This is a genomic window from Membranihabitans marinus (assembly GCF_021729155.1).
Lineage (GTDB): Bacteria > Bacteroidota > Bacteroidia > Chitinophagales > Saprospiraceae > Membranihabitans > Membranihabitans marinus.
In genome coordinates this window covers 1-57,671 of sequence record NZ_JAJQYA010000004.1, presented here as the reverse complement: position 1 = coordinate 57,671, position 57,671 = coordinate 1, and the positions used below count along the sequence as shown (strand labels likewise).

General features: G+C 35.7%; 47 protein-coding genes (1 of these 47 running past the window's edge). 19 read left to right on the top strand and 28 right to left on the bottom strand.

All coding sequences use genetic code 11. The features are described from left to right. Positions 1–1,630 carry the 3' portion of a UvrD-helicase domain-containing protein gene (locus LVD51_RS03855; RefSeq protein ID WP_236969873.1) on the top strand. The gene continues 1,556 nt to the left of window position 1, outside the view, so 1,630 of the gene's 3,186 nt are visible here — the last part of the coding sequence; the start codon falls outside the window, past its left edge; it ends in the stop codon at positions 1,628–1,630. A 15-nt stretch (positions 1,631–1,645) separates the two neighbouring features. Beyond that, the gene (locus LVD51_RS03850) at positions 1,646–4,369 is read left to right on the top strand and encodes a PD-(D/E)XK nuclease family protein (RefSeq protein WP_236969872.1); all 2,724 of its coding nucleotides are present in this window, start codon (positions 1,646–1,648) and stop codon (positions 4,367–4,369) included. A 110-nt stretch (positions 4,370–4,479) separates the two neighbouring features. On the opposite strand, the gene LVD51_RS03845 is transcribed toward LVD51_RS03850, so the two are convergent. The 4 genes from LVD51_RS03845 to LVD51_RS03830 all read right to left on the bottom strand — a co-directional run bounded on the left by LVD51_RS03845 (position 4,480) and on the right by LVD51_RS03830 (position 9,505). After that, positions 4,480–4,857, bottom strand: coding sequence for a DUF3276 family protein (locus tag LVD51_RS03845; RefSeq protein ID WP_236969871.1), 378 nt, complete (start codon positions 4,855–4,857; stop codon positions 4,480–4,482). A 278-nt stretch (positions 4,858–5,135) separates the two neighbouring features. Beyond that, positions 5,136–6,908 carry an ABC transporter ATP-binding protein gene (locus tag LVD51_RS03840; protein ID WP_236969870.1) on the bottom strand — a complete coding sequence of 591 codons (1,773 nt, stop codon included), beginning with the start codon at positions 6,906–6,908 and terminating at the stop codon, positions 5,136–5,138. 26 nt (positions 6,909–6,934) lie between these two features. Then, positions 6,935–7,558: a ComEA family DNA-binding protein gene (locus LVD51_RS03835; protein ID WP_236969869.1), complete on the bottom strand. Its 624-nt coding sequence runs from the start codon at positions 7,556–7,558 to the stop codon at positions 6,935–6,937. A gap of 3 nt (positions 7,559–7,561) precedes the next feature. After that, positions 7,562–9,505, bottom strand: a complete 1,944-nt coding sequence (locus LVD51_RS03830; protein ID WP_236969868.1) for a ComEC/Rec2 family competence protein — start codon at positions 9,503–9,505, stop codon at positions 7,562–7,564. Between the two features lie 274 nt (positions 9,506–9,779). Between LVD51_RS03830 and LVD51_RS03825 the strand changes: the two genes are divergently transcribed. Together LVD51_RS03825 and LVD51_RS03820 are read left to right on the top strand one after the other, a co-directional pair. Then, entirely contained in the window at positions 9,780–10,574 is a 795-nt protein-coding gene (locus tag LVD51_RS03825; RefSeq protein ID WP_236969867.1) for a tetratricopeptide repeat protein, read from the top strand. Positions 10,575–10,771: 197 nt separating this feature from the next. Further along, positions 10,772–13,477 (top strand): MGH1-like glycoside hydrolase domain-containing protein, encoded by a 2,706-nt coding sequence (locus LVD51_RS03820; RefSeq protein ID WP_236969866.1) that lies wholly within the window; start codon positions 10,772–10,774, stop codon positions 13,475–13,477. A gap of 11 nt (positions 13,478–13,488) precedes the next feature. Here the strand turns inward: LVD51_RS03820 and LVD51_RS03815 are convergent, their stop codons facing one another. The 3 genes from LVD51_RS03815 to LVD51_RS03805 are packed head-to-tail and all read right to left on the bottom strand — an operon-like array spanning position 13,489 to position 14,983. After that, on the bottom strand, positions 13,489–13,896 hold the full coding sequence (locus tag LVD51_RS03815; RefSeq protein WP_236969865.1) for a c-type cytochrome: 408 nt from the start codon (positions 13,894–13,896) through the stop codon (positions 13,489–13,491). A 30-nt stretch (positions 13,897–13,926) separates the two neighbouring features. Then, positions 13,927–14,544 carry an SCO family protein gene (locus tag LVD51_RS03810; protein WP_236969864.1) on the bottom strand — a complete coding sequence of 206 codons (618 nt, stop codon included), beginning with the start codon at positions 14,542–14,544 and terminating at the stop codon, positions 13,927–13,929. Between the two features lie 7 nt (positions 14,545–14,551). Beyond that, on the bottom strand, positions 14,552–14,983 hold the full coding sequence (locus LVD51_RS03805; RefSeq protein WP_236969863.1) for a hypothetical protein: 432 nt from the start codon (positions 14,981–14,983) through the stop codon (positions 14,552–14,554). Positions 14,984–15,247: 264 nt separating this feature from the next. Between LVD51_RS03805 and LVD51_RS03800 the strand changes: the two genes are divergently transcribed. Next, positions 15,248–16,522, top strand: coding sequence for a deoxyribodipyrimidine photo-lyase (locus LVD51_RS03800; protein ID WP_236969862.1), 1,275 nt, complete (start codon positions 15,248–15,250; stop codon positions 16,520–16,522). Positions 16,523–16,606: 84 nt separating this feature from the next. Here LVD51_RS03800 and LVD51_RS03795 read toward each other — a convergent pair whose 3' ends face one another. Both LVD51_RS03795 and LVD51_RS03790 read right to left on the bottom strand, forming a co-directional pair. After that, a complete protein-coding gene (locus tag LVD51_RS03795) occupies positions 16,607–17,053 on the bottom strand; it encodes a CBS domain-containing protein (RefSeq protein ID WP_236969861.1) in 447 nt (148 codons plus the stop codon). Positions 17,054–17,259: 206 nt separating this feature from the next. Then, entirely contained in the window at positions 17,260–19,581 is a 2,322-nt protein-coding gene (locus tag LVD51_RS03790; RefSeq protein ID WP_236969860.1) for a S8 family serine peptidase, read from the bottom strand. Between the two features lie 164 nt (positions 19,582–19,745). On the opposite strand from LVD51_RS03790, the gene LVD51_RS03785 reads away from it, so the two are divergent. The 3 genes from LVD51_RS03785 (at position 19,746) to LVD51_RS03775 (ending at position 22,504) form a co-directional block, all read left to right on the top strand. Continuing rightward, positions 19,746–20,570: a hypothetical protein gene (locus tag LVD51_RS03785; protein ID WP_236969859.1), complete on the top strand. Its 825-nt coding sequence runs from the start codon at positions 19,746–19,748 to the stop codon at positions 20,568–20,570. Between the two features lie 59 nt (positions 20,571–20,629). Further along, positions 20,630–21,709 carry a DUF3810 family protein gene (locus tag LVD51_RS03780; protein ID WP_236969858.1) on the top strand — a complete coding sequence of 360 codons (1,080 nt, stop codon included), beginning with the start codon at positions 20,630–20,632 and terminating at the stop codon, positions 21,707–21,709. 105 nt (positions 21,710–21,814) lie between these two features. Next, a complete protein-coding gene (locus tag LVD51_RS03775) occupies positions 21,815–22,504 on the top strand; it encodes a cell division ATP-binding protein FtsE (protein ID WP_236969857.1) in 690 nt (229 codons plus the stop codon). Positions 22,505–22,601: 97 nt separating this feature from the next. Here the strand turns inward: LVD51_RS03775 and LVD51_RS03770 are convergent, their stop codons facing one another. Continuing rightward, the gene (locus LVD51_RS03770; RefSeq protein ID WP_236969856.1) at positions 22,602–23,318 is read right to left on the bottom strand and encodes a hypothetical protein; all 717 of its coding nucleotides are present in this window, start codon (positions 23,316–23,318) and stop codon (positions 22,602–22,604) included. Positions 23,319–23,379: 61 nt separating this feature from the next. Here LVD51_RS03770 and LVD51_RS03765 point away from each other — a divergent pair, with 61 nt between their 5' ends. The 4 genes from LVD51_RS03765 (at position 23,380) to LVD51_RS03750 (ending at position 27,219) form a co-directional block, all read left to right on the top strand. Next, positions 23,380–24,753: a dipeptidase gene (locus LVD51_RS03765; protein ID WP_394803148.1), complete on the top strand. Its 1,374-nt coding sequence runs from the start codon at positions 23,380–23,382 to the stop codon at positions 24,751–24,753. A gap of 6 nt (positions 24,754–24,759) precedes the next feature. Beyond that, on the top strand, positions 24,760–25,446 hold the full coding sequence (trmD, locus tag LVD51_RS03760) for a tRNA (guanosine(37)-N1)-methyltransferase TrmD (protein ID WP_236969854.1): 687 nt from the start codon (positions 24,760–24,762) through the stop codon (positions 25,444–25,446). 14 nt (positions 25,447–25,460) lie between these two features. Then, positions 25,461–26,324: a hypothetical protein gene (locus LVD51_RS03755; RefSeq protein ID WP_236969853.1), complete on the top strand. Its 864-nt coding sequence runs from the start codon at positions 25,461–25,463 to the stop codon at positions 26,322–26,324. A 64-nt stretch (positions 26,325–26,388) separates the two neighbouring features. Further along, positions 26,389–27,219 carry an amidohydrolase family protein gene (locus tag LVD51_RS03750; RefSeq protein WP_236969852.1) on the top strand — a complete coding sequence of 277 codons (831 nt, stop codon included), beginning with the start codon at positions 26,389–26,391 and terminating at the stop codon, positions 27,217–27,219. Positions 27,220–27,225: 6 nt separating this feature from the next. Here LVD51_RS03750 and LVD51_RS03745 read toward each other — a convergent pair whose 3' ends face one another. After that, entirely contained in the window at positions 27,226–29,319 is a 2,094-nt protein-coding gene (locus tag LVD51_RS03745; protein WP_236969851.1) for a hypothetical protein, read from the bottom strand. A 229-nt stretch (positions 29,320–29,548) separates the two neighbouring features. On the opposite strand from LVD51_RS03745, the gene LVD51_RS03740 reads away from it, so the two are divergent. After that, positions 29,549–30,820 (top strand): asparagine synthetase B, encoded by a 1,272-nt coding sequence (locus tag LVD51_RS03740; RefSeq protein WP_236969850.1) that lies wholly within the window; start codon positions 29,549–29,551, stop codon positions 30,818–30,820. 606 nt (positions 30,821–31,426) lie between these two features. Here LVD51_RS03740 and LVD51_RS03735 read toward each other — a convergent pair. Continuing rightward, positions 31,427–31,696, bottom strand: a complete 270-nt coding sequence (locus tag LVD51_RS03735; RefSeq protein ID WP_236969849.1) for a type B 50S ribosomal protein L31 — start codon at positions 31,694–31,696, stop codon at positions 31,427–31,429. A 247-nt stretch (positions 31,697–31,943) separates the two neighbouring features. On the opposite strand from LVD51_RS03735, the gene fabG reads away from it, so the two are divergent. Together fabG and LVD51_RS03725 are read left to right on the top strand one after the other, a co-directional pair. Further along, complete coding sequence (gene fabG, locus LVD51_RS03730; protein WP_236969848.1) at positions 31,944–32,684, top strand: 3-oxoacyl-[acyl-carrier-protein] reductase; 741 nt, start codon at positions 31,944–31,946, stop codon at positions 32,682–32,684. 80 nt (positions 32,685–32,764) lie between these two features. Next, positions 32,765–33,943, top strand: a complete 1,179-nt coding sequence (locus LVD51_RS03725; RefSeq protein WP_236969847.1) for a reprolysin-like metallopeptidase — start codon at positions 32,765–32,767, stop codon at positions 33,941–33,943. Here the strand turns inward: LVD51_RS03725 and LVD51_RS03720 are convergent. The 3 genes from LVD51_RS03720 to yidC all read right to left on the bottom strand — a co-directional run bounded on the left by LVD51_RS03720 (position 33,924) and on the right by yidC (position 38,384). Next, positions 33,924–35,408, bottom strand: a complete 1,485-nt coding sequence (locus LVD51_RS03720) for an ArnT family glycosyltransferase (protein WP_236969846.1) — start codon at positions 35,406–35,408, stop codon at positions 33,924–33,926. The genes LVD51_RS03725 and LVD51_RS03720 overlap by 20 nt on opposite strands. A 63-nt stretch (positions 35,409–35,471) precedes the next feature. Then, positions 35,472–36,509 carry an NAD(P)H-dependent glycerol-3-phosphate dehydrogenase gene (locus tag LVD51_RS03715; RefSeq protein WP_236969845.1) on the bottom strand — a complete coding sequence of 346 codons (1,038 nt, stop codon included), beginning with the start codon at positions 36,507–36,509 and terminating at the stop codon, positions 35,472–35,474. A gap of 6 nt (positions 36,510–36,515) precedes the next feature. Then, positions 36,516–38,384 (bottom strand): membrane protein insertase YidC, encoded by a 1,869-nt coding sequence (gene yidC, locus LVD51_RS03710; RefSeq protein ID WP_236969844.1) that lies wholly within the window; start codon positions 38,382–38,384, stop codon positions 36,516–36,518. Positions 38,385–38,696: 312 nt separating this feature from the next. Between yidC and ffh the strand changes: the two genes are divergently transcribed. Next, a complete protein-coding gene (gene ffh, locus LVD51_RS03705) occupies positions 38,697–40,031 on the top strand; it encodes a signal recognition particle protein (protein ID WP_236969843.1) in 1,335 nt (444 codons plus the stop codon). A gap of 428 nt (positions 40,032–40,459) precedes the next feature. Here ffh and LVD51_RS03700 read toward each other — a convergent pair whose 3' ends face one another. The 5 genes from LVD51_RS03700 to LVD51_RS03680 all read right to left on the bottom strand — a co-directional run bounded on the left by LVD51_RS03700 (position 40,460) and on the right by LVD51_RS03680 (position 45,420). Beyond that, a complete protein-coding gene (locus LVD51_RS03700) occupies positions 40,460–41,578 on the bottom strand; it encodes a GNAT family N-acetyltransferase (RefSeq protein ID WP_236969842.1) in 1,119 nt (372 codons plus the stop codon). Positions 41,579–41,661: 83 nt separating this feature from the next. Beyond that, positions 41,662–42,144 (bottom strand): thioredoxin family protein, encoded by a 483-nt coding sequence (locus LVD51_RS03695; RefSeq protein ID WP_236969841.1) that lies wholly within the window; start codon positions 42,142–42,144, stop codon positions 41,662–41,664. After that, entirely contained in the window at positions 42,134–43,126 is a 993-nt protein-coding gene (locus tag LVD51_RS03690) for a YihY/virulence factor BrkB family protein (RefSeq protein ID WP_236969840.1), read from the bottom strand. The genes LVD51_RS03695 and LVD51_RS03690 overlap by 11 nt, the downstream gene beginning before the upstream one ends. Positions 43,127–43,138: 12 nt before the next feature. Beyond that, entirely contained in the window at positions 43,139–43,540 is a 402-nt protein-coding gene (locus tag LVD51_RS03685) for an acyl-CoA thioesterase (protein WP_236969839.1), read from the bottom strand. Between the two features lie 95 nt (positions 43,541–43,635). Next, positions 43,636–45,420: a sodium:solute symporter family protein gene (locus LVD51_RS03680; protein WP_236969838.1), complete on the bottom strand. Its 1,785-nt coding sequence runs from the start codon at positions 45,418–45,420 to the stop codon at positions 43,636–43,638. 179 nt (positions 45,421–45,599) lie between these two features. Here LVD51_RS03680 and LVD51_RS03675 point away from each other — a divergent pair, with 179 nt between their 5' ends. The 3 genes from LVD51_RS03675 to LVD51_RS03665 all read left to right on the top strand — a co-directional run bounded on the left by LVD51_RS03675 (position 45,600) and on the right by LVD51_RS03665 (position 48,479). Next, entirely contained in the window at positions 45,600–46,499 is a 900-nt protein-coding gene (locus LVD51_RS03675; RefSeq protein ID WP_236969837.1) for a nucleotidyltransferase family protein, read from the top strand. Between the two features lie 111 nt (positions 46,500–46,610). Beyond that, the gene (locus LVD51_RS03670) at positions 46,611–47,888 is read left to right on the top strand and encodes an NAD(P)/FAD-dependent oxidoreductase (RefSeq protein WP_236969836.1); all 1,278 of its coding nucleotides are present in this window, start codon (positions 46,611–46,613) and stop codon (positions 47,886–47,888) included. Positions 47,889–48,137: 249 nt separating this feature from the next. Next, positions 48,138–48,479, top strand: coding sequence for a gliding motility protein GldC (locus tag LVD51_RS03665; protein ID WP_236969835.1), 342 nt, complete (start codon positions 48,138–48,140; stop codon positions 48,477–48,479). Here the strand turns inward: LVD51_RS03665 and argH are convergent. The 8 genes from argH to LVD51_RS03625 are packed head-to-tail and all read right to left on the bottom strand — an operon-like array spanning position 48,460 to position 56,467. Then, the gene (gene argH / locus LVD51_RS03660) at positions 48,460–49,803 is read right to left on the bottom strand and encodes an argininosuccinate lyase (protein ID WP_236969834.1); all 1,344 of its coding nucleotides are present in this window, start codon (positions 49,801–49,803) and stop codon (positions 48,460–48,462) included. The genes LVD51_RS03665 and argH overlap by 20 nt on opposite strands. Further along, positions 49,796–50,869, bottom strand: coding sequence for a M20/M25/M40 family metallo-hydrolase (locus LVD51_RS03655; RefSeq protein ID WP_236969833.1), 1,074 nt, complete (start codon positions 50,867–50,869; stop codon positions 49,796–49,798). Before LVD51_RS03655 ends, argH begins: the two co-directional genes overlap by 8 nt. Next, complete coding sequence (gene argB, locus LVD51_RS03650; protein ID WP_236969832.1) at positions 50,860–51,642, bottom strand: acetylglutamate kinase; 783 nt, start codon at positions 51,640–51,642, stop codon at positions 50,860–50,862. Before argB ends, LVD51_RS03655 begins: the two co-directional genes overlap by 10 nt. A 12-nt stretch (positions 51,643–51,654) precedes the next feature. Then, on the bottom strand, positions 51,655–52,596 hold the full coding sequence (locus LVD51_RS03645) for a Rossmann-fold NAD(P)-binding domain-containing protein (protein ID WP_236969831.1): 942 nt from the start codon (positions 52,594–52,596) through the stop codon (positions 51,655–51,657). A gap of 1 nt (position 52,597) precedes the next feature. Next, a complete protein-coding gene (locus LVD51_RS03640; protein WP_236969830.1) occupies positions 52,598–53,725 on the bottom strand; it encodes an aspartate aminotransferase family protein in 1,128 nt (375 codons plus the stop codon). A 15-nt stretch (positions 53,726–53,740) separates the two neighbouring features. Then, positions 53,741–54,703, bottom strand: a complete 963-nt coding sequence (gene argC, locus LVD51_RS03635; protein WP_236969829.1) for an N-acetyl-gamma-glutamyl-phosphate reductase — start codon at positions 54,701–54,703, stop codon at positions 53,741–53,743. Next, a complete protein-coding gene (gene argG / locus LVD51_RS03630; protein WP_236969828.1) occupies positions 54,700–55,899 on the bottom strand; it encodes an argininosuccinate synthase in 1,200 nt (399 codons plus the stop codon). The genes argC and argG overlap by 4 nt, the downstream gene beginning before the upstream one ends. Then, entirely contained in the window at positions 55,886–56,467 is a 582-nt protein-coding gene (locus LVD51_RS03625; RefSeq protein ID WP_236969827.1) for a GNAT family N-acetyltransferase, read from the bottom strand. Before LVD51_RS03625 ends, argG begins: the two co-directional genes overlap by 14 nt. Between the last annotated feature and the right edge of the window lie 1,204 nt (positions 56,468–57,671).

The following is a 57,671-nucleotide window of genomic DNA, read 5'->3' as shown; positions in this document are numbered from 1 at the left end:
ATTATTGCCCGAAAATAAAAGTATAGATCCCGGATATGTTAGCATCGAATATGCTACTTTCTCGGGTAATAAATCCGATAATACCGATGAAGTTTTACTGTGGTTGGCCGAACAAATTGAAACCTTAGCTAGTATGGGAATCACAGGCTCAAAAATTGGTATACTCTGTAATACGAAAAAAGATTGTCAAGTCATAGGAACTTACTTTACCCAAAAGTCGAAGGACAATGAGATTTTTCAGTTTGCGTCCTCTGATTCACTAAAACTCGGATTTAATGAAGGTATTATTATTCTCATTACAGCGCTAAAGATAAAGTGTCAAATTGATGAGGATGTAGAATTACAAGCATTGTATTCTTTTATTTTAAAAAATAAAAAAGAGGATTGGGCAATTGAATCGATGCCTATTCCCACCTTGGGTAGGCGTCCAGAAGATATAGCTGAGATTAAACAATTATTAGAACTTTCGATAGAACAATTATACAGTTTTTTTGAATCTGTCATTCAAGTTCTCGATTTACATAATGAGGAAGATCACTACCCATATTTTTTAACTTTTCTTGAATTGGTTAAGAAATTTGAAAAAACCTATGGTTCTGATATTAAATTATTTCTTAATGAATGGGAAGAAAATATTTCTCAACAAAGTATTCAATCAACGGCTGGTTCAGATAAGATTCAATTAATGACGATGCATAAATCTAAAGGATTAGAATTTCACACTGTCTTAATCCCATTCGGTAATTGGCAAATAGAGAGGTCGAATGGCAATACCAATTTATGGGTACATAGTGAAAGGGATTCCTTTGTTGAATTAATAGGCCTTGTCCCGTTGAAATACTCTAACAAAATGATTCCATCTTATTACACGAAGACCTATTTTGTGGAATACGTATTTAATGTAGTCGATAGTTTAAATTTACTCTATGTTGCCATGACGAGAGCACGAACTAACCTAATGGTGAGATTAAACGTCAAGGAGAGAAAAGGTGATTCCAAATCGGCCACAAAATCACTAGGTAACACAGTTGAGTTTTTCAACTTTGTATATCCCATGTTGGCAACGGAATCTTATATAAAAGGACAATTGACACCTTTGAAGAAAGACAAAGAGGAAAAGTCTAACAATTCAGTGAAACTTAAGAGTTTTGTGTATAGAAGGAAGCCTCTATCTATAGTTTACCACGGATTACACAAGTCCAATCAAGGTGCGATAGAGCGAGGGATTAACCTTCACCATATATTGCAATACCTTCACTCCGATGCTGATGTAGAACGATCGATTCAACTCAGCGAAATAGATGGAGTAATTAGAGAAGAAGATAGAGATTACTGGCAAGATCAAATCACGACCTTGGTCAGTGCAGAATCAATCTCTCCATTCTTCAGTAATCAATGGAAGGTATACACCGAAAAAACTATGATATTGCCAACAGGAGAGGAGTTTCGACCGGATCGTGTACAAGAAAACGAAAATGAAATGGTAGTCATTGATTACAAATCAGGCAAACGCAGTAAATCGTATAAATATCAAGTAGGCCAATATGTCAAAGTACTGCAACAAATGGTTAACAAGCCGGTAAAAGGGTATTTATTGTATATAGACGAATCTGCCATTGAGGCGGTATAATTAAAATAAATTAGCATGTCATTTCTATCAGAAACTGCCCAACAGATTTGGGATCAATACAAAACAGAAATTGAAACCCACTATTTTTTATTTCCTACTAGAAGATCTATGCTCTATTTCAATAGAAATATGGCTGCCCATGTTGGACGTCCTATTTGGATGCCCAATGGTTTGACTTCTGATGGCTGGGTAAAACAACACTGCCCTTATATCATTGCCGATGAATTGACACTGGTCTATTATCTTTACAAAATAGCCTATGAAATTGGTTTTGTTCACAATGATTTTCAGGAATTTTACCCTTTTGGTAAAGTTATACTTTCCGATTTCAATGATATTGATTTAAGTTTGGCAGATGTCAATGCTTTATTTATGGATATTGAAGCAGATCACAATTCTTATCCTGAATATGGTCAAAATAAGGATTTATGGGACTCTATTCTTACTGATAAATCTTCAGCATTACAAAAGCAATTGGTATTGAATTGGAAATATCTACTTCCTCTATATCAACAATTTAAACAGTCTTTGCACGAAAATGGATTGGCTTACAAGGGTATGATCTATCGTTATACAGTGGAGAATCTTCATCAGATAGATTTTAAAGGCCAGGAAGTATTTCACTTTATTGGATTTAATCATCTCACGAAGGCTGAAGAAAAATTACTCAAATATTTAAAAGACAATCATCGTTGCTTTTTTTATTGGAATACTCACCCAGTATTGTTCCAGAGTAGTATAGAGGCCGCAGAATGTATAAATAATGGCATTCAACAATTTGGACAATCCTATCATCGACTTAAGCCAGTTGCCCAATCCCAAATAGAGATCATCCAAACCAATACAGCTATTGGTCAAGTAAAATTAGCTGGGCAATTGGTCAGTGAATGGCAAAATACTTCTTTGCCTGAGAATTCTGCTATTATTTTGTCCGACCCTATTTTAATGGAACCTCTTTTGTCTTCTTTACCAGAGCAGGTAGACACTGTCAATATATCGATGGGATATCCGCTTTATTATAGCCCGGTTAAGGCATTATTAGATTGGATATTTGATATTTGGGCTTCTATGGAAGACGATAATTATCTCCATAGAGATTTAGTAGATCGGTTAATGAATCATTACTATATGACAGTGTACTCCAAATCAAAGGGTATAGCTAGTCTCATAGATAAGCAAAAGTACTATCTATACAATGAATTGAGTAAGGACGATCCATTGCTCACGATCATCTTTTCAAAAACCAAAGATATTGAAGAAGTTTTTGATAAGATGTTAAAAATATTGGAATTATTGGTTGAAGTGAGTGAAGTTGATTTTCATATTCACGTCATGTCCTTTGCTCAACACTGTATTACCAGACTCAGAGATATAGTTTTAAAACTCGACAATAAGTGGTCAATTTCATTTTTGCAAAAATTATTGGCTCAGTTTTTCATCCAAGCTGATGTGCCTTTTAAAGGAGAACCTCTGAAAGGACTTCAGATATTAGGGAAACTGGAGATGCAAAATCTCTCCTTTGACAATGTAGTCATAATTGGCCTCAATGAAGGGGTATGGCCAAATGCCAGTAATCATTCTACTATCCCAGTTTCAGTCCGTCAACATTATGGATTGACCAGTACCAGGGATAAGTTGCAAACTTCATCTTATTATTTCTGGACCTCTGTTTTAAATGCTCAAAGGGTAGTTCTTCTACATAGTTCTGGTGATGATGTATTGGGTGCCAAAGGAGAGAGTAGGTATATTCAACAACTGCGTTTTGGAGAATTAGGACTAGATGTATATGAAAAAACGGTTGGCTTTGAAACTGGGGATAGACCGACTTCTATTAAATCTATAGCCAAATCGAAAGATATCTATAAGCTTTTGTATATTTTTTTGATTGAAAAAGGTTTATCCGCTTCCTCATTAAACGACTATGTTGAATGTGGCTTTAGGTTTGCCTATAAGCATTTATTGGATGTAAGAGAAAAGGATATCCAAGAAGAAAGTATTAGTCCAAAAGATTTCGGAATTATTTTTCACAATATTTTACAGCAATTATACAGTCCATATCATAGTCAAAATCTCACTGCTGAGGATTTTAAATCCATGAAATCTCAAATACCTTCCCTGGTTGAGAGTCATTATATGGAGTATTTCAATATTCGCGATTCAGCTATTCTAGGTCATGGTTTACATTGGTTGGAAATTCAGACATTGATAAATAGTTTAATCAGGGTTATTGAGATCGATAGTGATTTGGATCCTTTCTCTATAATTTCTGTGGAAGAAAAGATTGAGGCAAGATTAGAAGTAGATGATATACAAGTTAAACTGAAAGGTTTTATAGATCGAGTAGATACCATGGGAAAGAATACCTATCGAATCATTGATTACAAAACAGGAAATAGTAATACTTCAGGTCAGAGAGACACTGACTTTTTTGGTGACAACTACAAACCCCATGTCGTTCAGCTTATGATGTACGTGCTTTTATGGAATAAGAATTATCCAATGAAACAACCTATTCTATCAGCCCATTATACCTTAAAGGATAAAAACGTTATTAATTACCTTAAAATAATGGGAGAGACCAGAATTAATCTCGACATTATTAACGAATTTGAAGATCAACTTCGGGATGTAGTTGCACAAATGCTGAATGATCAATTGAGTTTTGATCAAACAGATGACATTAAGAAGTGTACGTATTGCTCTTTCAAAACATTGTGTGAAAGACAGAATATTGCCTAGTAGATATGAAATTTTTTAATGGATTGGGAACATCACCACTAGTCAAAAATAAATCAAACAGTTACTATTCTTTAGTAGCTGTTTGATTTATTAATGTTGAGTAATGAAAGTTACCATTCCATTTCATCTTCAGAATCTGGAATCGATGAATTGGAAGATGAGGAGTTGTCATTTTTAAGATTTTCCTCTTCCCACTCCGCATTTCTGCGATCAAATTCCTCATAATCATAGTTGGGCATCAATTCAGTTTTTACATACTGAATAGTGTCTTCAAGACCTTCTATAAATCGATTAAAATCTTCTTTGTACAGGAATATTTTATGTCGATTGTATCCATCACCTGATGAGCGTTTTGTGCTCTCCGTCATGGTAATATAGAAATCATCTCCCTTGGTTTGCTTAACATCAAAAAAGTACGTCCTTCTTCTGCCAGCCCTTATTTTCTGCGAATAAACACTGTCTACATGATTTGATTTACCGTTTTCCACTACACTTGTCGTTTAAATTCAATAATCTATGTTGCAAATCTATAATAAATACTAAAATAAAAAATAAAATTTACTTTAAATCCTAAACTTCCCCCTTATTATAAAATGAATATTGGGAATTGATGGAAATAAAGCTATTTAACTGGGTTGATTTTGAATTGATTAAGTGGTTTGAGGTCAAGATGCAATTTAAAGAAAATTATCACATTTTCGTCCTTGTTTTACAATCTTACCCAAAAATTTCTGTAAAATTCTTTGTGTTTTAAGATTTGTCGAAATTATTCCATCATGGCGTGATCCATAAGATGCTTATAAAAACGATTAGATAAGTAGAGCTCTTCATGTTGTCCTTGAGCTACAATTTTACCTTGGTGCATTACGATAATGTTGTCGTAATAGCTATTAGGGTTTATTCGATGGGTGATGTTGATCACCGTTTTGTCCTTTAAGTCTTCTTCTAAATAGGTTGATATTTTTTGTTCAGTATTGGCATCTACTGCACTTAATGCATCGTCTAAAATAATAATTTCAGGTTGATGGATAATGGCTCTTGCTATGGATATTCTCTGTTTTTGACCTCCGGATAAAGTAACACCTCGTTCACCTACTTTCACTTGATATCCATTGGGCAATCGTTCAATTTCTTCGTGAATAGCCGCTTTACGAGCAGATTCCATGATATCGTTGATATTGGCACTATCTTCACCGAAACGGATATTATTCTCTATAGTATCGGAAAATAAAAATTTATCCTGAGGCACATATCCCAACATATTGCGCCATTTTTTGATTTCTATATTCTTTAGCGGTTGACCATCGATTAATATGCTGCCCTTACTAGGATCAAAGGTCCGTAGGATCATTTCCGCTAATGTAGTTTTACCACAGCCTGTTTTACCCACAATGGCTATTTTTTGACCTTTGGATATGGTAAAAGAGACATTGGATAATGCCTGGATGCCTGTATCTGGATATACGAAGGAAACATCTTTAAATTGAATTTCAGAGTTGAAATCTGTTTTGATAACTGTGCCTGATACAATTTTTGGTTTTACTTCAAAAAATTCATCAATCCTTTTTTGCGAGGCACTGGCCTGTTGTATAATGGAAGCTATCCATCCAATAGAAGTAAAAGGCCAGGTTAGCATATTAACGTATATAATAAATTCGACCAAGGTTCCTACAGATATATTTCCTTTTGATATTTGAATACCTCCAAAATAGATCACAAAAATGGTACTCAAACCCACTATCAATACCATGAGTGGAAAGAAGAATGCATTAACTTTGACTAAGTCCATAGACTTATCTTTGTAATCATTGCAATGATCTTCAAAGTATTGTCCCATTTGCTTGTCTTTTACAAATGATTTAACCACTCTTATTCCCGAGTATACCTCTTGAGCTAGGGATGTTAATGTAGACAGCTGTTGTTGGATTATGGTACTTTTCTTGTGCATTAAACTGCTTACATAATAGATGGAAAGCGATAAAAAGGGTAGAGGGAGTAAAGTATATAGACTGAGTTCAGGGCTTACGTTTATCATAAATGACACCACTAAAACGGTCAATGTCGACAAGTTCATTCCATACAATATGGCTGGTCCGATATACATTCTTACTTTGGATACATCTTCCATAATGCGATTCATTAAATCACCTACTTTGGATTTTCTATAGAAATCTTGCGATAGGGTAGAATAGTGATCATAGATGTCTTTGCGCAAATCATATTCGATCAATCTGGATACAACTATAATGGTTTGACGAGTAAAATACATAAAGATACCCATCAGTAGAGCCAATCCAATCACCAGAAGACCATATGCAAATAGGTTTGTGGTCAGGTTGGCTATTATTTCAGATTGAACTTCAAAGCCTTCTGCTACTTTAATGGACTTGATATCTTGAAGTACCAAATCCAACGCTTGGCTAATCATGCGAGGTTGCATAACAGCAAATACATTGGAGAGAATAACGAAAATAAGGCCTAAAGTAAGACGACCTCTATATCGCCACAAGTATTTATTTAAAGTTTGTAAATCCTTCAACTATTTTTTTTTTCAAAGATAATTATTCAATTTGTATAAATACTGAAATCCAAATATGGTTTTAATTTTAGTAACATTTCTCGATGATGCGAATCTAATATTTGTTCAAGGTTGGTATAATCTCTAATTTCGCCTTTTTCACGCCGGTATTTCATGATGAAATATGCCATTTGTTTAGTGATATAGGGGTGTGGATATAGGGAATCATAAGGCAGTGAGTTTATTTTTACTTTTTCATAAGGATGAGAGCATACGAGTTGGATTTTAATCTTTTGAAAGACACTATCTGGTAGCCCGTAAGTTTCTCCCAATTGATCTACTGATACAAAACCGCCAAGAGCATTTCTAAAACTGACGATGCGTTTGGCTCTATAGGATCCTATGCCGGTCAATAATTTGAATTCATTGGTGTCGGCCAAATTAATATCCATCCTATTTACTTGTTGAACGGTAAGTTTCTTTTTCTGGGAATGGATGTTTTTTGGGGCATAAGGCTTTTCAATACTGTCTTTTACCATTAGGGGGTAACTTAAGCGATCATCAATGATTAAATTTTCAACCTCTTTGGGTTCTAGCCAAAAATTAGTTTGAATCAAAAAATATCCTATCCATATGCTGATAACAAATAAAATAAATCCATAGCGCTTCATCACCTATAATTTTGTGTTAGAATATTTCAAATACTGCGAACTGTTATTTACGAGTCTAAATTTTCTTGTGTTGCCATTGTTTGTAGATGCATTTACAATGGTAATATGTTGATTGGGGCCAATAGGTGTGTGTTGATATTTTTGTGGACTGATAATAATCATATTGGCCCGAGGATCTATAACATCATATTGAGTGTGGACAATTTGAATAATATTTTTGTCTACTACAAATAAGTCAGACAATAAAGCTTGAGAATTAATGTAGTGTCGTTTTCTATTTTTTAGTATATAGATTTTATCATTTCTGGCGTCATTGGTATACAGTTTGCCACCTGTAAACAGATCAACTATGATGGTATCTTTCTCTTCATAGGTAGCTATAAAAGTACTCTTTCTAATGGCATAACAATCCATACTATAATAAAATAATGCCAATATTAGAAATACATAGAATGTCCATGATGGAAATATTTGCTTATGGATATACAGTCCTATAAATATTATACTTATCCCTAAATAAAGACAGGTTAATTGGGGACTAAAAATGTATGGCCATCCAGTATCCACATGAAGCAAGGATTGTGTAAAGTATTGAATTACATCAATGGCATAATGAGTGATTTGTGTCATCATTATGGCTACTGGGGGAAATATGAAGTATAATATTATTGAAAGAATAATAGACAGCAATAGGGGAAATAGAATAGGTATAATAACGATACTCGATAAAGTACCCCAAAATGAAAATTGATTAAAATGGTATATTAATATTGGGAAGGTTGCCAATTGTGCTGCTATTGACACCGCCAGTAATTTAGTTAAACTAGGAAAAATATTTATTTTAGAAAAAGATTTCAATAGGAAAGGATAAAAGGTAAAAATACCTAAAACAGCGATAAATGAAAGTTGAAATCCCACAGAATACAAATACTTGGGTTGCCACAATAAAAGAAATAAACTGGCCCAAGCGATAATATGCCATTTCGAGCTATTGCAATGCCATATCTTTGAGAACAATAAGAATGAAACCAATATACTCGCTCTTACAACAGAAATCTTGTAGTCGATTAATGCAACATATATCCAAGTCAAACCGAATACTAGTAAATATATAATAGATTGATTTTTAACCAACAACCTTAACGGAAGTAAAAGTAGGTATATTATGGTCATTAAAACTCCGACGTGAAGACCAGATACAGCAAGAATATGTAGACAGCCTAACTTTTGAAAATTTGACTTTAAATTGGAATTTAGAGATTCTTTTCGTCCTAAAAGCAATGCCATTGACCAAGCCAAATAGTTGGGATCTGGATAGAGTTCTTTTAATGTGGCTACTATTTTGGAATTATAACGGTAAATAATGGGATTAAAATCTTGAATTATCTTTATTTCACTTTGTTGTCTAATAAAAGTTTGATGACTTACTCTATAGGGGCGCCAATATTTAATAGCATCTATATCAAAAGGATATTTCTGTTTGGGAATTGGAAGCAAGTCAGAAGACAGACTAATCCATTGGCCTCTGTGAAGATTTGTTTCAAGATCCAATACATTAACTATGATTTGGTTATTTCTAAACCATGGATTGTGGTTATCGACGTTTACTCGATATTGAATCATTTTTTGATATTGAGTTGTTGACATTACTCGTCCAATTATTTGAGAGGATTGAGTAATAGTCTTTGCATTGGTATTAAAGGTCATTGATTCATAACTCGCAATTGACAATCCAAACACTATCCATGCCGTCCACCGAATCCATGGCTGATGTTGGAGGGATAGAAATACAATAACAATGATTGTGGATATAATAATAAGAACCTGCTGGAAGAAAGAGAAATTGATAGGTATTGAAAATGACAAAAATCCCTCTATTATAATGCCTATGATTATAAAAATAACGATCTCAAATATATTGAAGTATTTTTTAGAATAATACTTCATATTTTTCATTTTTACACCATTAAAATACTAATAATATTTGATTTAAAAGAATAAAATTATATTTTGAATAGTGAAAAATGGAGGTGAAATACTGCTATATAATTCTTATTGGAGAAAAAAAAACTTCATAAAATGATTGATAAATTTACCGTTAAAACAAGGAAGTCATTCAAATATTATCAGAAATTATGGTCAATAATTATGAAATTCAAATGATAGGTAATATTTTCAAGGTCTAATTTTTATTTTTTTTCATTTAAACAACTGTATTAGGATGAATCTAACATTGAGGATATTTTCGATTTTTATGTTTTTTATTTCTTTTTCTGTGGTCCAAGCTCAAGATGCCACCCCTGCTTCCATGTACAACGATGGAGTAGCTGCATTGAAAGCCAAAGACTATGACAAAGCGTTGGATTTATTAACCAGTGCCCTTGAGGCAGCTGATCCAGAAGAAGACAAACAAATTGTTAGTTTGGCTAAGAAAAATTCAGCTGTAGCAGCATATTATGCTGGAAATGCAGCAAGAAAAGCGAAAGATTATGATAGTGCCTTAGAAAAATATGAGACAGGCATTAGCGTTAGTCCTAGTTTTTATGCCAACTATATAGGAAAAGCTCTTTCCCTGAATAGTAAAGGAGATGTAATGGGTGCATTGCAAGCTTATATCGTGGGAAGTGGAGAAGCAGAAAAAGTAGGAAAAGCGGATAAAGCTGAAGAAATGATGGACAAAGCCACCATATTTGTTTCCAAAGCGTATACCGCAAAAAAATGGGATGAGACTTTAGAATTGGGTAAAACTTATTTGGAATCAACACCATCAGCTGATGTTCACTTTTACATGGCCAGAGCTTATAAAGAAAAAGGAAACCTTAAAGAAGCTTTAGCCAATGCGAATAAAGCTATCGAATTGGGTGAAGGTGGAAAAGATGGACGCAACTATTTTGCTCAAGCGGAAGTATATGAAGGATTAGGAGATACTTCAGCTGCATTGGAAGCCTACAAAAAAGTACCTTCAGGTACTTATGGTGAGATGGCAAAATATAAAGTGGATAATCTCGGTAAGTAATAAAGTAATATTACAAGAATAAAAAAAGAGATGGTTGAATGTGTCAACTATCTCTTTTTTTGGTTTATGGTTATTGGTGTTAAAACTTTTTCATTGTTGCACAGCAATAAGAAAAAGGTATCTTTATGGTAACTGATATATAGAATACATAATTTATAGGATAGGAGGTTTTTATTATTTTGTAATTTATAACATCTATGAGCGAGGAAAACAAACGATTAGACCAACAGTACACTGATCAGAAGGAATGGTTAAAATGGGGACCATATCTCAGTGAACGTCAATGGGGGACGGTTAGAGAGGATTATAGCAAGGATGGCAATGCTTGGGATTATTTCCCTCATGATCATGCTAGGAGCCGTGTATATCGTTGGGGTGAAGATGGAATAGCTGGAATATCTGATGACAATTGTCGGATATGTTTTTCCATGGCTATGTGGAATGGGAAAGATTCCATTATCAAGGAGAGACTATTTGGGCTGACAGGACCTCAAGGCAATCATGCAGAAGATGTGAAGGAATTGTATTATTATCTCGATAATACTCCGACACATTCCTATATGAAATACTTGTATAAGTATACTCAAAATCCATTTCCATACGAAGAGTTAGAGAAGGTAAATGCCCATAGGACGGTGGAAGAGTATGAATACGAAATACTGGATACTGGTGTTTTTGACAACAACCAATACTTTGATGTATATATCGAATATGGAAAAGAAGGGCCAGAAGATATTGCTATAAAGATAACTGTTAACAATAGAAATACAGAAGCTGCAGAACTGTATTTGTTACCTACTTTGTGGTTTAGAAATCTTTGGATGTTCAATCAAATGCAACCTAATAATGTAATATCTAGATTGGGAGGTAGAAGAGATATTGTAAATATTCATCACAGTGAGTTGGGTAAATATGAGTTGGAATTCGAAGAACCTCAATATTTGATGTTCACCAATAATGAAAACAATGCAGAAAGACTTTTTGGGATAGAAAATCAGACCAATAAGGTGAAGGATAGATTTCACAAAATTCTTACCCAAGAATTGTGGCATGAGGCTGAGAAATTTACCGATGGTTCAAAATTTTCCCCTCTCTATCATATGAAATTAGAAGGGGGAGGTGAAAAGTCAATTTGTCTTAGATTTAAGAAAAAAATAGAAGACCAAGGTTCTTCTGAAAAATTTGATCGTCAATTTGTCGATGATCTAATGGCCAAGAGAAAAAAGGAGGCTGACGATTTTTATGAAGGAATATATGGGGCTAAGGATGAAGATTTAAGAAATATCCAACGTCAAGCTTGGGCTGGAATGTTGTGGACTAAGCAATACTATAATTACAGTATTTCTCAATGGTTAAAAGGCGATCCTGGAAGTCTCTCCCCTCCAAAAGAAAGATTAAGTGGAAGAAATATACATTGGCAAACTCTGTACAATGAAGACATAATTTCTATGCCGGATAAATGGGAATATCCATGGTATGCCGCTTGGGATTTGGCATTTCATTGTATTACCCTAGCACAGCTGGACATAGAATTTGCCAAAGATCAGTTATTGCTTATGGTTGGAGAATCTTATATGCATCCCAATGGTCAGATTCCCGCATATGAATGGCAATTTTCCGATGTAAATCCCCCAGTTCATGGATGGGCGACAATGGAAGTGTTTCGAATGGAAGCTTCTAAGACGGGAAAAAAGGATATTAATTTCTTAAAGAGGATCTTTGCTAAACTTTCCTTAAATTTCAATTGGTGGGTAAATCGAAAAGATCGCAAGCAAAACAATATATTTGAAGGTGGATTCCTAGGGTTAGATAATATAGGGATTTTTGATAGAAATGTAGAAATCCCAGGAGGAGGATATCTACAGCAGGCCGACAGTACTGCATGGATGGCCATGTTTGCTCTCAATATGTTGGATATGGCTATGGAAATAGCCATAGAAGACGAGGCCTTTGAAGATATGACGATTAAATATTTTGAACATTTTATATATATATCGGAAGCCCTTAATCGAATTGATGATGAATGGGCGGGAATATGGAATAATGAAGATGGTTTTTTCTACGATGTAATGGTTAAACCTGAAAATAGATTTATTCCTGTTAAAATCCGATCCATAGTAGGACTTACTACTTTGTTCGCCGTGTTAAAAATTGATCACAATAAGCTAGCACAATTAAAATCCCTGTCAAAATGGATAAAAAACTTCTTTAAATATCGAAGAAAAACGGGCAAGTACATGGTGTTGGAACATTACGGTGGAAATAAAGATTTATTTTTGACCCTAATACCTAGATCAAGATTACACCGTGTGATAAAGACAATGATTGATTCCAACGAATTTTTCAGTGAATTCGGTATCCGCTCTCTATCTAAGGTACATTCGCATCCGTTTTATATGAAGATTGCCGGAATGGATTATTCTATAGCCTATGATCCTGGAGAATCAACTTCTAAAATATACGGAGGTAATTCAAACTGGAGAGGTCCCATATGGATGCCCATCAATTATTTAATCATTCAAAAATTACAACAGTATTATTATTTTTTCTGTGATGATTTCCTAATTGAAGATCCCAATAATCCAGGAGAAGAATTTAATTTAAAAGAAATTGCTCAACGCATTTCTGCCAATCTTATAAGTATTTTTCAGCATGATAAAAACAAATTTAGACCGGTAAATCGAAAATATGAGAAATTTTATAGCAGACCAGAAAATAGTGATTTAATACTATTTTTCGAATACTTTCAGGGGGATAATGGTCGAGGTGTAGGTGCTTCACATCAAACGGGCTGGACGGGATTAGTTGCCAATTTAATACAACAAATGCCGGAAGATCTTTTGTTAGAAGCCAAAAATAAGAATGCAGATATAGAAACCCTTGAAGCAGAAAAGATTAATTAATATGAATTAGATCAATGATTTTTGCATTCTTCAAGTGCAGATTCAATTGTAGTAATTTTTTCCGTATAGTCTATATCTAGGGAATAGTAAATGTAATTGACGATATTCAAGATTTCTACGGCATTTAAACCGTGATTTTCTGGCATGGGGATGACATTGTCTTCAGAATTTGAATGCGATTGTAAAAAATTGGATCCATGCTGGATAATACAGGCCAGAGAGGGTTGATGTTGTAAGATATACGGAGATTCGTTGATGGGGGGATATAATTCCTCAAATCCCTCCAACGATGGTCCATGGCAACGTTGACAATGTATTTCGAATAATCTTTTACCTTGTTGGTATGGATGGGCTGAACAATAATACAAAATGGGTAAAACGATTAATATTAAATATCGTAAGACAATTTTTTTATCCATTTTTTTGTAATTGTTAGTGTCTTGTGAACTTTATTCACTGGCTTGCTCCGCGATCAAAAATTTAATATCTTCTATAAATTTTGTTACTGCCTCATGGTCTGTACCTTCACAATAAGATCGAACATGACCATTTTTGTCCACCAAGATCAATTTTCCTGAATGGTCATAGCCTCCTGGAGCGTCTTCATCTTCATAGGCTACATTGAAATAGTCATTGGCTATTTCATAAATTAAAGATTTCTCTCCAGTAACGAATTTCCATTTGTTACTGTCCACATTGAGTTTATCTGCATAGGCTTTCAATACGGGAACACTATCTCTTCGAGTATCAATGGAATGACTAATTAACATAAAGTCATCGTTGCTCTCAAATATTTCGTAAATGCGTTTCATTTCACGAGTAATAATGGGACAAATGGAAGGACAGGAAGTAAAAAAGAAGTCAGATACGTATATTTTGTCCTTAAAAGTAGCTTTTGTCACTACAGTACTGTCTTGATCTATGAAGGTAAAGTCCCTGATAGTATGATGAATCGTATCGCCATTGACTACTGTAGGTATTCCCAATATAGGTAAGTGTTTGGTTTCATTTGATGAACAACCCCAAACGAAAGTGATAATGATGGACCAAAGATATACTGATTTCATGATATTACTATTTTTGAATATACGATTCAGCTTTTGCGATACCACTGATCACTATGTTTTCCATTTTGCGTACAGATCTTAATTCTTCGCGTAAATAGTTTACTTTTTCATCGTTTTGCAAGGTGTCTGGCTTAAAATTATACATCCAATCCCACATAGCATTTTCAGATTTATTGAGTTCGCCTAGAAGGTTATTAACTTTTTTTACTTCGTTGAAATTGTCTACTCCAATTAAAGCTTTTCTCTGCTCGGTTAATTGTTTTCTTAAATCTTCAATTTTTGACATTTGAGGCATAGTTCTATCGTGAACTACCATTACGCTGTCGTTGTATAATTCGATCTTTTCTTTTAGTTCTTGCTCAATACTGGAACTGCCGTCGTTTTTACATGCTATGACTAAAAATGCCAAAGCTAAGGTTGTCAATATTATAGATTTCATTGCTAGTTTTAAATTTTATGCAAATATAAACTAAAGTAGAACAATAAAAATTTTCTCTTCTTTCTTGCATTTTATGTTAATGCTAATAAAATAAAATTTTTATATAATAATTGCAGTGTTTATTAGATTAAATGAAATAATATTAGCGACAACCCCATAATATTCCCTTTATTATTTCAAAGCCGGCTTTTTGAAATATCTTTTTAGTTTTAGAATAATTATAAATAAGTCACTATTTTTGTACTGCATGTAAATATACATTAGATGGGAAGTAGAAGAGGTATACTATGGTTTAGGAATGATTTGCGGATTCATGACAATGAAGCCCTGGTGGAAATCATGAGAACGGTTGATGAAATCATTCCAATCTATGTATTTGATGAAAGACAATTCACTGGTCATAGATTCGAGTCTATTCCTAAAATATTCCAAACTAGAGCTTTATTCCTTATTGAATCGGTGCAGAATCTGCGAGATAACCTTGAAAAATTAGGATCTAAACTCATTGTCCGAGTTGGAATACCAGAAGAAGTTATTTTTGATCTTGCTAATGAATATAAGACCACATGGACTTTTTGTAACAGAGAGCGTACATTAGAAGAAGTTTCGGTTCAGGACAGTCTTGAAGAAAAACTTTGGTCTATTGGTCAGGAAATTCATTACTCTAGGGGTAAAATGCTTCATTACACTCAAGATCTTCCGTTCCCTATATCTCATACTCCAGATAAATTTGCCAATTTTAGAAAGGAAACAGAGAGGATAGTTCCAATCCGTCCGCCTTTGGATTCTCCGATTAGTATTAAGCCGTTAGAATTAGAAATCGAGGAGGGGAATATTCCTCTGATGTCGGACTTGGGCTGGTCAGATGACTTCAAAAATAATCAATTTCATGGTGGGGAAAATGAAGGATTAAAAATATTAAAACAAAAACTCAAAGAAATAGAAGATAAATCTAGCAAACAATTGCAAATATCGCCTTGGTTGGCCAATGGTAGTTTATCTCCAAAATTTGTCTACCAAGAAGTTCAAACCTTAGGGAAATCATCGAAGAAAGTGGTCAAAGAATTGAATAAAAATCTCTATCTAAGAGATTATCACAGGCTAATTAGTAAGAAAAATCATAAACAACTATTCGATGAACACGGATTTGGCAATCAAGAAATAAATGATCAAAAATGGGACATTGAAATATTAAAACAGTGGATAAATGGCCAAACTGAGAATGATTATGTCAATGCTTGTATGAAAGAATTGTATACCTATGGTTATATCAGTCACCAACAGCGTCGAATAGTAGCTTATTATTTAATACAAGAACTTAAAATACATTGGTTGTTGGGAGCGGCTTATTTTGAATCTGTATTACTGGACTACGATCCGTGTTCAAATTACAGTAATTGGCAGCGAATAACTGGTATAAGTGTTGATCAGAAAGGCGAACAACCTGTTAATTTTGAATCCCTTGATCAATTATTAGATCCAGAATCTGAATTTAGATCAAAATGGGCCACATGTGCTATTGATTTTGCCTATATATAAAAAGACCCCCATTAATCTAATGATAAATGGGAAGTCTATATTCAAAGCCTGTCGTTATATTCCATTTAAAATATATACTTAATATTAAGTGGTAAACAAAGCTTTTAGGATGTCTCTTCTACTGATTTGACCTACTAATTTGCCGTCATTATCAGTCACCAATAGACGTTTATAAGGTGTAGTTAAAAAGATGTTGGCAGCCTCATTGATATCGGTTTCTTGGTTGACAGTTTTCATTACATTGGACATATAATGAGCAGCTGTCTTATCTAAGACAGGATGATTGTGATACATGGTCTCGATGACCACCCTCAAGCAATCCTTGTCATCAATAAGACCGACAACATCTTTATTCTTATCGAGAACGGGAGCACCAGTTATCCTATTTTTCAATAGGGTTTGGGCTACGGTAAGTATCGGTGTGTCTGGTTCAAAAGTGATTAAATCAGTTGTCATAAACTGTTTCACGATTGGAGTGGCTACTTCTGGTTCTTCTATCTCCGTAACAAGTTTTTGCTTAAAATTTTTCATTCAAATCTTATTTTTAAGTTGAAAAAAAGTGTCAACTTACTAAATATAAGAAAATGAATTATAATATCATAATTTTATACCCATAAATGATATTATATTGCCTAGATAGATTCATGCAATGATAATATTCGAATAAAGCAAAAAATGCAAAAGATCAGTCAAAATGGGGTTGGTCCAAAATTTAACTGATCTTTCGAGAACTTTTCTTATTGTATTATTAGCTTTTTATTGGCATATGCTTCGCCATTGAAAATATTTACCATGTACAAGCCAGAAGGGAGGCTCATGTCATCAACTGATAAGACCTTGCCACTGGACCAAGTATTCTGACGAATCATTTGTTGTCCGTTCATAGAATATACAGAGATTTGCCACTCTGAAGATTTTACCGCCCAAATAGAAGGTAATTCTATGGTCATCGTTGATCCATTATTGGGATTGGGATAGATATGTACTTCATTACTCAATTCGACGCCATCGATGCTCGTGGGACAGTCTGTTTGGAATTCATACGACAGAGAATATGAACTTGTATCATAATAGCACACGCTTCTTACTTGAAATTCATAAGGCTTGCATTCATCTAGCCCATTTATAGTAAACATTTTAGCCGTATCTACCATTTCATCTTCCCATTCTCCACTTCCTATGGCTCTGTATCTAAATATATAAGCAACTGAACTATCCACCATGTCCCACAATATACTTGCTGTCGTATCGCCTATCATAATGCTATCCACAGTGGGAGGAGGAGGACAAAGCAAAGGATTGATTTTTATAAATAATGAATAATCTTCAAATTCATAAGTTGTCATCTTTTCTGCGCATGGATTAATACTGTCAGTGAGTGCAGATATACCTACCCTAAGGTGATAGTATCCTGTATCGATATCTTCTGGTATAAATACTGTACCGGCCCACTTGCCTTGAATAGAATCAAATAACAATTGTTCGTGTTCAGAAAACACACTGTCTCTATTTTCGTCTAACCAAATGGAAACATATATCGAGTCTAGATAATCGGGATTAGGGGAAATCCCTACTGGGATATATCGACCTTGTTCTATGGTATCCTTTAACAATTGACTGGGACGATACCCATTATTAAATCCTGAAATAATGGAATCGTTTTGGAAGAAAAAAGTATCGAGAGACAAAGTCGGTAAATCAATGGAATCGATATTGCAATAGGTAATGGAGTCTATCCCAAAGGTATCCATAGTCATGGCAATGGCATAACTGGCATCTATTTTTCCACCCGTTTTAATTTTCCCGTTGAGATCCTCAATAGATTCAGCACTTTCCAAAAGAATTGTTTTTATCTTTTGAGCTGTAGATTTAGGTTGATTTAATACCGCTTCAAGTAATATATTGGAAGGAATACTATACATCAAGGCAACCATTCCTGTAGCCATTGGTGCAGCAAATGAAGTTCCAGAATCATAACCATAACCCTCATTTAATACGGTATATATAGCGGTGCCAGGAGCAGCTATATCAACATTCTCAATACCATAGCTCCCAGACAATAGATTGTTTTCATCGGTACTAGTGACCACAATAAGTGACTCGCTACTGCAAAGTGAAGGTAAATCTCCCAATTGATCAACATTTTCTACTCTGTTGCCAGTAGCGACACAGTTGAGAATACCCTCATTATATAGCGTTTCGTATACTCCACACCAAATTGGAAATTCATTTGGGAAATATCCAGATATACCCCAAGACGAATTGGTAGCCACTACTAATCCGCCCTTTTCTCCATTACTTTCATTAAATGCCTTTCTCATCTCATAAGCATATAGATAGCTGGAGATAAGACCGTCTTCTGTAAATTTTTTATTGAGCAATAAAGGCAGGATTTTAACCGACCAATTGATGCCAGAAATTCCTATGTTATTGTTGCCAACTGCCCCCAGCACTCCAGCAACTAAATTGCCGTGATTTCCGCTGTAGATACTATCGGATTCGGTATCTGGATTCCATCCACGATAATCATCTACAAATCCGTTGCCATCATCGTCAATATTGTTATTGGGTATTTCTCGAACATTCTTAAACATATTGTCATGTAAATCAGGGTGTTCTATATTAAATCCATCATCGATAACGGCAATTATTATATCGTACTTATTGGCCAATTGACCACCAGTAGTAATATCCCAAGCAGATTCCATTCCAATGCCTAAATTGTTATCAGTATTCATAAGAGCCCATTGCTTGATATAATTTTCATCGTTGGGTTGTCTGCGTGGACTTAAATAGTGATTGTATTGAATATTGCGAATGTTGGGATGTTGTGAGATTCGCTGATATACTTCTTCTGTAGATTCAACATCTGTAGAAAAAGAATACAAATAAATATTTAAATCACTACCTAAACTCTTATATTGTTGAGCCTTACTTAGATTTCTATTATTAATCGATGAAGCTAAAATAGTGCTTAATGGTGTCCCATCTGTTTGGATTAACAATTCTCCATCTACATAATTCGGTTGGAATGCTTCCGCAGATAAATGCGAATTCATCAGAATTAGGCACATTAGGATCAGTTTAGAAAAATTGATTGACTTCATTTTAATATTTTAATGGTTCAATGTTAGAATTCAAAAATAAAGCGAATTATATTTGATTCATGTATTATAGCTGTCATAAATATAAAAGATTAACATTAATTATCCTTATTATAGGGATGAGAACTTGTTTATTTGGGAATCCTCCGAACCATATAGCTATCTACATTAAGTCCTTGGGTTCAAGCAGTCCAGTAGCCGGAGCTGTCATCGATCTCAATACTTGTAATTTAGGTAAATTTTATAGCAATGAAGATGGCAAAGTCTTAATTCCCACTAGTGATATAGCATCATGTGTCATGTATATCAGTGCTTCTGGCTTTATGAGTTTAGTTAAATCTTTTGCCCAAGAGCATGTCAATTCCAATAATGAGATTACCTTCTTTATGCAGCGGCAGGATAAATATAAAATGGGACAATTGTGGTCAGCTAAAGATCAATTACCAATAAGTGGGGTTGAGATTAGATATCATACCTCCAATAATCCGAACAATTATGCGACCATGAGCGATAAAGCTGGAAAATTTTCCATAATTGTGCGCAAGTCTAAGCCAGTCACTCTACATTTTTATCATCCCGATTACAAATACGTATCTAAAACTTTTAAACCCAGTCAATTGGAAAAAGGATTGGGCCATCTATTCTTACAACCTCATTTGCCAGATGCCGATATTGAAACTGAGACTGCTGAAGATGTCCCTAACACTTCGGCAAGAAAATTTACTTATGATTATACTAGACAAGATCATATTATTGTTGTAGAGAAGGTAAGGAATGAGGAGGATTTTAAGCAAAAAAGAAAAAGTATTCCAATACATCAAAAGCGTATTGACAATATGATTTGGATATATACGGGGCCATATTATTCTAAACAAATTGCTCAAAAAGAATTATCTTCCATTAGGCGGGTATATCCCGATGCAAGGATATCTACTCTTCCCTAGTAGTTAATAAAATTAGCTGGTGTGCCGATGCCTATTATTTGATATGAAATGATATAAAAATGCTTAAGCATATTTTTTCAAGATGGAGCTTTATCTTATCTCTTATTTTTATTCTGTTGACCGCAGTATTTGGAATATGGGTAAATCTCAAACCAAGCCATGGAGAGTGGTACAATGACCATATATTTTTAAACCTCAATCACTATTGGCAATATATATCCCACTTCACTGATGTGCCTTTATTTTGGGTAGTTTTTTGGATATTGATGATCGTATTGTTTACTTGGTTACTTGGACTGAGGCATTCTGATGCTAAGAAAAAATGGCTATTGGTCATTGTAGACTTATTGACATTTATGGCTTCTGGGATAGCCCTATTTTATTGGTTTTGGGGATTTAATTATTCTAAACCCTCATTGTCAGCTAGTTATTTTGAATATAAATACACGGACATTGATACTACAGAATTTAAAAAGATTTGGGCTAGGCAAGGACAAAAAGTCAATTACCTTAGAGGGAAATCTACCGAACCAGATAGTAGTAAAAATTGGACGGCAATTTATAGTCATCACCTTCAAAAAAGTATTAAAACTGTTTTACCTATTTTTAATATTGATTCCAGTCTTAATCCTATTTGTAAAGAACTCAGTCCTCAGGGGAGTTTGCTTCGACTGAATACGGCTGGTTTTTATTTTCCCTATGGATCTGAATCTTATATCGACCCCGGTTTACACATCAGTCAAAAACCATTCGTTATAGCCCATGAGTTGGCCCATGGATATGGAGTAACCGATGAGGGAGATGCCAATTTTCTCGGTTACCTCACATGTCTTAAAAGTGGCGATCGATTTGTTCAATATTCAGCGGAATTGGGACTGTGGCTTTATATGGCAAGAGACGCTAGAGGCTTGGATAAGAATTATCAAACTAAAATGTGGAAAAACCTCAGTCAAAAGGTTCAAGATGATTTAGCCGCAAGACAGATGTTAGATCAGACTTACCCGGCAATAATGCCTACTGTTCGCGATTTTATTTACGGTAGTTATTTGAGTTTAAATCAGGTAGAAGGTGGACTTGAAAGCTATAGTCGATTGGTCAAAATGGTCATCACCTACAATAAAGAAAAGCAAAAGAGATAAAGAAAGGAATTTCTATGTTTTTCGATTAATATTAGTATTTTTGTTAATATATATTATCGTGTGCTAAGTATGAAGCCAGTTATGAAATCTAATAAATCCCTTGACGTGAATCAAAGTATATCAGAGCATTATGTATTGCAATTGAAAAATGTGGATATCTATCAGAAAGAATATAAAGTTTTGCACGAAGTCAATCTTCAGATAAGACCAGGGGAGTTCATTTTTTTAATAGGCAAAACAGGGTCAGGGAAATCCTCTTTACTTAAGACCATATATGGTGCCTTACCCATTCAAGTAGGGGAAGCACAGTTAAGTGGGTTTGATTTAAAAAAAATCAGTAGAAATAAATTGCCGTTATTGCGCAGAAATTTAGGAATGATTTTTCAGGATTTTTTATTGTTGGAGGATCGTACAGTTTATCAAAATCTGCGCTTTGTATTGAAAGCAACTGGCTGGAAGGAAGAACAAGAGATTGAGACTAAAATAGACAATGCATTGCGAGAAGTAGGGCTTCAATATCAAGCCCATAAATATCCTCATCAATTGTCTGGAGGAGAGAAACAAAGAATCGCCATATCGAGAGCTTTACTCAATTCCCCTCAATTGATCATAGCCGATGAAGCAACGGGAAACCTAGATCCCGATACATCAATGGAAATTTTACAGTTGATACTCAATCTTCAAAAGAATCACGATACCGCTGTTCTTTTTGCTACCCATGATTACACTTTAATCGAAAAAAATCCCAATGCTAGAGTGTTAAAATGTGAAAAGGGACAGATTGTAGAATTGTAATTTCCACCCTATATCAGTCACCCAATACACCCTATATTAGTCACTCTATACACCCTATATCAGTCACCCAATACACCCTATATCAGTCACTCTATAATCAGGAATTATTAAGACATTGGAGTTGGTTTTGGAAGAATGAAACATTGTATATTTCATAGGATTCAAATCCAGATTCCCAAATGATATATATTTTGTCAATGGGATGTTTACTAAGGATTTTTTCTTGACGATGATCTATAGGATATACCATTTTGTATATATATTTATTTGCACTTTCATCGTACTGCCCTCTGGATTCTGATGCATTGTGTAAAGTGAGGTTTTTCCCCTTTATAAGACCGATGTTCATCATGCTTCCTTTCTTAATATTGCCGTATATATTTTTAGCCTTATTGCCTTCAATTTCAACTAAAAGAGTAAAGTATTTATATCCTCCTGTTAACGAAGTCAATTTCCCATGAGCTGTTAAAAATGACGAGGATTTAAAATATGGTTTCAGAGAAGCTGGCGTATAAGTAAAAAGCTTTTCGTAGGCTAGATCTTTTTTACTTTTTTCTAAAAAAGGATCATAACTTATTTCTGCAAAATCGCATTCGGATTCAATGGTTTTTATATCCGAGTGAGGATAAGGAGAAAACTTATTTGAAGGGATAGAATCAATAACAAGTTTAGCCTCATTTGTTTTTTTATGAAAGGCTAATTCTGTTACTTTGTTAGCCAATGCTATAGTCGTGGTTTTCGAATGAGCTACTAAGGTGACAGTAGATACTAGGAAAATAAAAATAGCGATGAAATTTTTAAAATATATTGTCATAATATTGAGTATATTATGGTAAAAGTACAAAAATTAAAGAATTATAATCATGAATGAATCCTTGAAACAATACCTAGATTCTGAAAAACAAAAGTCAGTAGAAGAATTAATTAATTTTCTTAAAATTCCTTCTATTTCTGCGGATTCTAAATACCAAAGTGAAGTGAGACGCGGTGCTCAATGGTTAATGGATAAGCTGACTTCATTGGAACTGGATACGGTAGATCTGTACGAAACACCAGGGCATCCCATTGTATTTGCCGAAAAGATAATTTCACCAGACTATCCAACCGTCTTGTTTTATGGCCACTATGATGTTCAGCCACCTGATCCACTCAACTTGTGGAATACAGAACCATTTAACCCTACGATTAACAAAACTGATATTCATCCCGATGGTGCAATATTTGCCCGTGGTGCATGTGATGATAAAGGTCAGTTATATATGCAAGTAAAAGCGGTGGAAGCCCTTTTGAAAACAGATAATTTAAAATGTAATATTAAATTTATATATGAAGGAGAGGAGGAGATCGGATCAGATCACTTAGATCAATTCTGTATGGCTCATCAAGACCTATTGAAATCTGATGTAATATTGATTTGTGATACTTCTATTTTGTCCAATGATACGCCAACCATCACTACAGGGCTCAGAGGATTGAGTTATGTAGAGGTGGAAGTTACCGGTCCCAATAAAGATTTACACAGTGGTGTCTATGGTGGTGCTGTAGCAAACCCTATTAATATACTCTCCAAGATGATAGCCTCAATGCACGATGACAAAGGCAAGGTCACTATTCCTGGGTTCTATGACGATGTAGAGGTAGTCAGTGAACAGGAGAGAGCATTGATTCAGGAAGCTCCTTTTAATTTGGAGGAATATAAAAAAGAGATTGGCATTCCCGACATTTTGGGAGAAGAGGGATATTCTACCTTTGAACGGACCTCTATCAGACCAACTCTGGATGTCAATGGAATTTGGGGTGGTTACATCGGAGAAGGGGCCAAAACCGTATTGCCAGCCAAGGCATTTGCCAAAATATCAATGCGTTTAGTTCCGTTCCAAGATCCCGATACGATAACTAAACTATTTGTAGATTATTTCACATCAATTGCACCTTCTTCAGTTTCGGTTGAAGTTAGGCCTCATCACGGTGGACGACCTGCGGTTACTCCAATTGATTCAGCAGCTTATCGGGCGGCAGAAGCGGCGATGACGGAAAGTTTTGGCAAAAGACCGTTACCGATGCGAAGTGGAGGAAGTATACCTATTGTAGCAATGTTTAAGGAAGTTTTGGGTACTGACAGCATCCTTATGGGCTTTGGCTTGGATTCAGACTCTATTCACTCTCCCAATGAACATTTTGGATTGTTTAATTTTTATATTGGTATTGAAACCATCACTAGTTTCTTGATGAAATTGGCGAATAAGTAAATCGATATGAGAATAGATATCATTGCGACCATTCCCGAATTGTTAGAATCACCATTTCAACATAGTATATTGAAACGGGCGGCTGAAAAAAATGTTATTGAAATTGTGGTTCACGATTTGAGAAAATTTGGATTGGGCAATTACAATCAAATAGACGACTACCAATACGGAGGGGGGGCAGGAATGGTATTGAAAATCGAACCCATCATAGCCTGTATTGAATCGTTGACTGATGTCAGACCCTACGATGAAATAATCTACATGACGCCTGATGGTGAGACCTTCAACCAAAAAACAGCCAACACCTTATCATTAGCACAAAATATTATTATTTTATGCGGTCACTATAAAGGTATCGATCAACGAATAAGAGATCATGTAGTGACTAAAGAAATCTCGATTGGCGACTATGTATTAAGCGGTGGCGAATTGGCAGCTGCTGTAGTCGTTGATGCTGTTTGTAGGCTGGTCCCCGGATGTATTAACGATGAATCTAGCGCATTGGAAGATAGTTTTCAAGATGGATTATTGGCTCCTCCAATATATACTCGTCCCGTGGAGTTTCGCGGATGGAAGGTGCCGGAAATTCTACTTTCTGGACACAATAAAAAAATTAGAGAATGGAGGGAAGAGGAAGCTTATAAACGCACTGTAAGATTGAGACCTGATATATTAAATGAAGAGGATATATAAAAACACAATAATAGATGTCAGAAACCTTTACCATATTATCAAAATCTGATTTTGACACAAGTCCCGAATTTGAATTGCGTATACGGTCGGTTGATGACACGGTATTTCATGGCATCAGTCATGTTTCATTGCTTCGAAAAAAGAAATGCAGTATTTCTGCTGAAGATTTTAACCACATACTGAGGTTAATTGAGGAATTAAAGCGTCGTAATGCTCGCTATTATCTTAATTCTATCGATCGAGAAATATACCGAATTATTTACTTTAAGGCCAATGGAGAAAGAATTGAAATAAGTATTGATTTTGAAGATGTATATTCCATCGATTATATTGAACAAATATTCAAATTGACAGGGGTTGAAGAATGGATTAAAGGAAGTTTAAAATTTTACTTATTATTAAGTAATTCAGAAAGAAGGTCAAAGGAAATAGCGTTTTTGTCTGCTCTTAACCCAGAAGAAGCCATCTATTATTACGGGAAAAACAGTCATTTTTCGATTTATTTAGATGCCGACGATTGGATGGTATTCGAAATGGGTAAACAATGGGTTAGAGATACCATCACTCCAAAAATATATTTTTCGTACAGGGAAAATAGCATTCGAGAATCTGCTCCAAGTTTGGAAATGAATCTAGGTCCGCAATTGGGAGAAAGAAATGGAAACCTCTATCTTTTTTCTACTTTTGGCAAACGATATAATGACACTTCAGGGGTGTATTTTTTAGTTATTGCCTCGTCAGCCGAAGATGCACAAATGATTTTGCAGTCGAATTATCCACATTTTCAAAAATCAGATTTTCAATTATCAGACCTTAAAGCGCGTTTCAATGCCAACTTATTGTTAATAAATACTCATATCCCATTGGCTTTGCGCTAGTGAATATACTAGTTATTAAAATTTAATGCTTTCTTTGCTTTATTAAAACCACCAACTACCGCATATGTATATAGATAGCCATCAATATTTTTGGGAGTCCAGCAATAGTCGACTGGAAAAATTAAGTCATAAGAACTTAGATTCCTTAAAAAAAGATCACTTACCACATGATTCATTGGTCAATTTAGTCAACAATTCATTTTCGAGTTGTATTGCGACTGCTCATATTAGTAGTGAAGAGGAAAATCAATATTTACTAGATCTCGCTCATAAAAATGAAATTATAGCTGGTGTCATAGCTTGGATCGACCTTACAAGTCTTACTGTTGGGCAAAAGATTAATGCTTATAATCCCCTCAACGTTTTGGGTTTTAGAGACTCTTTTCTCCGACATGATTCAGCACATTATCCCATGAGTAAAGAGGTGATAAGGGGGTTGGTCTTAATCAGTGAATATAAATATCCTTTTGAAGTGGAAGCTTCTCCTAAACAATTTCCAGCCGTTGTCAATCTATTATATCTGAGATCGCGACAAACCTTTGTTTTAAATAATATGGGATATTGGCCAAGATCTAGTCAATATCTCCCTGCCTGGAAGACCATGATGAAAGCATTGTCTGATCTACCCAATGTATATGTTAAGTTAAACGGTTGGTATAAATTTAAATTAGAAACCGACTTAAATACAGCAGATATCGAAGAAATGATAGGATTTGTTATCGAACATTTCGGAATCAAACGAATACTTTACGGATCTGATTGGCCTTATAGCAATCTCGATTCTTCGTTTAAAGAACAATTCAAGTTTGTACATGACATCGTTGCACAACACAGTGATGAAGCCTTGTCTTTTATTTTCCAAAAGAATATTGAAAAAGTCTACATCAAAAAATAGGAAGATTTAGTACGAACCAAAATATCTTCTAATTATCCATTCTGCTGAGATGAGTAGTAGTACAATAAAAGCCAACCATTTCCAGTCAATTAAAGGATTTTTAATATTGGATTCTACCAAATAACTCTGCATTGTATTGAGTTCTTCAATGCTGGTTTTTATGGAGTCAAAATCGTAGAACAATTTTCCTTTATTATTCTGAGCTAATTGAGCTAATAAATTGTGATTGGCTTCCAATTGATAGTATTCATATTCTATGTCAGCGACGGTAAATTGACCATTTTCTCTATATTCTTTCCCTGCACTTTGGGTGTGTGCTGAATATTGATAGGTTCCAGGATTCAATTGTCCTAAACTGAGTTGGTATTGATTGTTAATTTTATCAAAAGTGTAAGTCGATTGATTGTTGGATTCATCTGTGAGTTCGAAAAAAACATCGGGTTCTGAAATTTTCTCCAAGGCCGGATTGTACAATTCGGCAGTAAAGGAAATATTTTCAGTTTCGTCAAAGAGCAACTTGTTTTTTTGTAACCTAAATAGGCGGTCATCTTTTTGCTGACTGATGTATTCGATAACCTTATTAAAAAAACCGCTTAAGATTTCATTATTGTCATTTTCTAAGTATTCGAATAATTTCCATTTCCATATTCCTTCACCATTTAACACAGCTATTCTTCCATTGGGAGATTCCCCTAAAGAAAGACTAGGTGCATCTGTTTCCACATCGCCAATCTGTTGAGTTAATAGATTTTGACCATTACCCACCAAAGTGAATTCACCAAATTTACTTGTTAAAGGAGGAAATTTTGAAAACAGGGATTTCCATTCATCATCGATGGTGAAATAATCGAAAAGTGGATTGATAGCACTGCTGTATAGGTTATGCTGACGACTTTTCACCTTAAATTCTACTAGATTTTGAACCTCATTTACAAGATTGTCATTGGTTTTTAAACCATTGATATAAAATATCGGTTTTTTCTCTTTTATGACAGTTTGCAGATAAGAATTTAGATTACCATCAGTAGACAATTGATAGAAGATCCACAAATCGGCATCTTGTGGTGATGGAAGGTTTGTCGTTTTACTATTATTATTGATATATACCGCTACTTCATTGTTTTCTGTGGTCAATAATTCAGTTAGAGCTGCGATATCAGGATGGGGGATAGGACTGACGATGGCAATTTTTCTCGTAGTCTCCAATACCTCCACAAAGAAATTTCTCTCGTTATTAGCGGGTTGAATATCGTTTTCTATATCCGACAATTTTATTCGCAATTGGTCGAGACCTGGATTGGTATAGCTTCGTTGAAAAATTACAGTTTCAAAAAAATCGTTGGATTCTGGGCGAATGGTTTTACTTTCTATAGTCGACCATCGACCTTTGTCCCATTGCTGTAAGTGTACTGAAATATTCTTAGCTTCAGTATTATGTCCTTTGACATCTACTTCAATTTCACTGGTTTCATCTTTTCTGACGATTTCATTGTACAGGACTTGCTGGATTTTCACATCGGATCTTTGGGTCGTATCTCCCATGCCGTATATCAGTAAAGGGGTGTTGTTCCTAAATTTAAAATAGCTTGGGTTTCCACCTCGATTATATATCCCATCGGTAGCCAGTACAATAGCACCTACGTGATCACTTTCATAGATCTTATTGATATAGTCTAAGGCGCGATACAAGTCCGTCACTTTTTCATTATATCCAGTATCAATAGCCTTCTCTTCTACATCGGTACCAAACTCATAGGTTTCCACAGGATGGAGGGATTCCATATCGTTTACAAATTGATTGAGATCACCTTGATATTCTGCCATAGTCGATTCGGGAGTGACCATAGCTATGGAAGATGATTTATCTTGTAAGACTATTATTTTGGCCTTCTTATCATTTTGAATGGTTTGATTGATATAGGGGTTGAGCAATAATAGAAGTAAACAAAATATTCCAACACTTCGCAGTATAAACAAAGCCGTAGAAATAGCCGAAGAATGTTGCTTATTTCGGAAATACAATATCCCAGAAAGGATAATGCTTAGACCTAAAATCAATGCTAAACTCCAAATGGGGTATGATAAATGAAGACTACTCAAAATATATTTTCTATTTTCTTTTGAAAAAACTGAAATTAAACGCCAAATTACAACAAATCAAAGAAAACCAATGTTTGAATATAAACACTAAAAATATTAATATATTCTATATAACTTCACAAAAATTAGAGGGAGACAAAGGTGAAGTCTAATTCCACGATGTATAGCTGTGCTGGATGGAGATATAGAATAGGATAAACAAGTTGTAAATAGCGATAAATATATTTTAATGAAGCAGATAATTATATTTTTATTTTTTTTAATGTGTTCTGTAGAAGGAAAAGCCAATTATATACTGGTATCTATGGATGCCGAACAAACCGATCATCTCAAGGCCTATGGAATGACTTATTGGGTATTGGAAAGAGAAATTGAAGCGTATTGGCTATTAAACTATAGAGGAGGAAGTTTTGCCTATCCATTTCATCAGACCTTTGAAAGAGAATGTAAGACTAGAAATATTAAATATGAAGTAATATCTGATGCTCAATTTAATGGAATATTAAATGAAATAGCCCAGCCGGAAATGAATATGGATGCTATCAAATTGGACAAAGCACCAAAGATAGCGGTATATACCCCTGATGTCAATCAACGCGGGGAGAGAATTCAGCCTTGGGATGATGCTGTAACCCTGGTATTGACCTATGCAGAAATACCATACGATGTAGTCTATGACAGAGAAGTGATGGAAGACAAATTGGCAGAATACGATTGGCTGCATCTTCATCACGAAGATTTTACTGGCCAATATGGAAAATTCTATGCCCGGTATAAGAATCAAAAATGGTATATCGAAAATCAAAAGAATATGGAAGCTCTGGCTGCTTCTCTGGGCTTTGATAAGGTATCAAAATTGAAATTGTCGGTCGCTCAAAAAATTAAAGAATACGTTATTGGGGGGGGATTTTTATTTGCTATGTGTTCGGCTACCGATAGTTATGACATAGCTTTATCTGCTGCCCAAACAGATATATGCGATTGGATGTTTGACAAAGATCCTCAAGATCCAGATGCACAAAAAAAATTGGATTACAGTAAGACATTAGCTTTTGAAAATTTTCAATTGAAAACCAATCCATTAGAATACGAATACAGTACCATTGATAATCCATTTCGAAATGTTCGACCTGAGAACGATTATTTTGAATTATTTGATTTTTCAGCAAAATGGGATCCTGTACCTACCATGTTGACACAAAACCATACAAGGACAGTTAAGGGGTTTATGGGGCAGACTACAGCATTTGCCAAGAGTCAAGTTAAAACATCAATTTTGGTTTTGGGAGAAAACAAGGCAGCCAACGAGGTGAGATATTTACACGGTGAGTTGGGGAAAGGACAATTTACATTCTACGGTGGACATGATCCCGAAGATTATGCTCATTACGTCAACGACCCCGAAACCGATTTGAGTTTACATCCCAATTCTCCGGGATATCGTCTTATATTAAATAATATACTATTCCCTGCAGCGCGTAAGAAAGAGCGCAAGACATAAAAGGAAAGGAAATAGTTCTGAATAGTTATGACTATTTACCGAATATCATTTAATATTGATGACATTGGAATAAGTATGGTTTAAAGCTATTATTAGTTCGCTAGACTTTATTCCAAGCATCAGCTTAATAAGCTCATTAATCAAGAGTATTCCTGTTTCTGATATAGTATCGTGCTATAAGGACTTATACGAATTACATTCTATAATAACGGTTAAGCTTTTAAGACAACTGAGCAGGATGCACGACCACTGTGTCGTGGGTGTAAACGAGCATGACAGAATGAAGTTGCACGAAGTCCGTGTCGTGACAACACTACATTAAAATCGCCAAGAATAAAATTACATTATACATCAATAATATAATAGTATTGAAGGCTCCAAAGCCTCCGCGCATTGGGTGGGAGAGCAAAGAGCCAAATGCCTTAAATAGGCATTTGGTAGTCTTTCAGACTACATCATTCAGTCGTGGCTCTACAATAAATCGAAATATAACCGACAATTATAACCGCAATTGGTATAAGCAGATCAATTTAGACAAAAAAAAACCTTGACGAACTTACATTCATCAAGGTTGTACTAATATCTTAAATTCACTAATGAATAAAATTATTCAGTAGGTGCTTTTTTGCTGAATTTCGCAAATTTCTTGTTAAACTTATCAATTCTACCCGCAGTATCAACGAATTTCATTTTACCTGTGTAGAATGGGTGAGATTTGCTTGAAATCTCCAACTTTACTAATGGATATTCATTGCCATCTTCCCAAACAATTGTATCTTTAGTCTGAGCACAAGATTTTGTCAAGAAAGCCTCATCACAAGAGAAATCTTTGAATACCACTAATCTGTAACTGTCTGGATGGATTTCCTTTTTCATTAGTCTTTAAATTTTGTTTTTTAACTTTAATTCCTTACCTAAAGGTGATCGACACCAAAGCCGATTTAAATATATGAAACATTTTTTTCATGTACAATTTTTTATCATCTTTACTCTTAGATAAAAAAGAGACTAAAACATATGTTTCTGTTTTCGGAGTGCAAAGATAATAAAATAGATTTAATATTAAAAAAACTAATTTATTATTTTTGCAAGAATTTTAATCTTTAAACAACAAGTACATTACATGGGAATTTTAAATGAAAAGGTGATTTTGATCACTGGTGGTAGTAGAGGAATCGGATCAGGTATGGTCAGAAAATTGGCAGAACAAGGTGGAAATATCGCCTTTACTTACCATTCATCAGCTCAAAAAGCCAATGAATTAATTCAAGAGTTGAGCGACTTGCCAGTCACCATTAAGGCATACCAATCAGATGCCTCTAGTTTTGCTGCTGCAGAAACATTGGTTAAGCAAGTAGTAGAAGATTTTGGTACTATTCACGTATTGGTCAACAATGCCGGTGTCACTAGAGACAATCTTATGCTCCGTATGACGGAAGAACAATGGGATGAAGTCATCGCCAATAATTTAAAATCAGTTTTTAATTTGACCAAACAAGTGATTCGTCCTATGTTGAGACATCGCAATGGATCAATTATCAACATCTCTAGCGTCGTAGGCATCACAGGTAATGCTGGTCAAGCTAATTATGCCGCTTCCAAAGCTGGAATTATTGGTTTTTCTAAGAGTATAGCCAAAGAATTGGGAAGTAGAAACATTAGATGTAATGTATTGGCTCCTGGTTTTATAGAAACCGAAATGACCCATGAGTTGCCCAATAAAGAAGAATATATGAAAAGTATTCCATTGCAGAGATTTGGATCCATCGATGAAATAGCCAATGCGACTATGTTTTTAGCATCTGATCTATCAAGCTATATTACCGGACAGGTATTGAGTGTTGATGGCGGTATGAATATGTAATTGTGGCCCATCGCTATTTAGGTTCCATAATATTGGCGGGTTTGGCTATCACTCTCTGCATTTCCTGTAATCATTACCATATGGTGACTATAGCAAATGATCACTCTAGAGAAACAGTTTTATTACAACATAGCACAACGTTAAATCAATTAAAAACCCGCCTTGGAGCCGCTGAATATATTCCCTATGATAGCATGAGGAATGAAGTTAAGACCATTTATCTAAATTTTCATTTTCTCGACCGCGAACAGATTAGCATTAATTTACAGGGGCAAGAGGGTATTGATTTCGCTCAAAATTTGATAGATCAAGCCAATCGTGAATTGGCCAACAATCAAGCCATGCGACTACCTCTTCACAATCAAACTCCAGTTCTCGATCCACTACTTCAATATGAGATATATAAGTCTGGTGATGGTCAACCCGCTATCTATTTTCATGAAAATAATGACTTGTGTTATTTTGTTAAAAAGGGAAGGGATCAAAATAATTTTAAAAAAATTGTAATTGACGAATACGGGGTGGATTTAGACCACGTGCTCAATGTTTTTGTTATTCCTCCTCATCCCGACAGTGTCGCATCACAGACTTATGGTGGAATTATTACTGGAATAGCCTTGACCAATGCTATTAAGATATCAGGAGATTTTAAGAATCAACCCGAAATATGGAAATATTCGGGATTGCTCAATCATGAAATTGGCCATATATTAGGTTTGAGACATAGCTGGCTCAATGATGGCTGCGATGATACTCCATTGCATAGTAATTGTTGGAATTTTACGCAAAATGGCTCTGAATGCGATTCTCTAGTATCGAATAACATCATGGATTCCAATGCAGACCAAGATGCCTATAGTCCTTGTCAAATCGGAGTCATCCACAGAAGTCTATCAGAAGAACAGAGCTATGTGAGGCGTTTTTTAAAACCGGATTATTGCCAACTCAATGATAGTCTCCCAGAAATATTGATTGAGCGTGATGAAGTGTGGAAAGTAGAAAAGGATGTCAGTCGAAATATTAGAATAAAATCCGGAGTTAGTCTGTTTATTCAATCTCGTTTGTCTCTACCAGAAAATGGATTTATTTTCCTCGAAAAAGACGCCAAACTAATTCTAGGACCTACGGCCAAATTACACAACGATTGTGGTAAATCATGGAAGGGCATATTGTCTGCCACAAAGCAATCTATGGTAGAAATAGCGCCTTCAACCATCATTGAAAATATCGCCAATAATGTTACTGGGGCCGATAATTAGTAAGACGATATACTAAAAACTTCCTTTTTGCATCGCCCTTATGGTTGAACAAAACAATAGGAGACAATTGTTCTACAGATTCAAAATATTGATTTAACAATGGTTGGGGAATATCTTCTTTTCCAAGATCGTCAAATCGCTTGCGCGAGTCAATAAATATAGCATTCTTCCCTTTTAAATGACTTAAATCTGAATCAATCATAGAAAATTGTAAACCGTGTTTTCCGATGACATTTCCTGAATATATTTTTTCTGATCGCAGGAAAAAATTGAGCTCAGCAGACGTTTTGTAACCATCGTTAGAGAAAATAAAGTCATTGGGATAATCAGTTTTGATTTCTTTGACCTCTGTGGCCAATTCCTTCCATCCCCACCAAGTATCATCTGACTGGATAGATACTGGATAGTAAAACACCTGAATCATAAAGGCAATATGAAAAACCAAACTGGTTAAAACCTGATGCTTCATAAGATTTCTAGTAAAATAAGGAGTGATCAGGATAATGGCTGTAATATAGGCTGGCATCATCCAATTGAGTTTAACCCAATAAAAAAGAGAGATAAACATAAATCCAAAAAGAATGGGCACAGAAAACCAAAGTAAGAATTGTGTTTTAATGGATAGAGATCGAATATTTCTCCATATTTTGGTTTTATACCCTGTCAACAATGTCATTATCATCACAAATAGGACGGGCAGTACTACAAAGAGTTGTGTTCCGATGGTCCCTATGAAAAATTTTAAGTTTAGACTAAATTTAGAGATATCTGAAACCCTGTCGCTAGATTGAAATTTAAAAGAAATCCAGTCATTCTGAACATTCCAAATAATAACGGGGGAGATGGTGATACAAAAAACAACGAAAACAAGGATAAATTGATAGCCCAATAAATACTTTCTCAGCTGTTTGGAAAACAAGAGCAGGCCAAATAGTCCTCCCAGAAGCAATACCCCTGTATATTTACTGTTAAAAGTCATACCAATGGCAAGGCCAGTGAGTAACCAATACTTCCAGTGGTTGGTGGTTATACTGCGATAAATACAGATCATAGATAAAGCCCAGAAAAATAGCAATGGCACATCGGGAGTTGTTATTAAACTTAAAATAGATACCATCATGGTTGACAACCATAGGTAAAGAGCATTGTGTAATTGAAATCCCTGTAAAAATTCCTTGGCTAACTTATAGAATAAAAGCGTAGTACCTATGGTCATTATTCCATTGGCCAATTTAATGGCTAAGACATTGACGCCAAAGATAGAAGTGAAGAATTTGAGCATTATAGCCACCATGGGCGGGTGATCGAAAAAAGATAAATCTAAATGTTCACTGTATAAGAAATAATAGGCATCCTGTGGCATCATCCCTATAGCAAACATCAGGACCAATCGACTGAGTACAATGGCAATAATACCCCAAAGAACTACATTAAAACCTGCAAAAGGTATACTTGTATTATTCATCTAGTATGACTTGTTTGTAGATATTGATTACCGATAACCAACATCTATATAGGATAAAAACAACTACAGCATAAAGTCGACGTCATCGTCGGCATTGGACTCATAAATATTACTGACAGCTTTCTCAACCTCTATTTTATTAAAAACAACATCGTAAACCATTTGAACAATAGGACAATCCAGTCCCAATTTAATACAGTAGTTATATATAATTTCAGTAGTGGTTACACCTTCTATTAGGTCTTCGTTTTGCGAAATAACCTGATCAATATTTTTACTCTCTCCAATTTGAAAGCCAAAATAGTAATTTCTACTTTGTTTTGAGGTAGCTGTAGCAATTAAATCTCCAATACCAGCTAGGCCAAGGAAGGCATTGGGTAAAATATCTAAACTTTTCCCAATGACCAATACCTCTCGAATACCCTTGGTCAGTATAATGGCTTCGAGATTTTTGCCCAGCTTTTGTCCGTTGACCAAACCACTGGCTATGGCGATGATGTTTTTTAAGGCACCAGCTATTTCTGTTCCTTTAAGGTGGTGTGAGCCATATACTTTGAAATTGGGTTGATTGAGCAACTCTTTACCCACTTTGATGACTTCATCATAAGAACTCGCAATCACGGTAGCAGCGGGTAGTCCTTGTAAAATTTCTGAACTGAGATTGGGACCAGACAAACAGCCAATACGCACTACATTCGTTTCCCTTTGTAGGACTTCACTCATGGTTCGGATGGGCAGGTTTTCAAACCTAGATATCTCGTATAAATGAGCTGGACCCTTTCTAATTTCAAAACCTTTAATACAATGAATCACAATGTGACGCGGAGTCAGAAAGGTATTACAGGTATTTAAAAGGTTCAAAAATTCTTTTGACGGAACAGCGATAAAAAGGATGTCACATTCAGTACATACTTTTTCAATATCGCCTATCCCGATAATATTTTCAGCCAATTCATTGGATAAATGTCTATGAGAACGATTGATATTGTCTACAACTTCCAATTGGCGACTGTAGAGGTATACTTCTGTATTTTTGGACAACAACATGCTTATGGCTGTTCCAAAATTACCTGCACCGATGACACCTACTTTTTTTTTCAATGAATCCTATTTACTCGATTTATTCTTTAACTCCTGTTGACGTTGTTGTTCTTTAAGAGCTTCGTCTAATCGCTCTCTAAATTTGGATTTTTTCTTGGGTTTCTTTTTATACGCCTCTAAATCAGCATTTATTTTATCGTGATCGATAATTACATTTTTAGTAATGACGGTTTGGAAGATGGTTGTCATATTACTAAAGAACAAATAAGCCGTCAAACCAGCTGCATATTTATTGAAGAAGAAGAAAAACATAAATGGCATGGCATACTGCATGATCTTCATCATCTTCATCATTTCTTCATTTCCTGTTGAAGCCCCTTCCATCATCTTGGAATTGTAATAGGTATAACCGATCATACTTATAGTATACAATATGGTAAACAGGGATATATGACCACCGATAAGAGGAAGGTCAAATGGCAGGATAAAGAACGGGTCATAGGAAGATAAATCGGTTGCCCACCAAAATTTTGCTTGTCGAAATTCTATTGCCGCTGGAAAAAATCGATACAAAGCAAACCATATTGGCATTTGTAACAACATTGGCAGACATCCTCCAACCGGATTCACCCCGTATTCTTGGTAGAGCTTCATGGTCTCCACCTGTTGTTTTTTGGGATCGTTCTTAAATTTTTCTTTCATTTTGTCCATCCTCGGTTTCAAGGCCTGGGTCTTGGCTTGAGAATACAACATTTTATAAGTGATGGGAAACAATGCCATTTTCACTAATAAAGTCAAAATCAATATGGCTAAACCTTTGGAACCTATCAATCCAGCTAGGAAGTTAAACAATGGACGGATAATCTGGCGGTTAATGGTACCAAATATACTCCAGCCAAAAGGAATAATATCCTCTAAGTCGTGGCCCATATCTTTCAATATTTCATAATCATTGGGGCCGAAATACATCTTCATTTTAAATAAATGAGTATTGGCACTTGGCAGGGCCAGTTGAGATTGTATTTTTTTGAGGTCGCTATTGTTATCATCAAATGATTGTACTGACAATTCACCAGCCTCAAATGCTTGATCAGCGATCAAAGTTGAATTAAAAAACTGATTGGAGTGGGAAACCCATTTTATTGGATTTTCAACGTTATCGTCATCGTCTCTAGTATAACTCGCATAAGTAGGCCGTTCACCCATCTCTTTGTAATGCAAGGTACTATAGGTCTTTTCGAAAGTAGTGTTTTTCTCTAATTTGTCGAGATATGTCAACCAATTTAAAGTTACATGGTCTCCTTTAATATTGGGAATGTTATTCCAATTAACTTCGTAATCTATCTGATATGAATTGCTGTTAACAGAGTATTTTTGGGTGATACTACCTCCGTTTGAAGTTTGAATAGTAAAGAGGATAGTCGATCCCTGTTGTTCTACGTCAAAATATAAATCCTGAGTACTTATTTCTAAGTTATTCACTTTAAATAGATACTCAAATTTATCTTTTTCATCTTCCAATAATTTCAAAGGAAGCTTAATCTCTGATTTATCTTCGGCTTCTTCTACCTTGCTGTAATCTTTTAACAACACATCGATGATTCTACCTCCTTTAGAGGAGAAAGTAATGGTCATTAAATCATTTTCAATCGTGTAGGTTGATTGTTCACCTACGGCAGCAGGTGCAAAAACCCCGAAAGATTGAGCTAAGTATTGTTGATTTATTGAGTCGACATTCCCAGTCGTTGCATTATTATTAGTAATGACATTTTGCTGAGTTGCCTCGGGACTGTCTTGAATAGCTTCGATATTAGCTAACGAATCTCTTTTCTTTTGGATAGCCAATTTCTCAGCTTCGGAAGGTTGGTTCATATACAGCCATAGGGCTAAAAAAGCCATAATTAAACCAAATCCCAACATTTGTTTCTTGTCCATAAAATTGTTGTACTACTCTAAATTATTTAAAAACAGGACAAAGGTACAATTTTGTTTTAGCGTGGAAAATTAATTCTATAAACAAATAAAAATACCCGTCGAAAAAATAAAATGCAAAAGTCTATATAAGTAATTGATTCATAATCAGATATTACTCACTATCTCCATTAAAGCAAGATAATGGGGCAAAATTTAAATTTATAAAGAGATAACACAGGCAGGGATATTAGTCATTTTAGTCTCGAATGCAAAGAAGAGTTATGTAAAATATAAATAAGTCATTACTTTTGTGAGTCTAAAAATACTAAAAATATGTTTGAAAGTCTTAACGATCGAATGGAACAGGCCTTTAAGAATTTAAAAGGTCAAGGGAAGTTAACGGAAATCAATATAGCGCAATCTATAAAGGAAATAAGACGGGCACTGGTCGCAGCTGACGTAAACTATAAGATAGCCAAAGATTTTACAGATAAGGTCAAGGAGAAAGCTCTGGGACAAGAGAACGTCCTCAACTCAGTCAAACCTGGCGAGTTAATGGTGAAAATCGTTCAAGACGAATTGACTGAATTAATGGGGGGCCAAACCGCTGGTATCAATGTCAAAGGCAATCCCGGTGTGGTTCTAGTAGCTGGTCTACAAGGTTCTGGTAAAACTACTTTTTCAGGTAAGTTGGCCAATTACTTAAGGGTAAAGAAAAAAATGAGTCCATTGTTGGTGGCTTGTGATGTCTATCGACCTGCTGCCATTAACCAATTGCAAGTAATTGGGGAACAAATCAAGGTGCCAGTATTTACCATAGCTGAAAATCTCAATCCGGTAGAGATTGCTCAAAAGGCCATAGCTCATGCAAAGTCCAATAATTTTAATGTAGTCATAGTGGATACCGCTGGTCGTTTGGCCATCGACGAAGCCATGATGAATGAAATATCAGCCATAAATACCGCTATTCAGCCTAGTGAAGCTCTATTTGTAGTAGATTCAATGACGGGACAAGATGCGGTGAACACCGCCAAGGCTTTCAACGATGTCATAGATTACGATGGGGTAGTGTTGACCAAACTCGACGGTGATACTAGGGGGGGAGCTGCCTTGACGATTAAATATACGGTGGGCAAACCTATTAAATTTGCCAGTTCTGGTGAAACCATGGATACATTGGATGTATTCCATCCTGAACGGATGTCTCAACGAATATTGGGGATGGGAGATATTGTATCTTTCGTAGAAAAAGCCCAAGAACAATACGATGAGAAGGAAGCCCAACGATTAGAGAAAAAAATTCGTAAGAATAAGTTTGACTTCAATGACTTTTTGAGTCAAATCGGGCAGTTGCGTAAGATGGGGGATTTGAAGGGCTTGATGAATATGATTCCCGGAATGAGTAAGTTGACCAAGAATTTAGATATTGACGATTCGGCTTTTAACAAGGTAGAGTCTATTATCTTTTCAATGACTCCAGAAGAAAGAGGTAATCCCGATATATTGAACATGAGCAGAAAGCGCAGAATTGCCAAAGGTTGCGGTCAGAATCTTCACGAGATCAATATGTTTATTAAGCAGTTTGATCAGATGAAAAAGATGATGCATACCATGAGTAAAGGCAAAGGCATGGGCAACATCGGCAATATGCTAGGTGGAGGCAGATAGGGTTTAATACCAAATGAAATTCTAATGGTCAATTATATTTCGATGTAATTGAGGATTGTTGGGAAAAATCAATTAGATAACAAGTTTTCTTATTACGATTATATAATCTAGTCATACCACAACGGTTTGACTAGATTATATAGGATATTTAATTGATTTTATACCAAAGACGCCTTAGCATTGACGAATGAAGTGCAAAGCACCGATGATACAATAGTTAGCATCGAGGAGAGAAGTCATGCCCACTGTGGCATGAAGAGATTACATAGGATTCGTTGATAATATTTAGAAATATTACGTCTAGACGCAGTGAAAATTCGCTGTCAAATTTTATGCAGTGTCGTCACAGCGCAGTGGCTGTGACTTCTCTCGATAATAACAAAACACCGTTGATGTAATTAAAACTTTGATTGTCAGTCTATTACCTGCTACAATAAATCTTTGAAATAACAGATCCGCTTTTTATGTAATCGATAGTGATATTCTCTCCATAAGTTGCGCACATTCATATTGGTGGCTTGCTCGGGATTGGACTCAACTTTTTCTATTCCGTGCTCAATGTATTTTTCTAAAATTTGATCAAAGATAATGGAAGTAATACCCTTGCTTTGATAATCGGGATGAATAGCTATCAATAACATTTCGGCTCGATTATTGACTCTAGATGCCTTCCACAAATGATAAAATCCAAACGGCAAAATCGATCCTTTGGACTTCTGTAATGCTTCTGTATATGACGGTAAGGTCAGTCCAAACCCTATCAGATTATTATCCTTATCTACAACCAAGGAAATGTAATCCTTGTTGATAATGGGAATATATTTTTTGTAATAATAGGCCTTGATCTCTTCAGATAATGGAACAAACCCAGGCAAATGAGCATAACATATATTGATAAGACTAAGAATTTGTTGAGCCCATTTCTTTTTTTCTCTATTCGTCTTAAACTCCGCATAGCTCAATTGATACTTCTCGCGCATCAAGGCTGAATATCGCAAGACCTTTTCCGGAATCTTTTTGGGTACAGTAAATTCATGTTCCAACCATTCTAAATAAGTATCATAACCACACTCTTCGATATACTCTCGGTAATAAGGGAAATTATAAATAGTCGAAGCACAAGAAATTTCATCAAAACCCTCTACCAATAATCCTGCAGCATCAAGATTAGTATAACCAAAAGGACCAATGATTCGGTCTACATTGTGATTTATAGCCCACTGCTCTGCAGCTTCTAAAAGAGCCCTACAGATGTGAATATCCTCGTAAAAATCAAACTTATTGAATCGAACCAGTTTTTCACCAGAAAAATCAATTTCATTTTCATTTAATATGATTTGAATTCTACCGACAACCTTTTTGCCTTCTTTGGCTAATAGCAAATGGGTTTTTATTCCAGTATCAATCGCTGGAATTTTCTGCAAATATTCTCTTTCATCTCCACGAATAGGAGGGGCCCAATAAGTGTTGTTTTTATAAATTTTATATGGTAAATCTATAAATTGTTTTAATTCTTTTGCGGTTTCAACTTCTTTAATCCTTACCATATGGTGTTATATTCTGTACTCCAACCTCTTATTGAGTGAGCAAAATATATTTTTATGACTAATTTTAGGGCCGATAAGAGGGTTTAACTCTTATTGTGTTTGGTAACTATTGGTGTCAATTGATTCAATAATTGATCGGGTTTTAGATATCCCTTCAATATTTTCACTCTTTTGTATTGAGGATCTAATACGACAAATGATGGAAAAGACATTTGTCCCTGTAACAGAGAGTAGGCCAATTGATGAATGCCATTCCGTCCTTGGTTAACCCATTCAAAAGACTTGCCTTTAAATTCAATGGATTCTTTTTGTTCTGCATCCAACTTTACCATATGAAAATTTTCATTCATAAATTTCTGAACACCTGGATCGGTAAAAGTCTTTTGATCCATAACTTTACACCATCCACACCAGTCGGTATATACATCAATAAAAATGAGTTTGTTATTGGCATCGTTTTCTTCCACAGCAGCCTCGAAGTCCAACCAAGAAATTTCTTGACTCATCACTTGGTTAAAGGCCATAATTTGAAATGCTAAACAGGCAAAAAGGATCTTATTTGTCATCGTTAAGTATTTTATCAGTAAATGTATTAGATTTTTTTGAATTCAACATCTTATAGTCCTCAAATGTTCCAATATCTCTATTTAGAGCGATACTTGCATTGATTTCGAAGCCAATAAGCAATATAAAACAATTTAATTCAATCCAAAGTAGGGTAACAATGATGGCTCCGATCGAACCATAGATTTTGTTATATGTACCAAAATTATTAACGTAAAATGCAAACCCCAAAGATATAAATATCATAACAATGGAGGAAAATAATGTGCCAGGAGAAAAGAAACTGGTCTTCTTGCGAAAGGCTGGAGCATACCGGTAAATTAAAGCGATAAACAAGTAAAATATTATAAAAGCAATGATCCAATGCAAAAAAGTAAATAGAGGCTGCATCATGCCTTGAGGTATAAAATGCGTGAATAAAAAATCAAGTATAAAGTCAGATGCAATGACTAAAATTACCGATACAATGGCAAACAAAAACAAGATGCCCGTCAACCATATAGCAATAAATCGCTTTTGGAGGAAATTTCTCGAAATAAATGTAGTTTCAAAACTTTTCTCAAATCCAGACATCATATTCAGCACCCCATTTGATGAAAAATACAAAGTCAATAGAATAGATAAAGACAACATACCACCGCGAGGAATTTGACTTAAATTTTTAATCGTACTGCCCAGCCATTGTTCTGTGCTGTCTGGTAAAAATTCAAAAATGTATCGATAAAAAATCACATCAAAATTGTCAATGGGTATATAGGGTATCGTCGAGATAAGCAATATTAAACTGGGAAATAATGATATAAAAAAACTAAAAGCCATAGAATTGGCTCTAATACCTATGTTGCCTTCCATCCATTCGTGATGCAACAATCTCAGTACATTCCAAATGGGGATACTGTGAAAACCGGGCAATGAAGTACTTTTCAGCCATCTTAAAAGCTGTTTAAAATAAGGATTCCTAGTTAGTTTTTCTTTAAATTTCAATAAAAATTAAATTTATACTGCACTTTTATTAGCCAATTCCAAAATGGAATTTGGGGTTGGTATTCTGGCTCCGGATTCCTTATCTATGAAGCACAACTGAACTATTCCTTGATTCAGCAATTCATTGTCTTGATTATATATCTTGGTTTCAAAAACAATGATTTTATCATTTAATTTGGAGATTATCGTTTTTAAAGTCAACAAATCATCGTATTTGGCCGGTCTAAGATATCGGCTTTGCAAACTCATGACGGGCATCATAATACCCTGTTCTTCTAGATTTTTGTAATGGACACCTAGATCTCTAAAAGCTTCTGTACGTCCAATTTCATAGAATCTGGCATAGTTGCCATAGTATACAAATCCCATTTGATCGGTTTCACTATACCTCACTCTTACTTGAAAACTGTGCATGGTCTAATTTTTTGCAATATAGCAATAAAAAAAAAGCATCTGTATTTGCTTGAAGTAAGAAATACAGATGCATTATAATAATCTTAATATAATATTTACAAGATATGAACTCGTATTTTCTTCCAAACCTTTATTAAGAAGAAGGTAGATACAGCACTTATCGCAATAAAAATAGCGGCGTATCCCAGTTTTCCATATAGGAAATTACCTGTGGCAAACAACAAAGAGAAAATTAGAAGGGAGCCCAAAACCATAGCCAATATCCCTCCGGGGACAGTCCACTCCACATCGTCTTCGATATCCTTTCCTTCAGATTTGGCATCCTGAATTACTTTTTGCCATCCTGGTCCGCCTGGTTGTATTTTCTTATAAAAACTATATAGGGTTTCTTTTTTCTCCGGAGCAGTAATAAAGGTTGCAAAAACCCATATTATCGTGGTAATCAATACAATCCAAAGTAACTTATAATCCGTATTCCAAGAGGCTGGGTAATACCCTGTATTGAAAAGAATAGTTACGATACCAGAAGCAAACATAGCGGTGATTTCACTCCAGGCATTGATACGCCACCAAAACCAACGCAATATAAAGATAAGACCTGTTCCTGCACCAAAGGCAATAATGTAGTCGAAAATTTGATAGGCATTGGTAAACAATAATGACAATCCTGCTGCCAATACCATTAACAATACAGTACATAATCTACCCACCAATACCAAATGTTTTTCAGTGGAATCAGGTTTTACAAATCTCTTGTAAAAGTCATTGACCAAATAGGAAGCTCCCCAGTTTAATTGGGTTGAAATGGTTGACATAAATGCAGAAATAAGACTGGCCAAAACCAATCCCATAAAACCAACTGGCAAAAAAGTCAACATGGCAGGGTAGGCAAGGTCATGTCCTATTTTATCTTCTGTAATATTGGGGAAAGCCTGTCGGATAGAATCCAAATCCGGAAACACAACCAATGAACACAAAGCAACGATGATCCACGGCCAAGGTCTCAATGCATAGTGAAGAGCATTGAAAAAGAAAGTGGCCCCTATGGCGTGATTTTCATCTTTGGCTGCCAACATACGCTGGGCTATATAACCCCCACCACCGGGTTCAGCACCGGGATACCAAGTATTCCACCATTGAACGGCAAAGGGGATAATGAAGAGAGTAATCATGATTCTACGATCGGACAAGTCCGGGAAGATATTTATTTTGTCGGCTACATTGGCGTGGGTAAATAGATTTTCCAATGAACCAATAGAGGGATGATCTAAAGCAAAATAAGCTGCTGAAATGGCTCCTATCATGGCGACGAAAAACAATATAAAATCCGTGTAGACTACGCCCTTAAATCCACCCATCGAACTAAAGATCACGGTAATCAATGAGGCTATACCAATAGTTTGCAATGGGGTAAGCCCCAACATAACCCCACCAATCTTGATGGCAGCCAATATAACAGCTGACATACTGAGGATGTTAAACAACAATCCCAAAAAGATGGATCGAAATCCGCGGAGAAATTTTGCAGCCGGCCCAGAGTAACGCAATTCATAAAATTCTATGTCCGTCGTCACATTGGATTTACGCCATAATTTGGCATATACAAATACCGTCAACATCCCAGTGAGCAAAAATATCCACCAAGTCCAGTTCCCACTGACACCATTGGTCCGTACGATGTCAGTAACCAAATTGGGTGTATCAGTAGAAAATGTTGTGGCCACCATGGACATACCCAACAACCACCAGGGCATATTACGACCCGATAAAAAATATTCGGTAGAACTACTTCCCGATTTCTTAGATACCCAAAGTCCTATAAATAGGGTGAGTAGTAGGAAGAATAAGATAATACCCCAGTCTAATGTAGATATTGTCATAATGGTTAATTTTTCTTTTGAGGCCAAAATTGGCTGGCAAATCTGTGTATTAAAAAAATACTTTAAATGCTAAAAATATAAAATAAGAATATAAAAAATGTGTGCGTCCACAATTTTTTTAATAATTTCTTTTCATATATTGTTTTATATTACTTATCATTAACAAGAAATCAAAAATTATGAGTGACAAAATTACATTAGTCGTACTAGCAGCAGGAATGGGTAGTAGATTTGGAGGATTAAAGCAAATGGAACCCCTAGGACCCAATGGTGAAACCTTGTTGGATTATTCAGTTTACGACGCCTACAATGCTGGCTTTAGAAAAGTAGTATTCGTGATCAGAGATTTTTTTGCCGATGATTTTAAGTCGCAAATTGGATCCAAAATCGAACAATTTATGGAGGTCGAGTACGTTTTTCAGAACGTAAACATCGAAGTAGAAGGAGCTAATATTGTAGAAAGAGAGAAACCTTGGGGAACCAATCACGCTGTTTTGGTTTGTAAAGATGTGGTTAAAGAACCTTTTGCTGTGATCAATTCCGATGACTATTACGGCAAAGACGGGTTTACTAAAGCTGCTAATTTTCTAAAAAATGATGTCGCTCCCGACAAATATTGTCTCATTGGTTACATTTTGAAAAATACTTTATCCGATTCCGGTACAGTAAACAGAGGAGTATGTAAAACCGATGAGAATAGCAATCTCGTTTCTATAGAAGAGGTTTTGAAAATTGCTAGAAATGAATCTGGTACCGTAATTCGTCAAGATAAGGGAAGTGAATTGGATGAAAATTCTGTAGTTTCTATGAACTTTTGGGGATTTGATCCCAGTTATTTCGATCGATTGGAAGCTGGATTTCATGAATTTGTACGCCAAAATCAAGACAATCCCAAGGCGGAATACTATATCCCTGTATTGATCGATGAAATGATTGCCAATAAGGAAATCGAACTCAATGTTATATCATCCCACGATAGCTGGTATGGGGTGACTTATAAGGAAGATGCAGACAAAGTAAAAACTGCATTTAAGGAATTGCACGAAAAAGGAGCATACCCAGCAGTATTAGAAGTTTAAATACTTTTATTTTCTAGGCGATATCAATAATTTCTATACAAGGTTATTCATCTTTATGGAAATTATTGATAATCCTTTAGTTCTCATTTTATAATGTATTTATTTGTTGCTATGAAGCCAAATAATTTAAATATACCTGTCTCTCAATATAAACGAATAGTGATATTGGGTGGGGGATTTGCTGGATTAAATCTCGCCAAAAAATTAATCAATACTCACTACCAAGTAGTATTGTTGGATCGTCAAAATTTTCATCAATTCCAACCTCTTTTTTATCAGGTAGCCATGGCTGGGTTGGAACCCAGTGCTATTGCCTTCCCCATTCGCAAGATGTTTAGAAAATCGACTAACGTCTTTGTGAGGCAAGCTGAAATTCATCAGGTCAATCGCGAAAATAAAAGTGTAAAAACCGATAGGGGAGTGATTGAATACGATTATTTAGTAGTGGCTCTCGGAGCAATTACCAATTTTTTCGGAAATGAAGAAATTGCAGAAAAGTCCTACTCCCTCAAATCACTAGGTGAATCCCTCCTTATTAGAAATAGAATGTTTGAAGATTTTGAAGATTCACTTTTCGTTGAAAACTATGAAAAGCGCCAAGGTTTAATCGATTTTGTTATTGTGGGAGGAGGACCTACAGGTGTGGAAATGGCAGGTGCATTGGCAGAAATGAAAAGATATATCATCCCCAAAGATTTTGCCGAGTTAGATCCAGGTGAAATCGATATATACTTGGTTCAATCCGGTGAAAATGTTTTACCTGCAATGTCGGCCAAGAGTCAGCGCAAAGCAAAACAGTATTTAGAGGATATGGGAGTTCAGTTGATTTTGCAAGATCGAGTTACTGGATTTGATGGCCTCAATGTCCAACTGAAAAGCGGTCGAACCTTAAAAACTGAAAAGTTGATTTGGGCAGCCGGTATTACCTGTCCTCAGATCCAGGGTTTAGAAACAGATAGCAATAATCGAGGAAGATTAGAAGTCAATCGTCATTGTCAATGGACAGAAGACGAAGATGTTTATGCTATTGGTGATGTAGCCCTAATGAAATCTGACAAATACCCTTATGGGCATCCGCAAGTGGCCCAAACGGCATTGCAAATGGCCAATCACGTAGCCAAATATTTAAAAAATAAGGACAAGAATACAACTGTCAAAGAATTTGTTTACAAAGATCGAGGAAGTTTGGCTACTATTGGTAGAAACAAAGCAGTCGCAGACTTTCCATCTTTCTCTATGGGAGGATTTTTGGCTTGGATGATTTGGCTGTGGGTACATCTATTTTCCCTAATTGGAACTCGAAATAAGGTAATTGTAATGATCAATTGGATGTGGAGTTATATAACATATGACACTGCTTTACGCCTTATTATTAAGCAGAAAAAATAGTTGATTAAAAAATTAATCGTTGACTACCAATACAATATATATTAAACATACAATTTCGTGTCAATTGGCAATATAAATTTGATGGAGAATTACAGTTTATGAGTTAGCGACATGAAGCTAATGAGGATTACTTTACTATTCAGTGTAATTGCATAAGTCTTCGATTACATTCACAATCATTTGTCATAGGTTAATTGTAAATTATGGTTTTATCCCTACCTTTGCAGCCTAATATCTATCAAAAAAATTATGAAAAAATCTAAAATAGAGATCGTTGTTGAATTGGGTGAAGACAAAATACCTACTAATATTCAATGGAGAGCTCAAGATGCCAATAATCCCGAATGGAGTGAAGTACAAGCTCTTTTTCTCTCTCTCTTTGACAAAGCCGAATCGGAGTCATTAAAAATGGATCTATGGACCAAGGACTTCAGGGTAGATGAAATGGACAAATTTGTCTTTCAAACCCTTAGAACCATGGCCGACTCCTATTACCGCGCGACCAATAATTCCAAAATGGCTAATCACATGGCCCAATTCGCCAACTTTTTTGGTGAAGAAACCAATATTATTAAACCTGAAAATTCTTAAGTCTATTTTCAAATGGTGTAAAATCAAAAGCCGGAAATGCATCCATAGTTCGAGATAGTTTTTGCAGTATTTCTTCTGTATTAAGTTGACCTATACTGCCTTCATGACTGTGGTTTATTTCGGGTATGTGATCCATGCCCCCAGCCAATTCTTCTTTTACCAGTAAATAGGCATCTCTAAATGCCATGCCACCATCTACCTTTTCTTTGATTAAATCAACAGAAAACGCTTGAGCGTATAATGGATTGGTCATCAGATCTTCAGCAACTTCAATCTTGTCTATGACAAAGGTCAGTATTTGCAAACAATCTGAAAAGGAAGTTAACTTTGGAAATATAATTTCTTTAAGTAATTGATAATCTCGATGATAGCCAGTAGGCAAATTTTGTAAAACCGATGATATTTCATGGGGGAGAGCCAACATTCCATTAAATTTTGCCCTAAGAAGTTCAAATACATCTGGATTCTTCTTATGAGGCATAATGCTAGACCCTGTAGTATATTCGCTAGGTAGGGTTAAAAATCCATAATTTTGTGAATTATACAAACAAACGTCCATACAAAATTTACCTAAGGTCAACGATATGGATGAAATGGCATTGGCCAATAAAAATTCAGTTTTACCTCGATTCATCGAAGCTCCAATAACATTGTATTCCAAATCTCTGAATCCCAATAGTTCAGTTGTGCGTTTTCTCTGAATCGGAAAAGAAGATCCATATCCTGCTGCAGAGCCCAAAGGATTGAGATTGACGACTTCAACCAAGGATTTTAACTGCATAATATCGGCGATCAAACACTCGCCGTATCCTCCCAACCACAAACCGAATGAACTAGGCATAGCCACCTGTAAATGGGTGTACCCTGGCATCAATAGGGATTTGTATTTTTCCGATGCCTTTAAAAATTCTTTTATTAAGACTTCTAGATCACTTATGATTTGAGTCAAATAATCTCTGTAATACATTTTGAGGTCCACCAGTACTTGATCGTTTCTACTGCGGGCAGTATGCAACTTTTTACCTGCCTCACCGATCATCTTCGTCAATTCCATCTCAACTTGAGAATGAACATCTTCTATTCCAGATTCGATAGCGAATTGACCTGCGACAATTTTTTCATATATGGTATGCAAGCCCTTTAAAATAGATTGAAGATCTTCTTTGGACACTATATCAGACTCGTACAACATAATGGCATGAGCCATACTGCCCAACACATCGTGTTTGGCGATGGTGAGATCTAATTCAGCATCTTTACCAATCGTAAAATCTTCAATCTGTTTATTTATTTTATTGCCAGCATTGGCCCATAGTTTACTCATGTTGCATTTCTTTAATTAGATTTTCTAAAAATAGGTGATACAATTTACTCCCTTCTATGATTTCATCTACATATATGTACTCATCCGCAGTATGGGATCTCGCCGAATCACCCGGTCCCAATTTTAGGGTTGGAAACGACATCAAAGCTTGATCACTCAATGTAGGAGAACCATAAGTCTTCCAGCCCAAGGATTTAATAGTCCTATGTAATGGGTGGGATAGGGGTAAAAAAGAAGAGTTCAATCGATAAGATCGAGCCGTCAATTGAGCCGAACAATTCGATTGCAATATTTCGAAAACTTCTCGATTGTTATAGCATTCATTGACTCTGACATCGATCACAAATGAACAGTGATCTGGTATCACATTGTGTTGTGTTCCCGATTGAATCTGTGTAACGATGGCTTGAGTATCGGGTAGATAGTCCGATTTTTTATCAAAATCAATCTTTCGAATTTCACCGATGGCTTCTATTCCTTTGTATAGGGCATTGACCCCTTCCTTACGCGCTGCGTGGCCAGATATACCTTCACTGATCCCGTCTACAACCATAAGCCCTCTTTCCGCTACAGCTGCTTCCATCAAAGTGGGTTCTCCGACAATACCAGCCCAAATATTAGTATAGGTCTGCAAGACTAAGGCTATACCGTTTTTACCGGATATTTCCTCTTCAGCTGAAGCGACCATTAAAATATTAAAGGGTAAATCTTTCCGATCGTAATAGGATAAAAACAAGTGAATTAAAGTCACCAAAGGACCACCAGCATCGTTGGACCCCAGTCCAAATAGCTGACCATTTTCGATACTGGATTTGTAGGGATCTCTGGTATAAGTCTTTGCGGGTTTCACTGTATCGTGGTGGGAATTCAGTAAAAGGATGATTTTGCCTTCATCCCAATACCGATTTTTGGCTATGATATTATGACCGATTTTCTCAACATCAATGTCTAATTGAGTAAAAAAATTGATTAATATCTGAGCAGTTTTATCTTCTTCTCGACTAAGTGAGGGTTGATCAATGAGATCACATAATAATTGGATACATTGTTCGATATCTACTGACATATTCTAGTGCCCTTAATCGCCGGATAATCCACTAATCCATCGATATTGCATATCCATACATCAGCCACATTATTCACCAAAGCATAAAAAGCATTATCCATTTTAGGAATTAGTCCCAACTTGATTTTACCATTCATTTTTAGGGTTTTATACCGCTTATAGTCTATTTCACTTATCACGGAATCGTCATCATCTGGATCTTCTAAAACACCTTTTTTGTCCATACAATACATTAGATCTACGGTGTATTGATCTGCCATTTTTACGGCAATCATTGTTGCGATGGTGTCTGCATTGGTATTGAGCAATTGTCCATTGTTGTCATGGGTAATGGCACAAAACACCGGGACAATATTTAAATTAAACAATTCGCTCATGGCGCTGGTATCTATTTTAATGATGTCTCCTACAAATCCATAATCGACATTGCGAACCGGACGTTTTCTAGAAGTTATGATATTGAGGTCAGCACCTGACATTCCCAGACTGCGAACATTATTTTTTTGAAATTGACTTACCAATTGCTTATTGTACAATCCAGCATAAACCATAGTCGCTACATCCAAGGTTTCTTTATTGGTTATCCGTCTCCCTTCTATCATCTCAATTTCAATACCCAATTTTTCACTTAGATCACTGGCTTTTCTTCCTCCTCCATGAACCACTACTTTGTGACCTGGTATTTCACCGAGTACATTGGCCAAGTTCACAATGGTTTCTTCTGACTCCATTAAAGCTCCTCCTATCTTAATAATTGTTAATCTTTGTTTCATAAACATTGAAATTTATCTGTTTAAAATAGAATGTAATACGATTTTCGCCGCATGTACCCTGTTACTGACTTGTCGATCGATGATAGAATTCGGTGAATCGATAACTTCATCAGCCACAACGACATTTCTTCTCACAGGTAGACAATGCATAAAATTGGCATTGTTGGTCTTGGCCATTTTATCTCCAGTAATCATCCAATTGGCATCTTCATAAGTAGCACCATAACTGTGGTATGAAGACCAATTTTTCACATAAATAATATCGGCATCTTCAAAAGCTTCCATTTGATCGTGGGATACTTTTGCATGATGAGCATATTGGTCTGACAACTCCATTCCTTCAGGGCAGCATATGGTTAAATCATAGCCGGCCTTTTGTATGGTATCGCTAAATGAATTGGCCACCGATTGAGGCAATTGTCGAGGATGGGGAGCCCAACTCAACACAATTTTGGGATTGGGTTTATTAATGGTTTCCATTATGGTCATTAAATCGGCCAATCCTTGGAGGGGATGTAAACTACCAGATTCTAAATTTACAATTGGTTTTTTACTGTATTTTGCAAATTTACTTATAAAGTCATTCTGATAATCTTCTTTGGCATCCTTCAATTTTGGGAAAGCCCTAATGGCAATAATGTCAGAATATTCACTCAACACCATGGCTTGTTCTTTGATATGCTCTGCGGCACCTTCATTCATTATTGCTCCAGCCCTGGTTTCCAATGTCCAGGCACTGTCAGCAGCCAAATTGATACAGTGCATCCCCAATTGTTTGGCGGCAATTTCTGTACTTAATTTGGTTCTTAAACTGGGATTTAAATAAAGACAAGTCAAAATTTTATTTAATCCAATAGTGGCTGCGCTGGGATCTGCATTTTGTTTGAGATCAATGCCAGCTTGAGCCAAAGCTCTTATATCTTCTATGGTGGTTAAGTCTATAAAGTTGTCCATATTATTTTAATGTCTTTTTCAATGCCGAAATAAATAATGCTACTTCTTCTTCTCCTATATTTAAAGGGGGTAAAAGCCTCATGGTTTCAGGAGCTTTGGCCGAACCGGTAAATACTTTCTGATCAAAGATAAGTTGTTTTCTAATTTCTGCAATAGGGTAGTCAAAGTCAATGGCCAACATCAAACCTCTACCCCTGATTTCATTGATAGAAGAAATACTGCTGAGTTCTTGCTTTAAGATTTCCCCCATTTGATGGACGTTATCCAAAATATTTTCAGCATCCATGACTTCCAATACCGCTAAGGATGCAGCGCAAGCTAGGTGGTTTCCACCAAAAGTTGTGCCCAGTAATCCGTAACTCGGTTGAAATTTTGGATGAATTAGTACTCCACCTACTGGGAAGCCATTCCCCATACCCTTGGCTACAGTGATAATATCTGGTCTAAAATCTTTAATCTTTTGGAAAGAAAAGAAATCTCCAGAACGACCATAACCGCATTGAATTTCATCGAGGACTAGGACGCTATTGTTTTTCTCACAGAGTTGTTGACATGCCAGTAAAAAATCTGATTCGGCTTCGTATATTCCACCGATGCCTTGAATACCTTCTACTATAACAGCTGCAACATCGTCATTGAGATGAGCTTTAAGTTGTTCGATATCATTGAGGGGAAGTCTCACCACTTCATATCCTCGATTGATAGGAGCTATTATCTTTTGATTATCTGTGCATTGTACAGCAGCAGAAGTACGACCATGAAAAGCTTTATCAAATGCAATAACCTTACTTCGTCCATTGTGAAAGGAGGCCAATTTCAAGGCATTTTCATTGGCTTCTGCACCGGAATTGACCAAAAACAACTGATAATCAGGAAGTTTACTAGTACGACCCAAATGATCAGCCAATTCGTCCTGAATCGGCATTTCAATAGAATTGCTATAAAAGCCGAGGTCATTTAATTGATCCGTAATTCTTTTGATATAGTGAGGGTGACTATGACCAATACTGACAACAGCATGGCCACCGTAAAAATCCAAATATTTTGTTTGGTTTTCATCATATACATAGGCTGCCTTACCCTGTACTATATTTACATTGTATCGTGGATAAACATCAAATAATTTCATATTCTATAGTAGTTTTTAAAAGGCTGATGATTTAAGTTGCAAGCCAGTATCTTCAGGCCAACCAGCTACAATATTCATATTTTGGATCGCTTGACCAGATGCCCCTTTTATTAGATTGTCAATGATACTTGTGATATGTAATTTGTTGCCAAAACGTTCTAATTTAATAAAACAATTATTGGTGTTGACCACGAGTTTTAAATCGATATCCTGTTCTACGATGTGTACAAAAGGATGATTGGCATAAAATTTCTTATACAACTCAATTACATGTTCTTCAGATTTCTCGTAATCCAAATACATACTGGTAAGTATACCCCTAGTAAAGTTTCCTCTCATGGGCACCATAAAGATATCTGAATCGAAATCCTTTTGGAACGCTCTTGAACTTTGATACACCTCGGGAATATGTTGATGACTAAACAATTTGTATATCGATACATTGTTGTTCCGCCAGCTAAAATGAGATTTTGCGGACAGTGACTGTCCTGCCCCTGTAGATCCGGTAATGGAGGTTATATGAATGTCGGATTGCAAACTGCCTTCTTCAGCCAATGGCAATAAGCCCAATTGGATAGAGGTGGCAAAACAACCTGGATTGGCTATTCGATTGGACTGGGCAATATCTTGCTTTTGCCATTCGGGAAGACCGTATATAAAATCGTGATCATCAGATGCAAATCTAAATTCATTGGACAAATCAATCACTAATTTTTCGGAATCAATAGGATTGTCTTCTAAAAACTGTCCAGATCTTCCATGTCCCATACATAAAAAGATACAGTCGTAATCGGAAGTCAAATTTTTTTCAAATTTCAAATCCAGCTGACCTTTTAAATCCATATGAATATCAGATACCCATTTACCAGCTTGACTATTACTCAGCACTTGAACCAACTCAATTTTGGGATGATGGACTAGCAGACGAATCAATTCACCTCCCGTATATCCAGCTCCTCCAGCTATTGCTATTTTCATTGTACATCTTTTTTGTGAAGGTGATGAAAGATGTAGTCTTTATTGCCATAGATTTTTATAAACCCCTTGGCATCATCGGCTGTCCAACCTTTGTTTTCTTCCCCATAGGATCCCATTTTTGATCCCATCAAATCATTAGGTGATTCAATACCTAGTAATTCGAATCTATAAGGATGCAACATTACATCTACAGAACCAGTCACTGTATCTTGAGAAGATGACAAGAAGGATTCAATATCCATCATAACAGGATCTAAAAATTGAGCTTCGTGAATCATCATTCCGTACCAATTGGCCATTTGTTCCTTCCAATACATTTGCCATTTGGACAAGACATGTTTTTCAAGTAGGTGATGAGCCTTGATTATAATCAATGGAGCAGCTGCTTCAAATCCCACTCTACCTTTGATTCCAATGATGGTGTCACCTACATGGATATCACGTCCGATAGCATATTTTTCAGCAATCTTTTGCAAATGTTTAATAGCATCGATTTTAAGCACAAAAGAATGACCGTCAATTTTAGTTAATTCACCTTGATCAAAGTACAAAGTAACTTTGCGTGGTTCTTTCTCTATCAACTGATTAGGGTATGCTTCTTCAGGTAATGCTTTATTAGATGTCAGAGTCTCAGCTCCTCCAACTGAAGTTCCCCAAAGACCTTTATTGATAGAGTATTTGGCTTTTTGCCAACTCAGGGAAATACCGTGTTCGGCCAAATAATTCATTTCTTGTTCTCTGCTGAGGCCTAAATCGCGAATAGGGGTAATAATTTCAATATCCTTGGCCAAAGCGGAGAATACCAAATCAAAACGCACCTGATCGTTTCCGGCCGCCGTGCTTCCATGAGCGATAGAGCTGGCGCCAATTTCATTAGCAAATTTAACCAAAGCCAATGCTTGAATCATTCTTTCTGCACTTACAGAAAGGGGATAGGTATTGTTTCTCAATACATTTCCGAATATTAAATACTTAATACATTTATTGTAATATTCTTCTTCTACATCGAGTACTCTAAAAGTAGCAGCACCCATTATTCTAGCTTTTTCTTTGGCCTCTTCGATGTCGGCTTCATCAAAACCTCCAGTATTCACCATTGCGGCATGGACTTCATATCCTTTGAGGGATAAATATTTTACACAAAAGGAAGTGTCCAATCCGCCACTATAGGCTAATACAAGTTTATTTTTGCTCATGAGTAATTATTTTGTTCGTTAAATCATATTTCATTGCTTCTTCTTTTGAAGGTGCAAGCATACCGGTACACAGACACATTTTCATTTGGTTTCTGCTTAATATGTCGTAGTTGGGACAGCTTTGACACCCCTTCCAAAAGGCTTCGTCTTGAGTCAATACGGAAAAAGTAACTGGTTTATACCCCAATTCACTATTGATTTTCATCACAGCTAAACTAGTGGTTATCCCAAATATTCGAGCTTGGGGATATTTTTCTCTAGCTAAGTCGAATGATTTGTATTTGATTTTTTTAGCGATGCCATACTCTCTGTATTCTGGTTTGACAATGAGTCCAGAATTGGATACGTATTTTTTATCTTGAAAAGTCTCTATATAACAAAAACCTACCAAGATATCGCCATCTAATGCGATAACAGCATTTTCATTTTCAAATTTGGTTCTTATATAAGAAGGTTCACGCTTGGCTATACCAGTACCTCTGATTTTGGCAGATTCTTCTATAATAGCGCAGATTTCTTCTGCATATATAGCGTGTTCTTTTTTCCCTTGTAATATTTGTATATTCATAATGTATAATATTATGATTTTGGCATTAAATCATTGTAAACGTAGATAGACTAATATGGTTTATACACGTAGTGTTGTGAGAGTGGTATAGCTAGGCCTGATGGGCCTAAACAACAAAAAGAATAATATGTGATTGATCTGTATCATATTGGGCGTAAATGTAGATATTATTTAGGAATAAATAATAGATTATTGAGATTAATTTTCACACGAAACCAAGTAGATACAGGGAGTAAAATGTCAAAATGACTTAAAATTATCGATATATTCAAAATTTTACACCTAAATTGATTTCTTATGATTAGTAAGTAGAATTATTAAGGTTTTAAAAGCTATCTTTTTTTTAATATTATTTTATTCAAATAGTGTATTATGTTGGCAATGAAGGGATGAAAAGTCTAATATTCATTCAATTGGGTAACATTGAAGAGCTTTCAAGATAATAAAGCGGTGAAATGATCTATCTAAATATAGATTAGTGTAGAATTATTGTGGCAAGGCGTGATTGCATTTTAAAATGGCAGCGGATAGTTATGGAATTAGTCTTGCCTAAGTGGACACAGTTATAACGCATGAAACAAAGGTCGTATTTTCTTCATCTGGCGAACTCTTCCACGTCACAGTGATCCACCGACACTAAACAAGGAGGATTGGGGTCGGTTGGCCTTGCGTCTCATATAAAATTTATTGGAGACGCAAGTTCAACCCATCCTCGGCACAGTGGCTTCGGTGAAATATCCTCGGCACAGTGGCCGTCTTCCTTCAATACTATTATATTATTGATGTAAAATGTAATTTTATTCTTGTCGATTTTAATGTAGTGTTGTCACAGCGCAGTGGCTATATACCTATCGAATTACATTGCAGTCATTCCTCACCGTAGAGACATGACTGAACGAAATACGAAGTATCCAATCGACTAAATGTGACTGAATAAAGTGCGAAGCACCAAAGGTCGCAAATCGACCTTTGATGAAGGAACCACGACCACTGTGTCGTGGGTGGGGCAGCTAGGGTGAAGGAACCTAAATCACTGTGTTTCGGGTGGGTTGGCCTTGCGTCTCATTCGACCCTGTTGGGAGACGCAAGGCATTGCGTCTCTACTGCCAACATTGCAGTCACGTCAATTTGTAGAGGCATGACCGAATGCAGTACAAAGTACCCAATCGACTTAACGTCGATTGGATGATGATGACTGAATGAA

Excerpts from the sequence above, each read along its gene's own strand:
- LVD51_RS03755 (WP_236969853.1), top strand. The coding sequence starts at position 25,461 with ATGTCAGAAACCTTTACCATATTATCAAAATCTGATTTTGACACAAGT.
- LVD51_RS03685 (WP_236969839.1), bottom strand. The coding sequence starts at position 43,540 with ATGCACAGTTTTCAAGTAAGAGTGAGGTATAGTGAAACCGATCAAATG.
- LVD51_RS03665 (WP_236969835.1), top strand. The coding sequence starts at position 48,138 with ATGAAAAAATCTAAAATAGAGATCGTTGTTGAATTGGGTGAAGACAAA.
- argB (WP_236969832.1), bottom strand. The coding sequence starts at position 51,642 with ATGAAACAAAGATTAACAATTATTAAGATAGGAGGAGCTTTAATGGAG.
- argH (WP_236969834.1), bottom strand. The coding sequence starts at position 49,803 with ATGAGTAAACTATGGGCCAATGCTGGCAATAAAATAAATAAACAGATT.
- LVD51_RS03695 (WP_236969841.1), bottom strand. The coding sequence starts at position 42,144 with ATGACAAATAAGATCCTTTTTGCCTGTTTAGCATTTCAAATTATGGCC.
- LVD51_RS03780 (WP_236969858.1), top strand. The coding sequence starts at position 20,630 with ATGCTTAAGCATATTTTTTCAAGATGGAGCTTTATCTTATCTCTTATT.
- LVD51_RS03825 (WP_236969867.1), top strand. The coding sequence starts at position 9,780 with ATGAATCTAACATTGAGGATATTTTCGATTTTTATGTTTTTTATTTCT.
- LVD51_RS03800 (WP_236969862.1), top strand. The coding sequence starts at position 15,248 with ATGGGAAGTAGAAGAGGTATACTATGGTTTAGGAATGATTTGCGGATT.
- LVD51_RS03675 (WP_236969837.1), top strand. The coding sequence starts at position 45,600 with ATGAGTGACAAAATTACATTAGTCGTACTAGCAGCAGGAATGGGTAGT.
- ffh (WP_236969843.1), top strand. The coding sequence starts at position 38,697 with ATGTTTGAAAGTCTTAACGATCGAATGGAACAGGCCTTTAAGAATTTA.
- LVD51_RS03740 (WP_236969850.1), top strand. The coding sequence starts at position 29,549 with ATGAAGCAGATAATTATATTTTTATTTTTTTTAATGTGTTCTGTAGAA.
- LVD51_RS03655 (WP_236969833.1), bottom strand. The coding sequence starts at position 50,869 with ATGTCAGTAGATATCGAACAATGTATCCAATTATTATGTGATCTCATT.
- LVD51_RS03805 (WP_236969863.1), bottom strand. The coding sequence starts at position 14,983 with ATGAAATCTATAATATTGACAACCTTAGCTTTGGCATTTTTAGTCATA.
- LVD51_RS03815 (WP_236969865.1), bottom strand. The coding sequence starts at position 13,896 with ATGGATAAAAAAATTGTCTTACGATATTTAATATTAATCGTTTTACCC.
- LVD51_RS03835 (WP_236969869.1), bottom strand. The coding sequence starts at position 7,558 with ATGAAGCGCTATGGATTTATTTTATTTGTTATCAGCATATGGATAGGA.
- LVD51_RS03750 (WP_236969852.1), top strand. The coding sequence starts at position 26,389 with ATGTATATAGATAGCCATCAATATTTTTGGGAGTCCAGCAATAGTCGA.
- trmD (WP_236969854.1), top strand. The coding sequence starts at position 24,760 with ATGAGAATAGATATCATTGCGACCATTCCCGAATTGTTAGAATCACCA.
- LVD51_RS03625 (WP_236969827.1), bottom strand. The coding sequence starts at position 56,467 with ATGAATATACAAATATTACAAGGGAAAAAAGAACACGCTATATATGCA.
- LVD51_RS03735 (WP_236969849.1), bottom strand. The coding sequence starts at position 31,696 with ATGAAAAAGGAAATCCATCCAGACAGTTACAGATTAGTGGTATTCAAA.
- LVD51_RS03725 (WP_236969847.1), top strand. The coding sequence starts at position 32,765 with ATGGTGACTATAGCAAATGATCACTCTAGAGAAACAGTTTTATTACAA.
- LVD51_RS03830 (WP_236969868.1), bottom strand. The coding sequence starts at position 9,505 with ATGAAGTATTATTCTAAAAAATACTTCAATATATTTGAGATCGTTATT.
- LVD51_RS03680 (WP_236969838.1), bottom strand. The coding sequence starts at position 45,420 with ATGACAATATCTACATTAGACTGGGGTATTATCTTATTCTTCCTACTA.
- LVD51_RS03645 (WP_236969831.1), bottom strand. The coding sequence starts at position 52,596 with ATGGACAACTTTATAGACTTAACCACCATAGAAGATATAAGAGCTTTG.
- LVD51_RS03795 (WP_236969861.1), bottom strand. The coding sequence starts at position 17,053 with ATGAAAAATTTTAAGCAAAAACTTGTTACGGAGATAGAAGAACCAGAA.
- LVD51_RS03770 (WP_236969856.1), bottom strand. The coding sequence starts at position 23,318 with ATGACAATATATTTTAAAAATTTCATCGCTATTTTTATTTTCCTAGTA.
- LVD51_RS03810 (WP_236969864.1), bottom strand. The coding sequence starts at position 14,544 with ATGAAATCAGTATATCTTTGGTCCATCATTATCACTTTCGTTTGGGGT.
- LVD51_RS03850 (WP_236969872.1), top strand. The coding sequence starts at position 1,646 with ATGTCATTTCTATCAGAAACTGCCCAACAGATTTGGGATCAATACAAA.
- LVD51_RS03720 (WP_236969846.1), bottom strand. The coding sequence starts at position 35,408 with ATGAATAATACAAGTATACCTTTTGCAGGTTTTAATGTAGTTCTTTGG.
- LVD51_RS03785 (WP_236969859.1), top strand. The coding sequence starts at position 19,746 with ATGAGAACTTGTTTATTTGGGAATCCTCCGAACCATATAGCTATCTAC.
- LVD51_RS03820 (WP_236969866.1), top strand. The coding sequence starts at position 10,772 with ATGAGCGAGGAAAACAAACGATTAGACCAACAGTACACTGATCAGAAG.
- LVD51_RS03790 (WP_236969860.1), bottom strand. The coding sequence starts at position 19,581 with ATGAATTCGCATTTATCTGCGGAAGCATTCCAACCGAATTATGTAGAT.
- LVD51_RS03700 (WP_236969842.1), bottom strand. The coding sequence starts at position 41,578 with ATGGTAAGGATTAAAGAAGTTGAAACCGCAAAAGAATTAAAACAATTT.
- LVD51_RS03670 (WP_236969836.1), top strand. The coding sequence starts at position 46,611 with ATGAAGCCAAATAATTTAAATATACCTGTCTCTCAATATAAACGAATA.
- yidC (WP_236969844.1), bottom strand. The coding sequence starts at position 38,384 with ATGGACAAGAAACAAATGTTGGGATTTGGTTTAATTATGGCTTTTTTA.
- LVD51_RS03640 (WP_236969830.1), bottom strand. The coding sequence starts at position 53,725 with ATGAAATTATTTGATGTTTATCCACGATACAATGTAAATATAGTACAG.
- argC (WP_236969829.1), bottom strand. The coding sequence starts at position 54,703 with ATGAAAATAGCAATAGCTGGAGGAGCTGGATATACGGGAGGTGAATTG.
- argG (WP_236969828.1), bottom strand. The coding sequence starts at position 55,899 with ATGAGCAAAAATAAACTTGTATTAGCCTATAGTGGCGGATTGGACACT.
- fabG (WP_236969848.1), top strand. The coding sequence starts at position 31,944 with ATGGGAATTTTAAATGAAAAGGTGATTTTGATCACTGGTGGTAGTAGA.